The following is a 43,151-nucleotide window of genomic DNA, read 5'->3' on the forward strand; positions in this document are numbered from 1 at the left end:
GGCCGGAGGGCGGGCCCCCGCTGCCGGAGCCCTGGGGCGCGTCGCGCCGTTCGCCGCGCATCCGCCAGGTGACGCTCTCCGGGCCCGTGGACCTCGCCCGCGCGCTGCGGGCGGGGGCGCAGGCCGCGAGCGGGGACTTCGTGGGCGTGCTGGGCGCGGAGGACACGCTCGCGCCCCATGCGCTGGCGGAGGTGGCGCTGGCGCTGGGCGCGGATCCGTCCCTGGACGTCGTCTACGGAGACGAGGACCGGCTGGACGCGCGCGGGCGCCGCACGGCCCCGTTCTTCAAGCCGGACTGGTCGCCGGACCTGCTGCGCTCGGTGGACTACCTGGGCCGGCTGGTGATGGTGCGCCGCGCGCTGGTGGAGTCGGTGGGCGGCTTCCGCGAGGGCTTCCCGGGGGCGGAGGAGTACGACCTGCTCCTGCGCGTCAGTGAAGCCTCCGAGCGCATCGGCCACGTGCCGCACCTGCTCTACCACCGGCGCACGGGGATGGTGGCGCAGGTGTCCCAGGAGGGGCGCCGCGCGCTCGAGGAGCACCTGTCGCGCCGGGGCGAGGACGCGCAGGTGACGGTGCCGGGGCCGGGCCGCTACCGCGTGCGTTACGCCGTGAAGGGCACGCCGAAGGTGTCCATCATCGTCCCGTTCAAGGACCGGCCGGACCTGCTGGAGACGCTGGCGGACACGCTGCTGACGAAGACGACGTACCCGCACTTCGAATTGCTGCTGGTGTCCAACAACAGCACGCGCCCGGAGACGTTCGCGCTGCTGGACACGCTCACGGACCCGCGCGTGGTGAAGCGCACCTGGGACTTCCCGTTCAACTACCCGGCCATCAACAACTGGGCGGCGGGGCAGGCCACGGGCGAACTGCTGCTGTTCCTCAACAACGACATGGAAGTGGTGGACCCGGGCTGGCTCACGGAGCTGGTGTCCCAGGCGCAGCGCCCGGAGGTGGGCGCGGTGGGGGCGAAGCTCCTCTTCCCGGAAGGCACCGTGCAGCACGCGGGCGTCGTCGTGGGGATGACGGGCATGGCGGGGCACCCCTTCTGGCGCCTGCCGGACGGGCCCATCTCCACGCCCTTCGGGCACACGGAGTGGGTGCGCAACTGGCTGTCCGTCACCAGCGCGTGCGTGATGATCCGCCGGCCCCTCTTCGAAGCACTGGGCGGCTTCGACGAGCGCTTCCTGCTGTGCGGCAGCGACGTGGACCTGGGCCTGCGCCTGAATGCCCAGGGCCTGCGCGTGGTGTGCACGCCCTTCGCGCGCGTGGTGCACCACGAGTCCGCCAGCCGCCGCACGGACGCGATTCCGGAGCCGGACTACTGGCGCTCCTTCACGTCCTACCGGCCGTGGTTGAAGCGGGGCGACCCCTACTACAACCCCAACCTCACGCTGCTGTCGGGGGACTGCGACCTGCGCCGGCACGCCGAGGATGGCGAGGCGCTGGCGGTGCGCACGCTGGCCCACGAAGTGCCCAGCGCGCGCCGTCCGTCGACGAAGTAGCTCGCCGGCTCGTCGCCGGCTCGGAGTCTCGCGTCGCTAGCGGATGGCCCGCCAGGTGAACCAGGCGTCGTAGGCCAGGTTCGCCAGGGGCAGGCCGCTGCGCCTCACCACGCCGTCGCGCCAGGAGTTGGTCTCGAAGGCCTTCCACGCTTCCTTCAGGGCGCCCTTCACCGAGCCGGCCTGGGTCAGCTTCTTCAGCTCCAGCTTGAGGCCGAAGGTGGTGATTTCATGCACCCCGAAGCTCTCCACGTGGGAGTACTTGAGGAACTCGTGGGCCTCCTCGTCCGTGGGGTAGCGCGTGTAGCGCAGCAGCTCCTGGAGCGTGCCCGGCTTCAGCTCGTCCGCGGTGAAGCGCAGCAGCGGTGACAGGCGCGCGTAGTCCCGCGCGTAGTCGTAGATGCCTTCCTGCACCCGGCGGAAGAAGCGCGCGGCGTTGTCCTTCTCCTGCTCGTGGTGGACCAGCTCCGGCATGGGCAGTCGCGGCGCCCACGGGTTCTGCCCGTAGCGCAGGGTGCTGCCGTGGTTCGCCGTGGTGATCATCTCGAAGATGGCGGTGTTGCGCAGGAAGTCCGCCTCCTCCAGGTCGCGCCGCCGCAGGTCCGACAGGTAGCCGTACTTGAAGGACTTCTTCGCCAGCGGCTGACCGTCCGGGACGTAGGCCAGGTAGAAGCCGTGCAGCTCCGGGAAGCGCGGCGCGTGCTCGAAGGCGCGCATCAGGTTGTCCTGCATGCTGCCCTTCCACCCGATGTCCACGAGCGCCGTGCGCTTGAGGCCCATCAGCCCGCGGTACTCCAGGTAGCGCGTGAGCGCGGCGCGGGCCTCGTCGCGGCGGTGGTGGAAGGCCACGCGCACGCGGCGCGACGCGAGGAAGCGCTGGAAACCCTCGTCCTTCGTCGGCTCCACGATGGGGCGGTCCGGGTCGGTGAGGCCGCACTCGGCCGCCAGCCGGATGAACTCGTCCTGGGGCAGCGACAGGTTCTTGAGCAGGCCGCGCAGCGACTGCCGGCTGTACTGGCGCCAGAAGCGGTGCACCTCCTCCCAGCTCAGCTCCCGCATGGACGCGAGGATGGTGGAGGCGCGGCTGACGAACAGGTAGTGCGCCTTCGGCACCCGGCGGAACAGGCCGGAGTCCTTCAGGATGGCGAACACCTTGAGCAGCGTCAGGCCCTCGCGCGCGAGGAAGTAGACGTGGTCGATGCCCAGCTTCTCCGAGCGCTCGATGACGTCCACCACGAAGGCCACGAGCCCCGGCGCCAGCGTGCGGCCCAGCTGGTAGCTGGGGTCGTCCTCGTAGTCGCGCACGTGGCGGGCCTCGTTGCCCAGCACGACGTCCACGTAGTGCGCGGCCCAGTACGGGTTCTGCTCCACGGCCTTCTGGGCGATCTCCAGCCGGCGGCGGCGCTGCTTCTCGTCCGGGTCCTCCACCTTCAGCGTGGCGATGCCCAGCCGGCGCGGCTGCACGTTGTCCGCGTTCTCGTCGTCACCGACGAAGAAGAGCTGACCGGGCTGCAGGCCCTCGCGCTCCAGCACGCGCGGGAAGAGGCGGCCCGTCGCCTTGCGCAGCCCCTCGTCGATGGAGACGTAGCCCGCGTCGAAGTACTGCTCCAGCCCGCAGTGGCGCAGCAGCTCCCGCAGCAGCGGGGCGGACAGGTACATGTCGCTGACGAAGATGAGCCGCTTGCCCTGCGCCTTGAGCGCGGCGAGCAGCTCCGGGATGCCCGGCGCGGGCCGCAGCGCGCACTTCTCCAGCTCCATTTCCAGCGCGCGCAGCTCCGCCGCCATGCGCGAGCGGTGGGGCTCCACCGGCACCCAGCTTCCGGCCCAGCGCCGCAGCAGCTCCTCGAAGTCCACCTCGTTGTCGCGCCCCTGGGCCACCTGCTCCGCGGCGACCTCCATCTCCAGGACGAAGCGGCGCTGGCGCACCTCGGCCACGGTGGGCATGCGCTCCGGGTGCAGCAATTCCTGGAGCCGCGACACGAAGCCTCGCGCCACGGCCGTCTTCAGCCACTCGCCCTCCACGCTGCGCACCACCAGCGTGTTGAAGACGTCGAAGCCCACCACGTCGTAGCCCGCCGTCAACGTCAGCAGGCGCTCCTGCAACGTGGCGAAGGGCGCGGACTCCACGGTGATGGCGTCGCCCGTGCGCAGCAGGCGCGAGGCCTGGGACAGCCCCTCCACCAGCTCCGGGGGCAGGGCCTCCGACGTGAGCACCGACATGCGCTCGGCGGCGCTCGCGCGGGGCTGCTTCGTGGCGGCGGGCGCGCCCTTCTGCATCAGGTACAGGTCGCGCGCGGCCTCCACAGCCCAACGCTGGAGGGAGGGAAGCAGCGCGGCCGCTGCGGGTTCACGGCGGGCATTCATCTGCTTCCGGTGTCCTTGGCTCTAGTTGGGGACGGCCGCGAGGGAGCGGCTGGGACGCGTGACCTTCTCCGCGCCGAGGGATTCCGGGGCGGCCTCCGCGACGCGAGGAGGTTCCACGGTGACGGACGCCACCGGGGGGGACGGGCGCGAGGACGTCAATGACGCCAGGTGCGCCACGGGATCCGCGAACAGGTGCGCGTCGTGGAGCACGCGCTGGAAGCACGCGGAGGCATCGAACGCCTCGCGCATCTTCTGCCAGGCCCGGATGCGCACCGCGCGGAACGACACGGGCATGCGCAGGACTTCATCCATCGCGCGCGCCCAATGGCTGTCCGGCCGGTAGAGGAACTCGTCCTCCGGCTCCACGTACCAGTCGGAGGCGAAGACCGTGTCCGCGATGACGAGCAGCCCGTGCGCCATCGCCAGGAGGGGCAGCGGATCAAACCGGCCCATCAGGTCGCGCGACGTGTACACCAGCGTCCCCGCCTGCTCCAGCGTCCGGGTGACCTCGTCGGGCGTGGCGTGCGCGGACAGGATGTCCACGGGGGCGACCTTGCGCAGGGCCTCCAGGGCCTCCGGCGTCGGGCTGGCCCAGTCCGCCACCAGCACGCGCCGGCTGTCCAGCCGCGGGCCCGTGGCGCAGCGGGCGGTGTCCACCGGCAGGGGCAGCGTCTGCAAGAGCGGCAGCCGCGAAAGCTCCGGCGACGTGGGCTTCTCCAGGTAGGTGAGCCAGCGGAAGCCCTCCACGTCCGGGCCCGACGTGCGCGACAGCAACTCAATCTCCGCCGCGCTGAACAGCGGCGAGGGGATGATGCCGATGCGCATGGCGCCGGGCAGGCGCGCCGCGAACTCCGGCGTGACGTCCTGGGGACGGAAGACGAGCGTCGCGTCCGCGCCCCACGTGCGGGCCGCGTCGATGGCGGCCTCCCACTGGCCGGCCGTCACCGGGAAGAAGCGGACCTGCGCCCACGTCGCCTGGAGGGGCACGTGCGGCTCGAAGGCCGGCTCGCCCAGGAAGGCGACGCGCTGGAGGGTGGGGGAGGGCGGATGGACTCTCATGACAGGACTCGCGTGAGGCGCGCGCGGACGGACTTCTTGAAGTCGTCGGACACCAGCTTCTGCAGCGCGCGGACGGGGCGGGACTTCTTGAACTGGCGGTAGCGCTCCAGCAGCACCTGCTCGCCGGGCCCCACGTACGGGTGCAGCGACGAGTGGCCCCGCTCCCCGCGCCACACGTCATCCAGCCAGTGGCCGTGCATCGTGGACATCGCCGCCAGCGCGGGGCGCAGGTGCGCGTTCGTCCAGCCTTCCGCGTGCAGCGCCTCCAGGCCGGAGGCCACCTGGCGCGTGCTCGAGTCCCAGTCCGTGAACGCCTTCGCGGTGGCGAGCGCGTTCGTGCGCAGGTGCGCGAGGTACGCGGGCTGCGTGCTCAACAGCTGCAGGAACTGGACGATCTGCCGGCGGTTGTACGGCTCCACCAGGAGCGAGTTCTGCCCGTGCACCATGTACTCGTCGGTGCCGGTGACGGTGTACGTGATGGCGGTGCCGCCCTGGGAGAACATCTCCAGCGGCGGGCCGAACATGCCCTCCACGCGGGAGAGCTTCAGCAGCACGTCGTACTGGCCGTAGACCTGGTGCACCTGGTTGATGGGGATGCGCTCGTGCACCTGCACCGGCTGCCCGCCCACGGTGGGCTTCTCCCCGCCGGACGACGACGCCAGCCACCCCGTCTCGAACTGGACGCCTTGTTCGGCTGCCAGCTCCAGCACCTCGAACGTCTCCGGGACGCCCTTGAACCCCACGCCCCAGGGGCCCTCCACCAGCACGCGCAGCTTGCCGTCGCGCCGGGGCGGGGCCTGCACGCAGGGGAAGTGCTCGCGGGACAGGCCGTTCTGCACGTAGAGCGTCTTGCCCTCCGGCTGGAGCGTCTGGATGAACTCCACCAGCCACTTCGCCTCGGTGACGAAGAGCAGGGGCAGCGAGTACGTCTGCCGGTTGAGCAGCTTGTAGTGGCGCTCCGCGTGGAAGCGCGACTCCAGGCTCTGGTTCAGGTAGCCGTACACCCGGGCGTTGACGCGCCACAGGTCGTAGAAGGTGATCCACCAGGTGGCCAGCGCGAAGTCGAAGGACTCGCCCTCGGCCTCCGCCAGCGAACGCCGTGGGATGTCCGCAAGCCGCGGGTGCCACAGCGGATACGTCAGCGTGACGGGGCCCGGGGTGACGAGGACGACCTCATGGCCAAGGTCCTGCAGCCGTGAGGCGTATTCGAGGATGACGTTGGAACCACCGGAGATATTGGCGATGTCACCAACGAGGAACCCGATCTTCATGCCTTGGCAACTCGCGTCGTGGGCTGGATTGCAGCCCGGAGGAAACGATTCGCCGCCGCCGTTGATTCTCCCCGTGGCATCCCCCTCAGGTCTGACATGAACGAGGCAGGCGAAGCGAGCGGTCGATGTAGCCCGAAGAATGTCCCTGCGTCAACGCCCGGACACAGCCCGCGCATGGTTGCCGCCCGTCGAGCAAGCACCCATGCGCTCAGTGTGAGGACGCACCGGGATCGTCCTTCTCCAACTGCTTCAGTCGCGCGTCCAGCTCGCGGCGCCAGAGCGCCTGGGAACGGGCGTGTTCGCGCTGGTTCTCGATGACGACGGTGAGGGCGTCCAGGATGGCTTCGTTGAAGTGCACCTGGCGGCGCAGCACCTCGTTGATGAAGGGCTGGAACGCGCCCCGGAAGGTTCGCTTGGCGAACACCAGCACGGGCCCCACCACCGGCCGGTGCGACGTCGCGGGCTCCACGTAGCGCACGTCCGCCTTGGCCCGCGCCTCCAGCAGCAGCGCCGGCCACAGCCCCGCGACGGGGGCGCGCAGGGACGCCGTGAGGGTGCGGCGCAGCGTGTCCCGCATGGCGGTGGTGGGTTCGGGGAGGCGCTCCGTGGCGGCGGCCACGGCCTGGGCCGTGGGGTCGAGCGTGAGCAGGTCCTCAGCGTGCATGGCGGCTGCCTCGTTTCTTCGATGCCAGCGACCGGACCAGCATGTCCGCCGTCGCGTGGATGTCCGCGCGGTTCAGCTCCAACAGCCGGGTGCCCAGATGATGCCGGGCGGACTCGATCGCCGTCTCATCGGATGACGCGGCCGCGTCGCGCACGCCCCAGCCGCGGCGGCCCACGTCCTGCAACAGGGCCTGCGCCACCGCCGTGTCCGTGCCCAGCAGCACCACGGCCCCCGTCGAGGCCCGCACCGCCGTCTCCAGGGACGACGAACCGGGGAGCGGCTCCGGCGTGGGACCCACGGGCTGGTCCGGTGTGAAGTGCCAGACAGGCGCCCCCTCGGTCGTCTGGGGACCGAGCGAGAGGCTGGGCTCCTCCCCCCGGGCCCGCAGGGCCAACATGCGCGCCTCGGGCAGGCGCCGCTGCAGCTCGCGCGCGAGCCGGGACATGGGGGCATCCGGCCGCGTCACGAAGCCGGGGCACACGAGCTCGACGGGGGGCGCGGCGGGGACGGTGGCCTGTTCGGGCATGCGGCCTTCGAGGCCGCCCTGCAGGGCGGTGCGCACCTGGGCGGCCACGGCCTCCTGGGAGAGGCTGGCGACGCGGGCTCGCTGCGCGGCGAGGACCTGCTGGCGCAGGGCCGGCTCCCGCTCCAGCACGGCGAGCAGCTGCGCCACGTCCAGGGGGTCGCGCGACAGCGTGGTGAGGCCCGCGCCGCCCATCGTCTCCGGGACGGCGGCGGCGCCATACGCGACGACGGGGACGTCGCGGTACATGGCCTCCAGCAGGGGGACTCCGAAGCCCTCGTGGCGGCTCATGGACAGGTACGCGGTGGCGGAGGCGAAGCAGGCGGAGAGCTGGGCGGCGCTCACGCGGCCCATGAACCGGATGTGCTCCGGGCCGAGCAGGTCCTTGAGGCCGTGCAGGAAGCCGCCGTAGGGCGCGTCGCGGTGGATGTTGCCCGCGACGAGCAGGCGGCTTTTGGGCTGGTACAGGCGCTGGTACGCGGTGAAGACGCGCAGCACGTCGTCCACGTACTTGCTGGGCACCGCGCGGCCCACGAAGAGGATGTTGGAGAAGCCGTCGTCCAGCTCCCCGAGCAGCGCGGGGTCCGGCGGCGTGTCGAACGCGTCCCAGTCAATGGCGAAGGGCAGCACGTCCACGTGCCGGTAGCCCGCGGCGACGAGCTCCTCCGCGCTGAAGCGCGAGTAGGCGAACGCGCCGTCCACATGGGGGCGCAGGGCGAGCAGCTCCAGGCGGGCCGCGTCGCAGGAGAGCACCGCGCCGCGGTCGAAGCCCGCGAAGAGCCGGGCGGGCGTGATGTTGTGGTAGACGAGCAGCTTCCTGCCGCGCGAGCGCGCGATGAGCGGCACCTGCTTCGATTCGAAGCTGTGGTGGATGAGCAGCACCGTGTCGCGCGTGGACTCGCGCGGGTAGCTCTTGGCCGAGCGCACCTGGTCGCGGCACGCGTCGTCCCAGGACTCCGCGTAGATTTCGGACGTGTGGCCCCAGGAGCGCAGCAGGCTCTGGAGGTAGCGCACCTGGTTACCAATCGCATCGCCCCAGGCCAGCCGGGCGACCAGTTGATGGATGTGCAAGGGACCGCCTGAGCCGAGAGGATGTCGCTGCTGCACGCGCGCGTTCCCTTACAACCGTCCTGCCCGCCCTTACAAGCGGGGTTGACGCGCCTTGACGGAGGCTCCTCCGCACAGTAGCCAGGGCCCCCACGCGTACCCAAGGTCTGGTGCATGTCAATGAACGTCCTGGTGACGGGGGGATGCGGCTTCATCGGGTCCAACCTGGTGCGCTACCTGCTCCGGGAGCGACCGGACTGGAAGGTCGTCAACCTGGACCGGCTCACCTACGCGGGCAACCTGGAGAACCTCGCCGGCCTGGAGGACGATCCGCGCCACGTCTTCGTGCACGGGGACGTGTGCGACCGTGCGGGGTTGGACCGGGTGCTCGCTGGCCACGCCATCGACGCCGTGCTCCACCTGGCCGCGGAGAGCCACGTGGACCGCTCCATCCAGGGCCCGGAGGTGTTCGTCACCACCAACGTGCTGGGCACGCAGCACCTGCTGGAGGCCTGCCGCGAGCGCGGCGTGCGGCGCTTCGTGCAGGTGTCCACGGATGAGGTGTACGGCTCGCTGGGCCCGTCCGGTGCCTTCACGGAAGAATCGCCCCTGCAGCCCTCCAGCCCCTATTCGGCGTCCAAGACGGGCGCGGACCTGCTGGCCCTGGCGTACCACCACACCTTCGGGCTGGACGTGGTGGTGACGCGCTGCTCGAACAACTACGGGCGCTACCAGTTCCCGGAGAAGCTCATCCCCCGCATGGTCGTGAATGCGCTGAGGGGCGAGCCGCTGCCCGTCTACGGCGACGGCCAGCATGTGCGCGACTGGCTCCACGTGGAGGACCACTGCCAGGGGCTCGTGCTGGCGCTGGAGAAGGGCCGGGCGGGGCAGGTCTACAACCTGGGCGGCGGCGCGGAGCGCAGGAACCTGGACCTGGTGAAGGGAATCCTCGCGGAGCTGGGCAAGCCGGAGTCGCTCATCCAGTTCGTCACGGATCGGCTGGGGCACGACCGGCGCTACGCCATCGACCCGGCGAAGAGCCGCCGGGAGCTGGGATGGGCGCCCACGCACACGTTCGAGCAGGGCCTTGGGGACACGGTGCGCTGGTACGTGGAGCACCCGGAGTGGTGGGAGCGCGTGCTGAGCGGCGCGTACCGGAACACCGTCACGCTGACGCCCCGGGGGCGTGGAGCATGAGCCGCTTCGTCGTGACGGGAGCCAACGGGCTGGTGGGCCGCCGGGCGTGCGCGCTGCTCGCGCAGAAGGGCCACGCCGTGGTGGGCCTGGGGCGCGGCGTGCGTCGCGTGGCGGGCGCGCATGACTACGAGGAGGTGGACCTGACGCGTGAGGCGGACGTGGCGCAGGCCCTGTCCCGACTCGCCCCCGAGGTCATCCTCCACTGCGCGTCGATGACGGAGGTGGACGCGTGCGAGAAGGCGCCGGAAGCCGCCTATGCCGCGAACGTCACCGCCACGGCGGCCGTGGCCCGGGGGGCGCGGGAGGCCGGCGCGCACCTGGTGCATGTGTCCACCGACTACGTCTTCGACGGCGCGGCGGGCCCGTACGGCGAGGACGCGGTGCCGAACCCGGGGGGCGTGTACGCGGTGACGAAGCACATGGGGGAGCAGGCGGCGCGCGTGCTCGCGCCCGGGTGTGCGATTGCGCGCACGGCGGTGGTGTACGGCTGGCCTCCGGTGGAGGGGCGGCTCAACTTCGGCGCGTGGCTGGTGAAGACGCTGGGGGCGGGGCAGCCGGTGAAGCTCTTCGAGGACCAGGTGGTGTCCCCGAGCTTCGCGGAGAACGTGGCGGCGATGCTGGTGGAGCTGGGCGAGCGGCGGCTGGGTGGGGTGTGGAACACGTGCGGCGGCACGGTGTTGGACCGCGTGGCCTTCGGGCGGGCGCTGTGTGAGGTGTTCGGCTTCGACGCGGGATTGATTGTCCCCACGAAGATGGCGGACCTGAAGCTGTCGGCGCCCCGGCCCCTGCGCAGCGGGTTGAAGACAGACAAGGCGCGGGAGCTGCTGGCGGAGAAGCCGCTGGCGCTGGAGGAGTCGCTGAAGCGCTTCCATGCGACGTGGCGTCGGGCCGGGGAGGCGGGATGAAGGGCATCATCCTCGCGGGAGGGTCGGGCACGCGGCTATACCCGCTGACGCTCGTGGTGAGCAAGCAGCTGCTGCCCGTGTACGACAAGCCGATGATCTACTACCCGCTGAGCACGCTGATGCTGGCGGGCATCCGGGAGGTGTTGATCATCTCCACGCCGCAGGACCTGCCGCGCTTCCGCGACCTGCTGGGGGACGGCACGCAGTGGGGCATGTCGCTCCAGTACGCGGAGCAGCCGCGGCCGGAGGGACTGGCGCAGGCGTTCGTCATCGGCCGGGACTTCGTGGGGAGCGACACGGTGTCGCTCATCCTGGGGGACAACATCTTCCACGGCGACGGCCTGAGTGAACTCGTGCGGCGGGCGGCGCGGCGCACGTCGGGCGCGACGGTGTTCGGCTACTACGTGAAGGATCCGCAGCGCTACGGCGTGGTGGAGCTGGCGCCGGGCAACCGCGCGGTGAGCATCGAGGAGAAGCCCGCGAAGCCCCGGTCGAACTACGCCGTCACCGGGCTGTACTTCTACGACAACCAGGTGCTGGACATCGCTGCGGCGCTGAAGCCCAGCAAGCGGGGCGAGCTGGAGATCACCGACGTGAACGCGGAGTACATGCACCGGGGGCAGCTGACGGTGGAGCTGATGGGGCGCGGCTACGCGTGGCTGGACACGGGGACGCACGAGTCGCTGATGCAGGCCTCGTCGTTCATTGAGATCATCGAGCGGCGCCAGGGCCTGAAGATCGCGTGCCCGGAGGAGATCGCCTTCCGGATGGGCTACATCGACGAGGAGCAGCTCACGGCCCTCGCGGCGCCGATGTTGAAGAACGAGTACGGCCAGTACCTGATGGCCCTGCGCGGCAACCGGGGCGTGGCGCCATGAAGGTGCGACCCACGGAGCTTCCGGAGGTCCTCTTGCTGGAGCCCCGTGTCTTCGGGGACTCGCGGGGCTTCTTCGTGGAGACCTTCCACGCGCAGCGCTACGCGGAGGCCGGCATCCCCGGCACGTTCGTGCAGGACAACCTGTCGCGGTCCGTGAAGGGCACGCTGCGGGGGCTGCACTTCCAGGAGCCGAACGGGCAGGGGAAGCTGGTGCAGGTGCTGGCGGGCTCGGTCTGGGACGTGGTGGTGGACGTGCGCCGGGGTTCGCCCACGTTCGGCCGGTGGATGGGGGCGGAGCTGTCGTCGGGGAACAAGTGGCAGCTGTGGATTCCCCCGGGCTTCGCGCATGGCTTCTGTGTGCTGAGCGACTCCGCGGACTTCTTCTACAAGTGTACGGCGCAGTACTCGCCGGAGTCCGAGCGGAGCGTGCACTGGAATGATCCGGACCTGGCCATCCCGTGGCCGGTGCGCGAGCCGCTGCTGTCGGAGAAGGATCAGCGTGCGCCCCGGCTGAAGGACGCGCCCGTGCTGCCTGTTTTCTGACTTCCGGAGCAGCCTGGCAGGCGTGGCGTGGGGGCTTGTCATCCCGGGGTGCGTGCGCGGTCAGCAGGCAGGGAGGCGAGCACCGACTTCGGGGTGGAAGCCAGTCAGGGGATGGAATGGCCAATCTCTTCCGAGCAGTCACGGCAACCTCGGAGGAGGCAGCATGGTTTGGCCCGGCAAGGGAATGGGTTGGAAGGAGTTCTTCAAGTCCCTCAAGGCCGAGTGGGCGCGGGACAACGTGGGCAACGTGGCGGGGGCGCTGACGTTCCAGGGGATCCTGGCGCTGTTCCCGTTCCTGCTGTTCCTCGTGTCGCTGGCGGGCGTGCTCATTGATCCGCACCAGGCGCAGGAGCTGATCAAGCAGTTGTCGCAGGTGGCACCGGCGGAGGTGACGAAGATCCTCGGTGAGCGCCTGAAGGCGCTGGCGGACAGCAACCCGGTGGGGCTGCTGACCATCGGCGGCGTCGGCGCGATCTGGGCGGCGTCGGGCGGCATCGTGGGGCTGATGGAGGCGCTCAACACCGTGTACGGCGTGGAGGAGAAGCGCCCGTTCTGGAAGAAGCGGGGCATCGCGCTCCTGACGACGCTGGGCGCGGCGGTGGTGGCGGTGCTGGCGGCCATCGTCGCGGTCGTCACGCCGGCGGTGGCGGACAAGCTGGGCGAGCCGGTGGGGACCGTCGTCCTGTGGCTGCGACTGCCGGTGGCCGGCTTCCTGATGATGTGCCTGTGGGCGGTGCTGTACTACGTGCTGCCGGACGTGAAGCAGAAGTTCAAGTTCATCACGCCGGGCTCGGTGGTGGGCGTGCTCATCTGGGTGGTCGCGTCGTGGGGGTTCTCCAAGTACGTGGCGAACTTCGGCTCGTACGACGTGAACTACGGCGCCATCGGTGGCGTCATCGTGCTCCTGCTGTGGATGTGGATCTCCGCGCAGGTCATCCTGCTGGGCGCGGAGATCAACGGCATCCTCGAGCACAAGTCGCCGGAGGGTAAGTCGCCGGGTCAGCGCGATCCCGCGCAGGCGGGGCCGAACGTGACGAAGACGGAGGCGGAGGACCGGGGGGCGAACCTGCCGGGGGCCACGGACTTCCGTCCCGTGCCGCCCGTGCCTTCGTACGGGACGCAGCCGGTGCCCCTGAGCAAGACGCCGCTGGCGGCAGCGGCGAAGTGGGCCGCGGGCGTGGGCCTGGGCGTGTTCCTGATGCGTCGCAAGTCCGCGGTGCGGTAGGCGGGCCTGACTGTGTTTTGAAGGAGGGCGGTCCTCTTTGGAGGGCCGCCCGTCTTCGTTTCAGGGCAGGGGCGTGGTGACGTAGTCCTTCCCGTCCGAGTGGCAGCTGTGACAGGCGGAGTGGGCGCGGCCGTAGTAGTTGTTGGAGTAGTCCGGGCCGAAGCCCTCGTAGAAGATCCAGGTGTCCTTGCCGGCACCGTCGGTGACCTTCACGTCGAGCGCGTGGCCCCGGAGGGTCTTCCCGTCGTCCTCGAACAGCTCCTTGACGAGGATGCTGCCCACCGGGTGTGTGGCATTGCCATCGCGCAGGGAGCGCACGACCAGGTCATTGAAGAAGACCCGGACCTTGCTGCCGTGGGGCGCGCGGGTGTCGTGGACGGTGGGTTCGGCGAGCCAGGACTTGTAGTCGCCTGAGCGCACGAAGGCGGTGATGCCCTGTTCGGAGGTATCGAGCTCCTGGACGACGCCGAGTCCCTCGTCCACGGAGGAGGAGGGGCCGCAGGCGGCGGCGAGGAGCAGGGACAGGAGCAGGGGGCGCGGGGTCATCCCTGCGTTACGCAGGTGCCCGGGTGCGGGTTACATCTCTGAATAGGTGTGGGAGAGGTCGATGTAGAGGGAGATCACCGTCTCCGGGATGGTGAGTTCGACCCCACCCAGGTTCAGGTCTTCAGGGGTGACCTGGTAGTTGATGGTGCCGATGGTGTCGTCGAGGGTGAACGGGTCGACGTCGATGACGGCAATCTCAAGGGGGTTCTTGAGGAGGTTGGAGGTGATGACCTCACAGCCGCCGGTGGACCAGATGGGATTGAAGCTCGTGGACTCGGGCGTGCGGGAGAGTTCGGGCGCAGAGGGGCAGCGCATCTCGACGACGACGTCCGGAGGCGAGCCATCCGAGTCCCACTCCTCGTCATCCGGAGGCTGGAACGAAACGACGGAGGCCTCGAGCGGCTGCACCCGCGTCCGCATCACGCCCGGGATGCACACGGTCTTGCCCAGGTGGCACACGTTGCCGTCCGCGCAGACTTCACAGGCGCTCCCACCACCAGGGCCACAGGCGGTGTCACTCGGGTAGCGGATGCACTCGGCCTGCGCGGTGCAACACCCGTTCGCACAGTTCTCCGGGGTGCACTCCGAAGGTCCACAGGAGGGGAGGAACAGCGCGAACGACAGGGCGAAGAGGAGGGTGCCGAGGGTTTTCATGAGAGCGGCGGAGCACCCTAGCAGACCCCGGGGGGCTGGCCCTCAATTAGAGGCAAGGGCAACCTTCCCGGAGGTGACGACAATCCTCCTGAACTGGATCCATCTACTCGGTCAAATAGGTGGAGAGCTGGAAGACGAGGGACGTGATGGCCTTGGGGACTTGGAGTTCCACTGAGCCGCGTTCTAGGTCTGCCTGGGTCAGTTGAAACTGTGCGGTGGTAATCTCGTCGTTGAAGAAGGAATCGACGTCGATCACCTTGAACCTGATGGGTGCCGAGAGGAGGTCCAGAGAGAGGATGTCACAGCCTCCTTTGCTCCACTGCGGGGTCAGGCTCTCTACCTCCTCCGTGAGGGAGACTTCAGGCTCTCCCTTGGGGCAGGTCAGTTCGACCATGACATCCGGAGGGGAGCCATCGATATCCCAGTCGCTTTCGTCGTTGGGATCAAGCGCCACCAGCGAGGCGCGCAGTGCCCTGACCTGTGTGCGGATGATTGGCGTGAAACACTCCTGCCGTGAAGGGTGACACGCCATCCCGGAAGTGCACTTCGAGCAGATGCTGCCATTGAGTCCACATGCTGCTGGTCCCCGGGTGGTGACGCACTTGCCCGTCTCCTGGTCGCAGCACCCGAGCGAACAGTTCGCAGACGTGCAGGACTCGTTGAGGGGAGGCGGTTGCTCGGTGACAGGAGGGCCCTCAATGTCATCCCCGTGTTCTGGGCAGCCGGTCAAGAACATGAAGGACGTCACGCAGAGAAGAGGGAGGATTCGATTCATGAGTGTTATCGGGGGCCATTCAGCTGAAGAGATAGGACGCGGGCTCCGTTGTCTTGGCGCACAGTCGCGGTGGCCAATCGAGCAACAGGAATACTCGCGGGGTGAGGCAGTTTGTCACTTTGGACCGGAGCGAGGTTGATATTGGCGGGTCGCCCAGTTGCCAGCTCGGCATTGCTCCGAGGATCAACATAGCCGACGAGAAAGAGTTCGTTGGCGGGAGTGCGATGCACTTCGATGCCATCTCTGAAGCCGGTGAATATCGGAGTTGCGGCATTGAACGATGTGACCGATTCCATTCGAACAAAGCCGTACCGGCCTCTGGGGAGTTGGTCGATGCGCGAACCTCGTTCAAGCGGAGATGCAGGCGACACCCGATGTTGTTGGCGCAGGACACTGAGCGCTCCAAAAGGCGCCACCACAGGGCGGAAGACGGGTTTCTGCTCGACGCGAATTGCATTCACGGGAGGTGGCAGATCCGTTCCAGTTTCTCTGCGTTCGACTTCCCGCTGCGTCACGATCGCTAATCCCCCTGCGAACAATGGAATTGCCACGAGCGCAACGAGCTTGCCGGGGTTGGACCGACTCTCCTTGGGAGGAGGCTCCGTTGACGTCTGCGCCGTGGTTGACCCTGCCCGAGGAGAGGGGTGTGGGCGGGATGGTGCATCCTGGTGAGGTGGTGCCGAGTTGGCGATGGGCTTCGTTGTTGGCGAAGTGCCGATGCCACCTCCACTCAACGGCGGAGAGCTGTCTGCGCCACTTGATGCTGGGGCCTGCGCGGGAGCCGTAGCCGGGATGTCACGGGTTCCAAAATCGTCACGGAGCTTGGCGAAGAGCTCATGGCAGTTGATACCACCATAGAGACGAAGCTGGTTCCTTCCAGTCAGTTCCCTGACTTTGGTGAGGAAATGCCTATTGCGAGCTTGGACGACGTCGGTTTCGCTATCGAAAAACGCCCACAGGATGTCGATATTCCGGTGGCGATCGGTGTTGATGGACGACAAGGTCTGAGTGAAGACGTCATCCCATCCACCGTATCCGACGACAACAAGAGTGTGGGTGCTTAGAAGGTTTTCGATGTCGGCGGTGACGCGTTTGCGTTCGCGGGCGATCTCGATGGGGGTGTGAAGAGTTTCTGCGTTCAGCCAATAGCCGTGGAGATGAATGATGTGCGCGACGTTCGTAGCTGAGAGCTTGGCCTGACTGAATGGCTCATCACGATCAAGGACGGTCCGAAGGAACTCTCCTCGTGCCACCTTCACTGATGCGGAGATGAGGGGGTCGAAGTTGGTCGTCAGGATGGGGCCAAAGTGGTTCGGATGCTCCGCGAGCAGCTTGCCGAGATGAAGCGTCGCTGGAGGCAGCGCCCATCCGCCGAAATCGTCATCGAGCTGGGCATCTGTGAGCCCTGCATCCCGCTGCGGATTCGTTCGTGCTAGACGAACTGCCTCGCGAATGACCTCATTGGCCACGCCGCGATTGCTGCGGTCTTGAAGGAATTTCATCGCCCACTGATAGGCGTTATCCTTTCCAGCCTTGAGTTCCGCGTTGAATTGCTCAAGGTGCTGGGCTGGGATGCGCTTACGAATGAGCTGGAGCATCGCCGACACCCCCGGCACCTGGGGAGCATCGGCTTTCTCCTGCATTGATAGGGGCGAGCCGACAAGAAATGCGATTTTCTTGTTATGGGTGGACGCCTGCAAGGCGCTGCGAAGCGCATCCAATGGTGGAAGGTGACTCTCAGAGGCCATTGGTCATGAAGACTACCAGACGAATGCATTTTTCCGAGTTCACGCCGCCTTCTCTCGGAGTGAACCCCGCTCCTCTTCTTGGAGCGCCAAGGTCTTGCGGTACTCCTCGGCCTCCGCGAGCTGGGTCAGTTCAAACTCCCCGTGGTGCTTGCGCACCGCAGCTGCAATCTCCTCCAGGCTGACGCGGAAGAACTCCTTGCGCTCGTTGATGCGATTGACGCGCCGGTCCGTGAACGTGCGGTGCAGCGCGCTCTCCAGTGCCGGTGCATCCGAAGTCCGGATGATGGCGTGGACATCGAACTCAAAGGGGACGGAGGCGTCTCCCAGTTCGTCGATGCGATCCTGCGGCACCAGGCGCCGCGTCATCCCCAGCTTGTAGACGCCTTCCCCGAACGAGCCGATGTTGGAGATGACGTAGACGTGCCCTGTCCGGGTGAGCTGTGCCTGGGAGATGGCCCGCTGCTTCTCCAGGTCCTCGGCGACGCGTCGTTCCAGCTCCGCGATGCGCTCCAGCAGCTTCTGCTGTTCCGAGCCCTTGGCCTGCTCGTAGTCCGCCCTCGCCTTGGCCAGGGCATCCGCATCGCGCTTCGCTTCACGCTCCGCTTCCAGCTTCGCCTTCTCCAGCTCCCGCTGGGCCGCCTCTTCCTCGCGCATCTGTTCCCGGATGCGACGTTGCTCGTCCCGCTCCTTCTGGACCTTCTCCGCGTACTCATACGCGAGGCGAAGCTCATCCACCTTCAATTTCACATACCGCTTCGCGATGACGCACCGTTGAATCTCCGCGAGGCCATTGATGGCCTCCGCCGACTTCTCGATGCGGGTCTCCATGGCCTTCACGTTCTTGTACGTCACCTTCGCGACGCACGCGTCCGCCTCCCCGTTGAAGGCCCGCAGCAACAGCTTCAGCGTTCGGTCGGTCTGCTTCTTTCCCTCTGCCTTGCTTCCATTGACCTCCCACTGGAGGGAACACGTCGCCGCCTCCTTGTCCTTCAACATCTTCTTCTGGGCCTCGCGGATCGTCTCCAGCCGGTCCTCGTACTCCTTCACGGAAGAGAAGGCATACACGGGCTTGTAGAAGCCGAAGGAGAGTAGGACCGCCTCCTCCTCCAGTTCCTTCAGCTCCGCCCTCAATCGGGCGATTCCGGACTCCAGGCCAGTCCGCTCCGTATTCGCTTGCAGACGCCGGGCCTCTGCTTCCGCCATGGCGCGGGTGGCGCTCTGCGTCGTCCGAGAGGTCTCGTCGCGAATCCGTGTCAGCTCCTCCTTCGCCCGTGTCTGCTCGGCGGCGATGGCCTGTTCGACATCCACCTTCGCTCGCGCAAGCTGGGTTTCCACCCGCTTCTGCTCCGCCGCCAGCGCGCTGTCCGCCTCGCTCCGGGCTCGGGCCAACTCTTCGCGGACGCGCTTCTGCTCCGACGCCATGGTGGCTTCCGCGTCCGTGCGGGCGCGCGTCAGCTCCTCCGCGACCCGACGCCGCTCGGCTTCCAGGTCCAGGATTGGCTTGAACCGCTCCTGCAATGCCCGGAGCTGGCTCCGGCTCTTGAGCCACAATCCCACGAGTAACAGGGCCAGGACTCCCAGCCCGATGGCAATCATTGACATGGACGTCTCCTGGTGGATCAGGGCAGGGGTTCAGGCGCTCACGGAGCGCATCTGGCTGTCGGCCGGAGCTTCTTCAGGGAGCACTTCGGGTAGCGTTTCCGCATCCTCGTCCCGGAGCAGGGCGTTGATGCGAGCGACAATCCGCGCCGCTTCTTCCGTGGGGGACTTGAACCAGTCCGTGGACCAGATGCGGTGGAGCCGCCAACCCAGGTTTGTCAGCACCTGGTCCCGCAATCGGTCGCGGTCCCGCGCGGACCGTGAGCAGTGGTAGCGCTCGCCATCGCACTCCACGCCCAGGATGTAACGGCCCGGCTGACGGGGATGCCGGATGGCCATGTCGATGAAATAGCCCGCGACGCCCACCTGCGGCACGACCTCGTAGTGGTGGGCTGCGAGCACCTTCGCCACCGCCACCTCGAAGTCCGAGTCCGGCGGCCTTCCACTTCCCACGCCGTGGGCCACCGGCGTCCCCTGGGCCTCGAACAGGTAGCGCTGCAGCACGCGCATCCCCCGGGGACTGCTCTCCTGCACCTTGAGCTCCGCGGGGTCGAACGAGGCGAACACCGTCAGCGCGCACCGGGCCCGGGTGAAGAGCACGTTCAAGCGGCGGTAGCCGTCCGCCTGGTTGATGGGGCCAAAGTTCTGGCGGAAGCGCTTCTCCCGGTCCCAGCCAAATGTGACCGACACGAAGATGGCATCGCGTTCATCGCCCTGGACGTTCTCCAGATTCTTCACGTCGAAGGGGAAGGGGGACTTCGCCCATTTCGACAGGAAGGCCGCGAGTTGGGGATCCTTCTTCTCCTCGGCCAGCACGAGTGCATCGATGAGTTCACGCTGCTTCGAGTTCAGCGTGACCACCAGCAGGCTCTGCTCGGGACGGGTTCTCGCGTGCTCCCCCACGGCCTTCACGACGGCACGCGCTTCGGGCTCGTTGCGATTGGATTCATAGAGCCCATCCTTCACCCGTTCAAAACGCAGACCCAATCCCTCCAGGTGCTGCCCGGGCGCCGGGAAGACGATGAGGTCTCCGTTGTAGAACTCGCGGTTGCTGAAGGAGATGAGGGCAGGATGACGTGAGCGGTAGTGCCAGCGCAGCATGCGCATGGGGAAGCGCTGCGCGGCCGCCACCAGGATGCTCTCGGATTCGTCCAACAGGGAGGGACCTCGCACCTCCTCTGCGTCCGCGGCTTCGCCCGCCACCTCATCGTCGTCCCGTTCGAGCTGCGCGAAGAAGCTCGTGGGCGGAAGCTGCTCCGGGTCTCCGACCACCACCAGTTGGCTGCCCCGGGCGATGGCTCCCAGTGCATCCTCAGGCCGCAGTTGGCTGGCTTCGTCCATCACCACCAGGTCGAAGCGCAGGTGTCCGGGCGGCAGGTACTGGGATACGGACTGCGGACCCATCATGAAACAAGGCATCAGCGCCTGGAGTGCGCCTCCCGCGCGCTGCACCAGTTCGCGGATGGAGACGTGGCGCTGTTTCTTGCCCAGTTCGTGCTGGATGAGATGCACCTCCGTCAGCCCGGCCACCTTCTGCGAGTGCATGCCTTGCGGCACCGGACGGTTGCTGAGTTGATGCGCCAGATTCGGTCCCTGCTGGCCGATGAGCTGTTGGTCGAGTCGCGCGAAGTCTTCCCGACGTGCAGCGTGAGCGACCCCGGAGAATTGATCGAGTTCGGGTTGGTCTCGCAGCACGGACTCGGCGAGGGAACGGAAGAAGACGGCTTCGAACGCCACCAGCAGCCGGGGCGCCAGCGAAGGCCGGGTATCGATTCGTTCGAGAAACGTCGTGGCGATGCGCAGGCGCGCCACCGCGTGTCGATGCCTCAGGTAGGACGCCCAACCGTGGAGGGTGTTCGAGCGCTCGAGTGCGCTCCGCAACCGCAGCACCGTAGCCGCCAGCGGCGCCTCGCTGATGGCATCGTCCTCCCAGGTCCCGGCTGCCATCTGACCCAGCTCCTTGGCCCGGGTCGTGGCGTCACGGTACGCCCGAAGCCGCGTCTCCACCTCGCGGGCCCGCGTGACCAGGTCCGCGTGGCGTCGCGCCGTGTCCTCCCGGAGCAGCCAGGTCGCGAGGCCTTCGGGGAGGGGCGCCGCGAGTACGTCCTCGGCGTATTGGAGCGCCGCACGGGGACCGGCCGAGAGCGTCTTTCGTCCCAGGGGCCCTGACCCAAGCAGTGCTGACGCCGTGGCGTGGTCCGACAGTCGGTCCACCGTTTCGCAGGCCTTCCGAACGGCACGCACCTGGACCTGGAGCTGGGCCAGGGGCAGCAAGGGTGCCGCATCTCCCTTCCGTCCCCAGCCCAAGACCTCACCCAGATGGATCCGGAGCGCATCCAGGCTGGCGTGGACCTGGGACGCGAGTTCGGTGTTCCAGGTCGTCTGCCGCAAGTTGATGCGCGCGGCTGCTTCCTGCACCACCGTGCTGATGTTCCGGGCCTGGGCGTGTGCCTCCTCCCGGGACGCGGCCCTGGCGAGGGCCTCCCGCCACTGGCCCGCTGGCAGTTCCAGGGCTGCCCGTGCCAGTCCTTCGCCGCTGGCACCCATCGGGCGCAGCAAGGCTTCCACCTTCCTCCAGCCATCCATCCACGCCAGGAGCCGATCAAAGCGAGTCTCGGTCCCCTGGAAGCGCGCACCCAGGAGTTCCCGCACAGGCCCCTCTGTCTGGAAGCGCTCGCGGGCCGCGTGGTGCGCCAGCAGGTCGTTGTACGCCAGCCTCAAGACGGGTCGGGTGGGCCGGAGGCCGTGGGCCATGGCCTGGAAGTCGCGGCGCGCGGACCGCCAGCCTCGGGAAAGCCAGGGGATGAGGGGCGCCGTTGCGACGGCGATGGCGTGCGCCTTCAGGGTCTCCAGCGGTGGGACCAACTCGGACATGAAGCGGACGGCCAGTCCCCGTGCCTGCTCCTTCAGCTCCGCGCAGGTGCTCGCTGCTCCGCGGAGCGTCTCCTCTGCCTCCCGGGTGACCCAACGGGGATCGCGCCAATCCAGGGTGCCGTCGTCCAGCTCCGCCATCACATCCACGAGCCGCGCGAGTGTCTGGATCACCGCGGGCGTCATGGGCCCTTCAAGGCCCAGGGTGGGGGCGACGGCTTCCGCGAACTCGCGTCCCCGGTCGACCGCCACCGAGGCCTGCTCCACGACTTCCCGTGCTCGGGCCAGGGTGAGCAGGGTGGTCTCTGGAGTGAAGAGCCGCAGGCAGGTGTCGAGCACTGTTTCCGCGCTTCGCAGGGCGTCTGTTGTCAGGTCCTCCCTCGAACTCCATCCGGCTTCCAGGCTCATCCACTGCCGCTGCGCCGCTTCGAGGGCGTCGAGCAACGAGCGCAAGCCCGTTCGGTTCGAGGCTTCAAGGAGTGCAGGAAGCAGTCCTGGAGGCGTGAGGTCGGGCGGTCTGGGCAGCAGCCGCATCGCGGTCACCAGGGCATCCGCTGCGAGGGCGCTGTCACGGACCGTCACGCCCGTGAGAGGTGCCAGCGTCGCCAGGGCTTCCATCAGGCGCAGCGCGGCGTCCTTCCACGCGGAGCACCGCTCGACGAGGGACTGGCTGTCCTCGGCGGTCAGTCCAGGATTCGTGACGCCGGCCCAGGGATGCTCGGAGGGCAGGGGCGCGACGCGAAGGATGTCCTTGAGCTGTGCCGTCAATCCGCGGAGCGCTTCGCGCACATCTTCCAGCGCCGTGGACGACACGCTCGCGGGAGCCTCGACCCGTACGTTTCGCAGCGACGCGAGGTCATCGCCCAGCTCCGTTTCGGCCCTTCCGACCTTCCAGAAGATGTCATGCGGCGTCAGTCCCAGCGCGCCGTAGGGCGTGTGCAGTCGAACGGTATGCGCACGCAGGACCCCGACGGCATTCGCGACCTGCGGTTCCAGGGATCGTGTCGTGACGGCTGCGTGTCGCTGCTGCACCCGTCTTCGCAGGTCCTCCATGAACTGTTGCTTCTGGGTCTTGTGGCTGTGCAACTCCAGGCAGAAGTCGCCAAGCCCTGCCTGCTGGAGCCGTCGGGACACGACCTCCAGCGCCGCCATCTTCTGGGTGACGAACAGCACCGTCTTGCCCGCCGCGAGGGCCGCACCGATGAGGTTGGTGATGGTCTGCGACTTCCCCGTGCCCGGCGGGCCCTGTACCACCAAACTCTCTCCGCGCAGCACGTCCACCAGGACGCTGTGCTGGCTGCTGTCCGCGTCCGTGATGAGTGGGGGGACTTCAGGCGCGAGCGTCGGCGAATCCAGGTCGTAGACCTCGCTCCGGCGTTCCACGAAGGACTTCGTGCCACGGCTCGTGGACTCCTTCTCCTCCTTGGCGCCCAGCAGGGTGCGGACCTGGGGGCTGGCCAGCAGCGGGCTCGACTCCGGCCAGCGGCTCGGCTCCAGGTCCCGCCACATGAGCAACCGTCCAAAGGACAGCAACGTCAGCGTGACTTGGCGCTCCAGGCCCCAGCCCGGGCGCCCATTCGCGAGGAGCGCGTTCACCTTCGCGAAGTACGCTTCCAGTCCCGCGTCCGGGTCGAAGGAGGGCAGCGTGATGCCAAACTCCTGCCTCAGTTTCTCCTGGAGCGTGAGGTTCAGCTCGATGGTCTCTCCTTCGTTGTAGTCCACGTCGTAGCCGTGGACCTGCGTCTTCGGGTCTGGCGGCCCACGCCGGAGGCTGACCGGCATCAGCACCAGCGGTGCGCTGCGCGGTTTGGCTCTTTCGGTATCACCCGACTCGTACCAACGCAGGAAGCCGAAGACGAGGTGGAGCAGGTTCGCGCCCGTCTCCTGGATCGCCGTCTGTGCGAGCCCGTGCAGTTGGCGCAGCTGCGCCTCCAGTTCCTCGGGGAAATAGAGCGTCTGGAGATGGCGGTCCTGGTGTTTGCGCGAGGCGGATCCACTCGCCGGAAGCGCCGGGGGGAGGTCGAAGCGGGTGTCGATGCCCAGGCGTTCGGCTTCCTGGAGCGCCAGCCGCTGCCGGGACACGGGCGGCGCGACGGCCTGCATCGTGAGCATGCCAGGCTTGGGCTCCTTCGCGGGAGGCACCTGCGCGGGCTCGGGAACCGGGAGGAACGTGAGCGCACGGTGGTTGCTCAGTCGCTCGAAGATGACTCCGGGAAGTTCGTCCACGAGCCGCAGCGAGGTCCGCGCCGTGTGCCTGAAGTGGAGGAGGCGGTTGGACGCACTCAGGTCCAGGAGCCGGGTGCGCTGCCGTTCAAGCTCCTTCAGCAGGACCGGATCGTGCGGAGTCATCGGTGCGTGCCCCTCCCCGGGTCGTCATGGGAGGGCGACCTGGCACCCTGGTTCTGACCCATTCCTCGCGCCAGCGGCATCCCCCGGGAGGGGTATGGACACGCCCACGAAAAGTAACAGCTCGCCGCGCCCCGTCTGGACGGGGCGAGGATGAGCCCGCCGGGCATTGAAGCACGGCGCGGTGGCGTCAGTCGGAGCTGGCCGGGAGCGTGGCGGTACCGGGATTCTCGATGGCGGCAAGGGCGGCGCGCAGCAGGTAGCATCCCGGGTCTTCACCGCGCAGGCGAGCCATTTCCCCCAAGCAGGGGCGAGGCCGGAGCCGGAGGAAGAGAGCCCGTCCTTTGCCGCGACGAGGGAGGAGCCGAAGAAGGAGCGCACACCACGATTGGACTCTCGCCAGGCTGCTACGCAGGACGGAAAGCGCTGGACGTGTTCGCTTGCTCGAAGTGTGGAAACAGGAGATGCGCTCATCCAGCGCGCCTTCGCCGCCCTTTCAAAATGTCTCGAGGAAGGTCTTCATCTCGCGCAGCACCTCGTCATGGTTGGTGAGCCAGACGTAGTGCCGCGCGTGCTCGAGCTTGATGCCCTTCCAGTTCGGCATGCTCATCACGCTCAGCATTTCGGCGTCCCGCTGGAGCGCCCTGGCCCTCAGGTTCCTCAACTTCTCCTGCACGGGAAGGTCCATTTGGGAGAAGCCTGGGAGGTCCTCCGGCCGCCCGAACCGAGGCTGATCCACGTAGAGGAAGAGCACGGCCGCCGTCACGGCCGCGAAGTCCACCTTCGAGAAACCCTTCATCACCCGCTCCTCCGCGTGCGGCCACTTGCGGTCGCGCAGGTAGTGCCCGGTCTTCGGATCGAACTCGTTCGTCTCGTCGATCTCGTGCGCGGGGAACGCTCCTCCGACGTCACTCGCGACCGCGGCGGCGAGCGCGGCGCGTGAGGCCACGTCCTCGGGAGCGGGCTCGCTCGGAGGAGGCATGGGCAGGACCGTAAGGAGCTCCGCCAGCAGGTCACCGTTGGTCTTCACGTCCAGGTAGACCACCTTCTCCACGCGCTCCGGGTGATGGGTTGCCACCCAGGTGAGCTCTGGCCCGGCGGCGGAGTGGCCCACGAATGACGCCTTCGCGATTCCCAGCCCCTCCAGCACCCGGACGACGTCCTCGCCCAGGGTGGCGGTGTCGTAGCCCTGCTCGGGCCAGCTCGACGAGCCAAACCCCCGGCGGGTGACGGCGTAGACGTGATGGGCCGCGGTGAACTCCGGCGCGAAGGTGTCGAACACGTGGCCCGTGTTGCCCAGGCCCGACAGGAAGACGAGCGCGGGTCCCTGGCCTCCGAAGTCGAGCAGCTCGAGCTCGACCCCCTCGGCCACCTTCACCCGCTTCACCTGATGCAACGCGCTGGAGTCGGCAGAAGCCGGGACCGGGACGGACTTCGTCGTCACACAGGCGAACAGCGGCAAGCAGAGGAGGAGGAGTTTTCGCATGGACTGACTCAACTACAGGAATGCGGAGACCACCAGGGAAGCCCATGGGTAACAGCTCGCCGCGCCCCATCTGGACGGGGCGTGGATGAGCCCCCGCCCGGCTTCGATGGGCGCGGTGGTGTCAGTCGGAGCTGGACGGGAGCGTGACGGTGCCGGGAGTCTCGATGGCGGCGAGCGCAGCGTGCAGCAGGTAGCGCCCCGGGTCCTCACCGCGCAGGCGGGCCGTCTCAATCAGCGAGTAGAAGAGGGCCGCCACCTCGGTGCCGCGCAGCGACTTGGAGCCGTAGTGATTCTTGCGGCCCACCACCATGTCGCGCAGCTGCCGCTCCACCAGGTTGTTGTCCAGCGGCACCCATGGGTTGGAGAGGAAGACGGTCAGCCCACTCCACAGCTCCAGCATGTACTCGAGCGCCTTGCGCAGAGCACTGCCTGGCAGCGAGCGCTGGGTCAGCGCCCACTCGCGGATGGCAGCCACCAGCGGAGCGGACTTCTCCTGTCGCACCGCGAGCCGTTGCGCCAGTGCCGCGGCCTGTTGCTCCCCCTGCAGTACGTGCGGTTGTGGGCGGTCGGCCTCAATGGCATACAGCTGGCCAATGAGCGACAGCACCTCGGCGCACACGGGGGCCACTCTCTCGGCCTCCACGAATTTGCGTCGCACGTGGGCCCAGCAAGACACCAGGGAGCAGGAGGCTGGCCCATCCGCTCCAGGCTTCGTCACCGTCTGGTAGGCGGCGTAGCCATCCACCATGACGACGCCCGCGGAGTCACCGAGTACCAGCTTCGCGGTGGCCCCGGAGCGACTGGGCAGAATCCGGTAGCGGGGAGGAGAAGACAACCGCGGGCAGCGCCTCGTAGCTGGGCTGCAGGTGGTGGGCCAGCGCGTTGAGCTGGTCCCAGAGCGTCTGGCTGTCCACCACCAGGCCCTCTCGCTGAAACATGCGCTCCTGGCGCGCCAGTGGCAGGTGGAAGCCATACTTCTGCAGGGCGACGTGGACGGCGAAGTCCACCGAGTAGCGGCCCCCCCTCAATGAGGCGCGGCGGGGCCGGCGCGGTGACGGGCGCACACCCGCAGGGGCAGCGATACTTCTGCCGACGGTAGTGCTTGAGGACGAAGTGGCGCTCCACCACGCTCACCTCCTGGCTGTCCTCCGTCTGTCCCGCCCACTCCTTCAACGCACCGCCGCACAGGCCGCACACCTTGTCGGCCTCGTCCAGGGGCAGCACCACCTCCTGCACGGGCAGCTGCGGCTGGGCACGCGGCCCGTGCCCGCGCTGCTTGCGTGCGCTCGCCGGCGGTGTCGCTTCCACTGCTGGCTTTCGCTTCTCGCTGGAGGCGCCGAAGAGGCGCTGCTGCATGAGCGCCAGTTGCTCCGCAAGCTGGGTGAGCTCCAGTTGCAGTCGCGCCTGGGCATCCTCACCCTTGAGCCTGACATTCTCCTGCACCAGCAATTCCAGCCGCTGGTGCAGGCGCGCATTCTCCGCCTCGAGCAGCGCGGCCATCTGCTTCGCCGTTTCCAAGTCTGTCACATGCTCGATGCGCACCACACTTCCGCGGTAGTGCTACACGGCGGGCGCCACCGCAAGCTCTTTCTCCTCGAAGGCGGGAGGCGATAGCTTCCAGCGCCCGGCCAGCTCGCAGCCCTCCAGAAACAGCGACAACTCGGCCACCGTCAGCTCCACGCTCAGCGCACCCGCCTGTACCCAGGGCCTGGCGAAGCGTCCCTTGAAGAGGCGTTTGGTGAGCAGCAAAAGCCCCGTGCCGTCGAAGTACAGCACCTTGGCGCGGCGACGGCACCGCCCGACGAAGAGGAAGACGTCGCCCTTGAGAAGCTGTCCGCCCAACTGCTGCTCCACCAGGGCGCTCAGCCCGTCGAAGCCCTTGCGCATGTCCACGGGCGCCGCACAGGCGTACACGCGCACCGCCCGCGTGAGCGTCAGCACGCCAGCCTCCGCAGCAACTGCGCCGCTTCCTCCAGGCCCAGTCCCTCCACGCGCCAGCCCTGCGGTGACACTACTGCGAAGGTAGTCGCCACTGGCGAGGGCGCGTGCTGCTTCGGAGGGTGCACCACCACGGGCTTGAGCGGCGCGGCCCCCTGCTCACTGCTCTGCGTCTTCTTGCCGCCGGGCGTCTGCCCCCGCCTCCACGCCTGCAACGTCGGCTCCGACACCCCCAGCCTCTCCACCACCGCCTTCAGCGTGTCGCCCTTCTCCAGGGCATGCGCCAGGTAGCGCACCGCGAACGCGCGCAGCGGCTCCGGGAATGGGCCCGAGCCTGCTTTGCGCCCGGCCCTCAGCCTCTCCACCTCCTGCCGGAACTGCTCCAACTCCTTCTCCACGTGCACCTCCAGGTTTTTGACCCGGAGGTCTCACGTCGCGGCCCCTCTCGTCACGACGGGGCCCGGCGAGCAGTTACCACGAAAACGCCGCCTCGCTTCCGGAGGACCGGAAACGGGCGGCGTTGGCACTGCCTCGTGATGCCGTGCTGACTACCGGCGCTTCTGAGCCGCGTCCGCGTGCTTCTCCATGAACTCCGAATACGGCCCGTTGAAGTCGAGCACTTCCTTGCCCGCCTCCAGACTCCAGATGCGCGTGGCGACCTCGGAGATGAGCTCCTGGTCGTGCGTCACGCAGATGACCGTGCCGTCGAACTTCGACAGGCCGTCGGCCAGCGCCGCGATGGACTCCAGGTCCAGGTGGTTCGTCGGCTCGTCCAGGATGAGCACGTTGTCCTGCGTGATCATCAGCTTGGACAACAGCACGCGCACCGTCTCACCACCGGAGAGCGTGTCCGTCGGCTTCATCCGCTCCTCACCCGAGAAGAGCATCCGGCCCAACACGCCCGAAATCTCCTCGTTGGTCAGCTTCTCGCTGATCTCCCGCAGGTAGCCGAAGCACGTCGTCCCCTTGTGGATGACCCCGTGGTGGTCCTGCGGCAGGTAGCCCACCGTCGCCTGGTGGCCCCAGGTGATGGTCCCCGCGTCCGGCTCCGTCTGCCCGGCCAGCATCTTCACCAGCGTGGACTTGCCCACTGCATTGCGGCCGATGACGCAGATGCGCTCGCCCTTGCAGACCAGACCCGTGAACGGCTTGATCACCGGCACGCCGTCGTAGGACTTCTTCAGCCCCTCGAACATCAGCGTCTGCCGGCCGCTGACCACCTTCTGATCAAACCGGATGAAGGGCCGCGCGATGTTCGAGCGCTTCAGGTCCTCCGTCTTCAGCTTGTCGATCTGCTTGATGCGGCTCTGCACCTGCGAGGCGCGCGTGCCGGCGTGGAAGCGCGCCACGAAGTCCTGCAACTGGAGGATCTTCTTCTTCTTCTCTTCCGTCTCCGACTCCACCCGGGTCCGCAGCTGCGACTTCTGCCGGACCATGTCGTCGTAACCACCCGTGTACTGGATGATGGTCTCGTAATCGATGTCCGCGATGTGCGTGCAGATGGAGTTCAGGAAGTGCCGGTCGTGGCTGATGGTGATCAGCACGCCCTCGTACTGGTGGAGGAAGGTCTCCAGCCAGCGGATGGAATCGATGTCCAGGTTGTTCGTGGGCTCGTCGAGCAGCAGCCCGTCCGGCTTGCCGAACAGCGCCTGCGCGAGCAACACCCGCAGCTTCAGGCCGCCCGTCAGCTGGCGCATCGGCTCTTCGTGGAAGGCCTCGTCGATGCCAAGGCCCGCCAGCAGCGTCGCCGCGTCGCTCTCCGCGGAATAGCCGTCCTCTTCCGCGATGACGCCTTCCAGCTCACCCAGCCGGTTGCCGTCCTCCTCGGTGATGTCCGACTTGGCGAGCAGCTTGTTCTTCTCGTCCATCGCCGCCCACAGGTGGCGGTTGCCCATCAGCACCACGTCCAGGACGCGGTCGTTCTCGTAGCGGAAGTGGTCCTGGCGCAGGATGCCCAGCTTGCGCGGGCGGATGATGTCGCCCATGTCCTGCTCCTCGTCACCCGCGAGGATCTTCATGAACGTGGACTTGCCGGCCCCGTTCGGACCGGTCAGGCCGTAGCGACGGCCCGGCGAGAAGGTGACGTTGACCTCCTCGAAAAGCTTCTTGGGCCCATAGGCCTTGGAGACGTTGATGACGTTGAACATGGCGGCGGCTTGTAGCGGAAATGGCGCGGCGACCAAAGACGCGCGGTGAATCAAGGCCCGGCGGCGTACCGGAAGGCCCAATGTAACCGCCGGAAGGCCCTGGAAATGCCGGCTTCGGGGCTCCCCCAGGTAGGGAAAACGGCGCTTCTCCCCATGGAGGCCGGGCGGGCGTCCCCAGGAAGCGGGTGCCCCCCGACGCGCGCCACGGGTATAAGGCCCGACAATGGCCGTCCGCTTCGAACTCCTGAACACCGACCCCACCGGCGCCCGTACGGGCATCCTGCACACCCGCAAGGGGTCCTTCCCCACGCCGATGTTCATGCCCGTGGCGACCCACGCCGGCTTCCGCCACCTCGGGATGGAGGAGGTGAAGGAGGCGGGGGCGAAGGTCCTCCTCGCCAACACCTACCACCTCATGCTCCGCCCCGGCTCCGAGGTGTTCGAGCGCTTCGGGGGCATCCATCCGTTCATGGGGTGGGACGGCGCGGTGCTCACCGACTCGGGCGGCTTTCAAATCTTCTCCCTGCCGGAGGACCGGCTCATCACGGAGAAGGGCGCCCACTTCCGCAGCTTCTATGACAACAGCCGCCAGCTCCTGAGCCCCGAGTCCAGCATCGCCATGCAGCAGGCGATCAACTCGGAGATCATGATGGTGCTGGACGTGTGCATCGACTCGCGCACGGACGAGGCGGGCACGCGCGAGGCCATGGAGCGCACCCACCGCTGGGCCGTGCGCAGCCTCGCGGCGAAGGAGTCGCGCAACACCGGCCAGGCGCTGTTCGGCATCGTCCAGGGCGGCGTGCACCCGGCCCTGCGCGACGCGAGCGCGGAGTTCCTCACGAAGCTGCCCTTCGACGGGTTCGCCATCGGCGGGCTCGCGGTGGGGGAGACGAAGGTGGAGCGCGACACGATGACCGAGCGCGCCACCGCGTCCCTGCCGCAGGACAAGCCGCGCTACCTGATGGGCGTGGGCACGCCCACGGACCTGCTGGAAGCCGTGCTGCGCGGCGTGGACATGTTCGACTGCATCATCCCCACCAAGATGGCGCAGCAGGGCTACGCGTACACGTTCCAGGGGCTCGTGCGCATCACCCGCACGGCGTACCGGCTGGAAGACGGGCCGCTGGATCCGGAGTGCGACTGCTACGTGTGCAAGCGCTACACGCGCGGCTACCTGCAGCACCTGATGCGCGGCAAGCACCACCTGGGCTCGCGCTTCCTGTCGGTGCACAACGTGCGGCACTACCAGAAGCTGATGGAGCGCATCCGCGAGGGCATCCTGCGCAATGGCTATGCGCAGACCTACCGCGAGCTGAAGGCCGCCGTGGCCACGCCCAAGGACCTGAAGGACGAGGCCGCCGCCACCGCGGTGACCCTCAAGGACGTCGGCTGAAAGGCCGAGGGGGTCGCGGGCGCGCGTTTCGTCGCCCGCCCACCGGCCGGGTTGTAGGGGGCGGGGCAGGGGCTGCGGTACGGCGCGACCTGTCGGGTTAGCCTGCGGGGCCGGGTGCTGAAGGTGCCCGCTCCCATCGCCGCATGGACCCCCGCGTCGCCACCCTCCTGAGCCACGTTCGCGCGAACGCCGAGAACCGGCCCGGCGTGTACCGCATGCTCGGGCCCTCCGGCGAGCTGCTCTACGTGGGCAAGTCGGTGCGGGTGCGCACGCGGCTGCTGTCGTACTTCCGCGCGGACGAGGGCGAGAAGGCGGCGGAGATCATCTCCCAGGCGCACCTGGTGGAGTGGGAGTACACGCCCAGCGAGTTCGCGGCGCTCCTGCACGAGTTCCGGCTGATCAAAAGCCACCGACCCCTCTACAACGTGCAGCACAAGCGGGACCGCTCGCACTGCTTCCTGCAGATTACCCGGGAGGCGGTGCCCCGGTTGCGCGTGGTGGGGCAGCCCGGCGGCAGTGGCGGCGCGGAGTACTTCGGGCCCTTCCACGGACGCCACATCATGGCGGAGGTGGTGCGAGCGGTGAGCGACCTGCTGGAGCTGCGCGACTGTCCTTCCGATACACCGATGCGGCTGGCGGATCAGATCCAGCTCTTCCCGACGAAGGAGGATCCCCGTTGTCTGCGCGGGCAGACGGCGCGGTGCATCTCGCCATGCGCGGGCGGGTGCACGCAGGCGGAGTACCTGGAGCGGGTCGCGCTGGCGCGGGCGTTCCTGAATGGCGAGTCGGACCGGCCGCTGGTCATCCTGCGCGAGCGCATGGCGATGGCGGCGCGGCGGCTCCAGTTCGAATACGCGGCGGAGCTGCGCGACCGCGCCGAGCGGCTGGAGCACGTGCAGTCGTGGATCGTGGAGCTGGGGCGGACGCTGCGGCGGCTGTCATTGGTCTACACGGTGCAGGGGCAGGGCGGAGGCGAGGACCGCACCTACGTGCTGCGGCGGGGGCGGATCCGCGCGGAGGTGCCGGCACCCCAGACGCCGGAGGAACAGGCGGCGCTGGAGGCGCGGGTGCGGGACATCTTCTCGCTGCCGGAGCCCGAGGCGATTGGCCTCCGGGCCCAGGAGGCGCAGGAGCTGATGCTCATCGCCAAGTGGTTCCGCCTGCACCCCGAGGAGCTGGAGGGCACGGTGCCTGCTTCTGTTCGCACCGGGAGCGGCGAGGCGTCCGAGGAAGTCGAAGAGGCCCGGGCCGAGCTGGCCCGGACGCTGGAGCGCACCGTGGAAGGGCCGGATGGGGCGGAGGATGAGGGCCGCACGGCAGCACCCGATTAAGCAGGGGCTGGGCCACTCGCACGCTGCGGTCGTCTTGGACCGGCACGCGCTCATGCCTGCTGGGCAAGGGGAACGCGTTTCAGGTGCCGCTCAATGCGTTGGCGCTCTTCGTCCTTCAGCAGGAGGTGGTGGGCCTCCTGTTGCCAGACGGTGCGGACCCGCTCGACCGCCTGGGTGACCCAGGTGGTCACCTCGTCGAAGTCGTGTCCGCTCACCTGGGCAAAGGTCTTGAACGAATCAAGACGGACGTCCTCGAACTGACGTGAACCTCCGAGGCTCAGCGCCAGATCATCGCTGATGGACTGGGGCGCGAAGAGCACGGATGAAATCAGGTCGTAGGCGGGAGACAGCCTGGGATGGCGTCCATCCGGGTACAGCAACGACCAGTTCTTCAGGTGCGCATCCGTGTTGCCGCTCAGCACGCAGAAGACCAGCCGTTCGCAGTACTCGCGGAGGTCGTCTGGCGACACGTAGGAGAGCAGGGCCGCGATGTATTCATAACGCCCGCCGTACTGGGGATCGCCGGGAGGCTTGTCGAACACCTGGGCCATGTCTTCCATGTGGACGCGCTGTCCCGTGGACGTCCGGTCGAAGCGCTCGATGAGGAAGACGGTTCCGTCGCCGGTGGGGGTGTTCTGGGGCAGCTCCGCGAACTCCGCGGCCTGGGCCATCCGGAAGTCGGGCAGTGCGAGCTTCGCGAGCCGTGCCCAGGTCATGGTCGAGTACTCGATCCGGGGAAGGTCCTTGAAGACGGGGTCGTGGAACTTGGCGATCCACGAGCCCGTTTCCTCGCCCCGGACGGGGACGGTCAGCCCCCGTTCTCCAGGGCGGACCGAGAGCTTCCACTGTGCTCCGGCCAGGGAGAAGCGCAGCTTCGCCGCGCTGGGCGGCGCGATCCGTTCGCGTGCGGGTGGCTGAGACGACAACCGTGGCTGGCCGGGAACCAGGATGACCGCCCCAGGCAGCTCCGAGCCCAGGTACTCCAGAAGGTCAAACTCGTCATCCGTGTCCACACCCAGCTCCCGTGCGAGGACGCGGCGCAGCGGGCCCTGGGGTAGCAGGTGGGAGAACCAGATGGGAACGTGCCCCGTGGTGGGGATGTCGTAAGGCATGCGGTCCTCGAACAACTGCCCGAGGACCGGGCGCTCGGGGTCGCGGAGCCAGGCCGCGTCGAAGGAGAAGCGGTACTCCCATTCCTCCAGATGTTCGATCAGCCCGACGCGCGTATCCCCGAGCCATACTTCCAAAGCCCTCACGGGGACGTCACCTGCGCGTCAACCCGACGGAGCAGCTCGGTGATGGGGGGACGGTCACCGTCGTCTGATGCGATGCGCTCCGAGAAGAATCGCGTGAGCCATTCGTCCAGGAGTTCGAGCCGGCGTTCAAAGACGACTTGGGGGCTTTTCAAATCCAGTGACTTCACGGCCTGAGCATCCAGCGAATGGCTCCGCAGGACCTCGGTCGATGCGCTCTCGAAGGCCTGGAACTTCTCTTTGGCGGGAAGCAAGAAGCGCCCAGCGACATACTGCGCGTTCGGATGGATGGGGATGAAGACCTGTTCCAAAGCGCGCTCATCGAGCCATGCGCGGATCTCATCCAACCGGAAGCGCTCTCCGGTCTCCGGGTCGTGTGGCCCCAGATGCAGAAGGGCCAACGCGCACAGGCGCATCTCCACGCTTCCGACACTCCAAGGAGTCGATGCCGATGGAAAGCTCCCGGGCACGACCAGGGGAAGCCTCGCCAGCAGCCGCTCGACCGAATCAAACTCGGTGGTGCCAATGTCCGACTGGAGCCTTTGGATGTTCTCAAGGGCGGCGTCCGCATGGACCTTGGACAATGCGCCTCGCCAGACCCAGCGGACCAGAAGGGCCCGGGTGCGCGGGTGGGGGCGCGGGTGCAGATGGAAGAAGCGCGTCAGCACGATGAGGGACAAGGAGTATGGGAGCAGCCGGACATGAGGAATGCCCACGTCGTCCGCCAGGAACCCGATGGCATGTCTCAGCGCCGTCTCGGTTCGTTCCACGGCCTCCGGATGTACGCCGTCCACCGCCCCTTCGCGCTGGATGAAGTTCTGGCGCAGGTCGATCTCCTCCACCGCCTTCAAGCAGCGGATGAACCAGTCCTTGGCGATCCTTCCGAAGCCGGTCTCCGCCTGAAGGCGGTTGCAAGCGCTTTCGATGGGACGCGGCTTCTGGCCACCAAAAAGCGCCTCGAAGACCTCGCTTTCCTGCATGGGGACACCCGAGGTGTTCACCCGCGTGAAGATGAGTCGCATGACCTCCTGCGAGGTGCTTTCGACGATGTACGAGGGGACCTGGTACTCGCGCAGCGCCTTCCCCAGCGCGATGGCCCGCTGGACGAGGTCGGGACGCGTGCTCCGGAAGGGCCACGCGTTGAGCCAGTTGAGCAGCGTGAACGAATCCCCCACCACGTTGACCGGGATCCAATGGGGGGGAGGCTCGGCGAGCTGAAGGCGCACGAACTGCTCCTCCTCCAGGTCGAACCAGATGGCATGGATGTCTCCCCGTGGATGGAGATCCGGATGCAGCATCGCGGCCGCCAGGGCCGTGAGCCGCTGCTGTCCATCGACCACGAAGTACGCATCCGTCATTCGCGGCGCATCAATGCGCAGCGGCCCGAAATGCAGGGACGCCGGTTCCGCCGGACCCTTGAAGAGCAGCAGGTCCCCGATGGGAAAACCCCGGTAGACGCTGTCGAAGAGGTCCAGCACATGCTTGGCGCGCCACTTGAGCGGGCGCTGGAAGTCGGGGACCCGGATCCTGCCGTCCCGGACGTGCTGAAGCAGCGCATCCACCATGAAGGCGCGGGCCTCGGGGCGACGCTCAAGTCGGGGCTTTTCCATCGTGTGGATTGCTTACCCACGTCCGACCGACCGCGCAAGGAACGCCCCGCTCGCAGCGCCATGTCCGCGCGAGCTGAGCCGACGGGCGCGGACAGATGCGGCGGGAGTGTTGGCGTTGCGGCGGTGACCTGGTCGCCCGGTGCTCATGCGGACAGTGCTGAACACCCCCTGTGGCTGGAGCTTTCAGGCGGGTGACACCGGACAGGTGGGCCAGCGAGGATGACGGGCATGAGGATGGAGCGGGTCGAGGAGACGCTGGAGCGCATCCGTCGCGAGGTCGCGCAGACGCCGGACGGCGTGCTGGCCTTCGATGGCGACGGCACGCTGTGGAGCGGGGACGTGGGGGACGACCTGTTCCTGGCCCTGCTGGAGCACGGCGGCGTGCGGCCCGAGGCTCGCGTGGGCCTGGAGCGGCTGGGTGCCCGGCATGGCGTGGAGGCCCATCCGGACACCGTGATGCTCGCGCGTGCCCTGTTCGCGGCGTTCGAGGCCGGGCGGCTTCCGGAGAAGGACACCTACGAGATGATGGCGTGGGTGTTCGCGGGCTGGCACGTGGACGAGATGCGCGGCTTCGCCCAGGAGGTGGTGGCTCGCAAAGGCGTCGCCGGCCGCATCCATCCGGAGGCCCGCCGGGTGGTGGAGTGGGCCCGCGGCCAGGGCGTGGACTGTTACGTCGTCAGCGCGTCTCCGCGCGCGGTGGTGGAGGCCGCGGTGCGCGAGGTGGGGCTGACCGCCGAGTTCGTGCTGGCGTGCACACCGAGGGAGCAGGACGGACGGCTGCAGACGTCTGTCTTCGAGCCCGTGCCCTACGGCCCCGGCAAGGTGAACTGTCTCAGGCAGCGCACGAGCCGGCCGCTCTGCGCCGCCTTTGGTGACAATGTGTTCGATCTGGATCTGCTGGCTGCGTCCCGCGTCCCCGTGGCCATCCGGCCCAAGGCGCGGCTGCGCGAGCGTGCGGCGGAGCTGCCTTCGCTCGTGCAGTTGCAGCCCGAAGAGACCTGAGGCGGGAGCGCGCCGCTTCGCGAGACTGAAACCTCCAGTCCACGAAGCGGCGTCACCGCGCCGCAGCCGGGGTCAGCGCCCCATCTCTCCGCCCGTCACGACGAACTCCACGCGGCGGTTCGCCGTCAGGCCTTCAGGCGTGTCGTTGGACATCAACGGACGCGTCGGCCCGTAGCCCTTCGCCTCCAGGCGGTTGCCCGCGACGCCTCGCTGAATCAGATACGCGCGCACGCGGTCCGCGCGCTGCTGGCTCAGGGTGCGGTTCAGCTCCTCGGGGCCGGTGTTGTCCGTGTGGCCTTCAATCCGGATCTGCAGCTTCGGATTCGCCTTCAGGTAGTCCGCGATGGCGTCCAGCTGCCGCTGCTCCTCCTCGTGGAACTCGGCCTGACCCACCGGGAACTGCACGCGGTGATCCAGCGGCGACTTCGTGTCCTCCACCGGAGTCTTGGGCTCCTCGGGCTTCGGCTCGACGGGCTTGGGCTCCTCGGGCTTGGGCTCCTCGGGCTTCGGCTCGACAGGCTTGGGCTCCTCGCGCACGGGGCAGCCGCGATTCGACGCGGGGCCTGCTTCCTGCGGGCAGCCGTCCTCGTCATCCGCGACGCTGTCTCCATCCGAGTCGGGCGGCGGGCAACCCTTGTAGCGCGGAGAGCCCGCGACCGTGGCGCACTGGTCCTCGCGATCCACCACGCCGTCGCTGTCCGAGTCCTTGTCCGGGCAGCCCGCGTTGTCCACGGAGCCGGCCTCCAGCGGGCAGCGATCATCCCGGTTCTTCACCGAGTCGCCGTCGTCATCCTGATCCGGGCACTCCTCCGGCGTGTGGCTCCGGCCGCTCTGGCACTTGTCCTCACGCGGCGAAGGCTTGTTCGCCCACGCGATGCCCGCGGCCAGCCGGAACGACGGCGTGCCCGGGATGTCCGTGAAGCCATGGCCCGCGAGCGCGAACGCCTCGAAGCCCATGCCCACCGGCAGACGCAGGCCTCCGAGCAGCTCCAGCGCCAGGTCCGACTCCACGAGGGACTCGGCGGCCTCCAGCGCGATCTCGCCTCGCAGCCCTTCGCCGCGCGTGGCCACCACCAGGCCCTGCTCCAGCTCCGTGCCCACGTCGCGGCCGGGTTCGATCTCGCGGGAGCGGATCCGCACGCCCGCGCTCGCACCCAGGGCCAGCGGTCCCACCTCGCGGCTCACCGCCACGCGGGGCGCGATCTGGAACCCGGCCCAGCCCTGCTGCCGGCCGAACGCGTCCGCCGTGCCACCGGGCAGCCCCACGTCCAGGCCCAGGCCGAGGAACACCGGGTCTCCGTCCTCGCGACGCAGCAGCGCGTAGCGGGCGCCCAGCTCGGGCGTTCCCAGTCCGTAGGACTGCGGCGCCGTCACACCCGCCAGCGTCTCCGCGCCATGTCCGCCCTGGGAGATGATGACGGGCAGCTTCGCGGACAACTCCAGGCGATCCACCGGCGACCACGCGCCGGCGAGCCAGCCCGCGGTGCGGTAGTGCAGGATGGAGCGCTCCGCCCCATCGCTGCCCTTCAACAACAGGATGCCGCGCTCGTAGTTGACCATGAGGAGCAGGCGGTAGCCGCCCTCGGGGAGCACGTTGCCGGTGTCCACCAGCATCGAGTCCGTGGCCGCGGGCGTGAAGCGCAGGCGCTCCAGGTCCAACGGGCGCAGGGGACTCGAGAGGCTCTGGCCAAAGGCAGCGGGTGCAACGGCGGTGGCCAGCAGCGCGGCCAGCGCCCATCTCTGTGCCTGTGTACGCAAGGGGAGGTCCATTCGGGAAAGGAAGGAGCGTGCGAGACGTTCAGGTCCGGAGCGCATGGATCAGCGAACCCCGGTGCTGGTGCGGCGGCGGCGCAGACCGGCCCACGACGCCAGCCCCGCGAGGAGCGCCAGCGCGGAGGTCGCATCGCCCCCGGCGCTCTGGCAGCCGCCTCCGGCGATGGACACCACCGTGGCCTGGACCGCGACCCGGAACGTACACTGCGCGGAGTTGCCGGCCTCATCCGTGGCGGTGACGGTGACCTGCGTGGAGCCCGGCGCGAACGTGCTGCCCGACGCGGGCGAGGATGTGATGGTCGGCGTCGCCGTGACAGCGTCCGTGGCCGTGGGCTCGAACGTCACCTGCGCGCCCGAGGCGTCCGTGATCGCCGTCTGATCCGACGGGCACGTCACCGAGGGCGGGGTGGTGTCCTGCACCGTGACGAGGAACGAGCACGAGGCCGGGACGCCGCCCGCGGTGTTGGCGGTGACGGTCGTCGTGCCGCGCGGGAACCGGGAGCCCGAGGGCACCGAGTAGTTCACCGGCGTGCCCACCTGGCTCGGCACGGCGGGATCGTAGGTGACCACGGCGCCATCCGGGCCCGTCGCTTCGGCGGTGACGTCCGCGGGGCACGTGAGGGTCGGAGGCGGCCCGGCCGTGACGGTGATGTTCACCGTGCCCAGGTTGCTGTCCTGGATGCAGTCGCGGACGCGGAAGTCGAAGCTGTCCGCGCCCACGTACCCCGCCTCGGGCGTGTACGTGAGGTTGGGCGGCGTGCCGCTCAGCGTGCCGTGCAGCGGCTGGCGCACGATGGTCCAGGTCAGCACCTGGCCCGCGTCCGGATCCGTCGCGGTGAGGGTGATGGGCAGGGCCGTGTCCGAACCCGTGGCCACGTCCTGGTTCAGCGCCGCGGGCGTCTGGTTCGCCACCACCTGCACCATGCGTCCGCCGGGGATGCCGTTGGCGAAGACGGTGAGCGCATAGGGGCCCAGTGGGACGCTGACGGGCACGGTCACCGTCGCGCGCGTCTGCGACGTGTCGGAGCCAGGGAGCGTCAGGAGGCGCTCGCCCTCCGCGGACAGGAGGCGCACGAGGGGGAAGTCGGTGGGGGAGTCGCCAGTGGAGGCGCCGCCGCTCGCGCCGGAGATGCCCCGGAACAGCAGGCCTTCGAGCACCGTGGGGCAGGCGGGGACGAGGGTCTCCGGACGGGTGACGACCGGCCTCCAGGCGGGGAGGGCTCCGGTGTCGTCGAACAGCTCGGCGTTGGTGGTGTCCGCGCCTCCCGCGAGGAGGACCTCGCCCGAGGGCAGGGCGACGGAGACGAGGCCTCCGCGCGAGGCCGGGGCGTTGACGGTGCTCCAGACGCGGGTGATGGGATCGTAGACCTCCGCCACATCACTGAACGCGCTCAACACGGTCAGGCCGCCCGCGACCAGGACCTTGCCAGACGGCATCAGCGTGGCGGTGTGGAGCCAGCGCGGCTGCGCGAGCGCCCCGACGGAGGACCACGTGTTCGTGCCAGGGTCGTAGAGCTCCGAGGACGCAAGCTCCGTGAGGCCCGCGAGCCCGCCGGTCGCGAGGACCTGGCCCGAGGGCAGGAGCGTCAGCGTCAGCTCATCACGGCCCTGGGCGAGTGCCGCCGCGGGGGCCCAGGTGTTGGTCGTGGGGTCGTACAGGTCCGCCGAAGCGAGTGCCGTGCCGACGTTGTCATGACCTCCGGCGACGAGCACCCTGCCGCTGGGGAGCAGCACGGCGGCGTGGCCCGCGCGGATCCGGGGTGCGGACGCCAGCGGGGTCCACGTGTTGCTCCCGGGCGCGTACCGCTCCACGGCGCTGAGCACGGCCGCATTGCGCTGACCTCCGACCACCAGCACCGTCCCATCGGGGAGGAGCGTGGCGGTGTGGATGTGCCGTGGAGTGGTGAGCGATGCCGTCAGGGTCCAGGTGTTGGAGGCCGCGTTGTAGCGCTCGGTGGCGGTCACCGACGTGCCGCCAACCCGGCCGCCCACGACCAGCACCTCACCCGAAGGCAGGACGGTCGCGGTGGCGCGCTCGCGAGGCGTGGAGAGGGCCGGTGCGGAAGTCCAGGTGTTCGCCGTCCGGTCATAGAGCTCCACGGCCGTGGACGAGGCGCCGCTTCCGTCACGGCCGCCCGCGACGAGCACCCTGCCCGTGGGCAGCAGCGCCACCATGGGGTCGCTCCGGGGCGTGCCCATGACCCCGGCGGGGGACCACCGGCTGACGGCGGGGTCGTACAGCTCCGTCTCCGCGTAGAAGGTGAGGCTGCCCGGGCTGCTGTACCCGCCCGCCACCAGCACCTTGCCGGAGGGCAGCAGGGTCGCGGTGTGGTTCTCACGCCCGATGCTCAGCGACCCCGCGGCGGTCCACGTGCCCGTCGCGGGGTCGTAGACCTCCGAGACGACCTGCGGAGCCCGCGTGGAATCGGCGCCGCCTGAGACCAGGACCCTGCCATCGGGCAGCAGCGTGGCTGAATGACCTGACCGCGCGAACGCGAGACTGCCGGTGGCGGTCCAGGTGTTGGCCGCCGGGTCGTAGATTTCCGAGGCGGTGGTGATGCCCCCCGCGGCGAACCCGCCCGCGACGAGCACGCGGCCGTCGGGGAGCAGCGTGCTGGTGAAGTAGTGCCGGGGCGTCAGCGGGGGCGCGGCGGCGGTCCAGGTGCCCGTCGTGGGGTCATAGCGGTCGGCGCCAGGGACCTCACCCGCCTGGTTGAAGCCGCTCACCGCGAGCACCTGCCCGTTGCGCAGCAGCGTGGCGGAGTGCGCGTTCCGGCCCAGGGTCATGGCGCCGGTGGGGAGGAACGTGTTGCTCGCGGGGTCGTACAGCTCCGCGGAGGCGAGCCGGACGCCGCCGCTGCCGGTGCCACCCGCGACCAGCACCTGGCCCGAGTTCAGCAGCGTGACGGTGGGGAGCCCGCGGGTCTGCGCCATGTTGCCCGTGGGGGTCCACGTGCCCGTCGCGGGATCATAGAGCCGTCCCGAAGTGGAGCCGTCGGTCAGCGCGAGCACCTTGCCGTTGGGAAGCAGCAGGGCCGCGGTGACGTTGCCCTGGAGGCCGGAGTCGCCGGCATCGCGCCAGGTGCCGGTGGCGGGGTTGTAGAGCTCCGCCACGGTGACGAACCCGAGCCTGTTGACGCCGTTGACGACCAGCAGCTCGCCGGAGGGGAGCAGGACGGCGCCATGTTGCCCGCGTGTGCGGGCCATGGGCGCGGTAGCGGTCCAGCCCGGCGCGGAGGCCAGCGGGGTCTTCGCGGAGGAGGGCGCGCCCTCGCCCGAGGAGGGGTGGTCCTTCGCGCTACAGGCCAGCAGGCTCACGCCCGCGACCAACACCAGGATCCTGCTCCAGACAGCGTGCTGTGACCGCATCGAACGAACTCCGATCCGCGAGGCCGGCACGGACGCAAGCGCGTCCGCCCACCGTGAACAACCGGCAGCGGCTTACCAGCGGGTCGGGTGCGCGGGCAACGCGCGAGAAAAATCCTTTGCGGTTGATCAATCGAGGAAGCGGCGCCACCAGCGCCGGGCTTCCTCTTCCGTGAACCCGTCCCAGGTGTGGAAGGCAGAGAACTTCAACATCCAGGGCTCCAGGACCTTGGCGAGTTCACGATAGGCCGGCAGGGACTGGCCCGCTTTCAGGTCTCCGGGCAGCGGGGCGAAGCCCAGGGTGACCAGGGCGCGTCCTTCGGTGAGTTCCAGCACGGTGGTGTCGGGTGAGTTCAGGCGTGAGCGGAGCGTCCGAGGGCCACCCATGGCTTCGAGCACGGGTGGGCCCAGGAAGTTCAACCAATGCACGCCGTCGACCTGGGCGCCCTGGCCCATCGTTGAACCTGCTCTGGGCACGCCCCAGCCAGGATGCTGGAACAGTTCTTCCTTGATGCGGGGGAGAGCTCGCCACAGGCCCCTGGAGTATGCGAACGACAGTCCGGCATGCCCCGTCGAGAAGGGGAGGGGGGCCGCGAGTGCCAGGGCCAATTCCCGGAGCGTATCAGGACCTCGTTCCTCCAGGAATCGAACCGGGACCGTGACGCTCAAGGTGCTGAGCGCCATCACCTCAGGATGACGCCAGGGCAGTCGGGCGCGGTAGCTGAATGCGTAGCCATCCGCTTCCGAGGGGGCACCCGTGAGGAATGCATGGGTATCGAACTGTCTCTTGGTCAAAGTCCGGAACCACAGCGAGTCCTCGGCCAGATCCTCCATGAACTCATCCCCTGGAGATTCACCCAGCCTTGTGCGGATTTCGTCCCAGGTTTCTGGCGTGAGGGGAAATGGATCGCCTTCGGCGTCCCAGCTCGTGGTCAAGCCTCCAGGGTCTGAACCCACGGCTTGGAGGTAGGAGTCGAGCGTTCGGGGGATGTGCGCCGCCAATTCCCGATGATCATGGGGCATGTAGAACTCAATGCGCACGACTGGCTGGATGGATGGAATCCCCTTGCCGGGTGGCTCCAACGGAGGATGTCTATTCACGGCTGATCCCCAGCTGGGGTGTGATGATGGCCGGACTGCAATCTCCACCAAGACGTTTGTAGTCCTTGAGCTGTTGGAGCACTTCGGAAGCGCTGAACGGATTGTCTTTGCTTTTCGTGACGCAAGGGAATTTGAAATCGTAGACGCACTGGACCTGGTTCGGCTGGCCTGGGGCATGGAGGACGATGTCGGGCTTCATCGACCCCTCCCATTGGTTCGTCAGTCCGTAGCCTCCTGTGCTCGCCTTGGGCCCGTAGCGTGGCTCGATGGAGACATGGTCAGGAAAAAGCCGGAGGATTTCACGCCGCACGCACTCGAATGCCAGCACATGTTTCATGGTGCCGAGTTCCACTTTTCGTGTGATCGCCTCGCCACGTCTTCGTCCGATCACCCGATTGCACTCGTCATCGTCCGGAATCTTCCCCTCGCCGTACTCACGTTTGTTGACCTGGGAGTTCGCCTCCTTCGCGCACTCCACCAGCAGGTACTCGATGCGCGCGACCTCCGCGGCTTCCAGGACGCGCAACGTGGCGCTGGCGGTCGCCGCCGCCCTCGCGGCCTGGCCCACCCAGGGGAGCACGGCTTCATTGCCCTGCAGGGTGTAACAGGCAGGGTTCCGAAGGCATCCGCTCGTCGCGGAGTCGGTCTGCTCGTAGCGGCTCGGACCCGTCGAAGCACAGGACAGGCAGAGCAGGATGACCAGCCCCCCCGGCCACCAGCGGCTGCCCTCAATCATCCTCTTCGTCCATGTCATGCGCGGCGGCGTTGAACAGGCCAAACCCTCCGGCCTCGTCCTGCGTAATCCCCGCCCTCCGCAGCGCCGGCGAATCCACCGTCTGCCCCACCGCCATCCAGCGCGGCGCGGCCAGCAGCACCCCGTCCTTCGGCAGCTCCGGCAGCAGGTGCTCCAGGTCGTCGAGGATGAACTCCGCGTGCCCCACGTCCTCGGGCTCGCGCAGGCCCTCCGGGGGACGCCACGGGCCTCCGTCCAGGTGCCCGAACGGGAAGCTCCCCGTGCCACTCGCGCCCCCGTAC

The 43,151-nt window shown here is 68.3% G+C and carries 32 protein-coding genes and 1 pseudogene; 9 read left to right on the top strand and 24 right to left on the bottom strand.

Annotation, left to right across the window (positions count from 1 at the left end):
• Window positions 1-1,505 (top strand): glycosyltransferase family 2 protein (locus D7X12_RS10255; RefSeq protein ID WP_120625086.1); only part of this gene is annotated, 1,505 nt, incomplete at its 5' end.
• A gap of 36 nt (window positions 1,506-1,541) precedes the next feature.
• Here the strand turns inward: D7X12_RS10255 and D7X12_RS10260 are convergent.
• The 5 genes from D7X12_RS10260 to D7X12_RS10280 form a co-directional block, all read right to left on the bottom strand.
• On the bottom strand, window positions 1,542-3,866 hold the full coding sequence (locus D7X12_RS10260; protein WP_120625087.1) for an HAD family hydrolase: 2,325 nt from the start codon (window positions 3,864-3,866) through the stop codon (window positions 1,542-1,544).
• Between the two features lie 21 nt (window positions 3,867-3,887).
• A complete protein-coding gene (locus tag D7X12_RS10265; RefSeq protein ID WP_120625088.1) occupies window positions 3,888-4,925 on the bottom strand; it encodes a glycosyltransferase in 1,038 nt (345 codons plus the stop codon).
• On the bottom strand, window positions 4,922-6,196 hold the full coding sequence (locus D7X12_RS10270; RefSeq protein WP_120625089.1) for a glycosyltransferase family 4 protein: 1,275 nt from the start codon (window positions 6,194-6,196) through the stop codon (window positions 4,922-4,924). Before D7X12_RS10270 ends, D7X12_RS10265 begins: the two co-directional genes overlap by 4 nt.
• A gap of 208 nt (window positions 6,197-6,404) precedes the next feature.
• Window positions 6,405-6,860, bottom strand: coding sequence for a hypothetical protein (locus D7X12_RS10275; protein WP_120625090.1), 456 nt, complete (start codon window positions 6,858-6,860; stop codon window positions 6,405-6,407).
• Window positions 6,850-8,454 carry a glycosyltransferase gene (locus tag D7X12_RS10280; protein WP_244224468.1) on the bottom strand — a complete coding sequence of 535 codons (1,605 nt, stop codon included), beginning with the start codon at window positions 8,452-8,454 and terminating at the stop codon, window positions 6,850-6,852. The genes D7X12_RS10275 and D7X12_RS10280 overlap by 11 nt, the downstream gene beginning before the upstream one ends.
• A 156-nt stretch (window positions 8,455-8,610) precedes the next feature.
• On the opposite strand from D7X12_RS10280, the gene rfbB reads away from it, so the two are divergent.
• The 5 genes from rfbB (at window position 8,611) to D7X12_RS10305 (ending at window position 13,177) form a co-directional block, all read left to right on the top strand.
• Window positions 8,611-9,627 (top strand): dTDP-glucose 4,6-dehydratase, encoded by a 1,017-nt coding sequence (gene rfbB, locus D7X12_RS10285; RefSeq protein WP_120625091.1) that lies wholly within the window; start codon window positions 8,611-8,613, stop codon window positions 9,625-9,627.
• On the top strand, window positions 9,624-10,532 hold the full coding sequence (locus D7X12_RS10290) for an SDR family oxidoreductase (RefSeq protein WP_120625092.1): 909 nt from the start codon (window positions 9,624-9,626) through the stop codon (window positions 10,530-10,532). Before rfbB ends, D7X12_RS10290 begins: the two co-directional genes overlap by 4 nt.
• A complete protein-coding gene (rfbA, locus tag D7X12_RS10295) occupies window positions 10,529-11,410 on the top strand; it encodes a glucose-1-phosphate thymidylyltransferase RfbA (RefSeq protein WP_120625112.1) in 882 nt (293 codons plus the stop codon). Before D7X12_RS10290 ends, rfbA begins: the two co-directional genes overlap by 4 nt.
• Window positions 11,407-11,952 (top strand): dTDP-4-dehydrorhamnose 3,5-epimerase, encoded by a 546-nt coding sequence (gene rfbC, locus D7X12_RS10300; protein ID WP_120625093.1) that lies wholly within the window; start codon window positions 11,407-11,409, stop codon window positions 11,950-11,952. The genes rfbA and rfbC overlap by 4 nt, the downstream gene beginning before the upstream one ends.
• Window positions 11,953-12,115: 163 nt before the next feature.
• The gene (locus D7X12_RS10305) at window positions 12,116-13,177 is read left to right on the top strand and encodes a YihY/virulence factor BrkB family protein (RefSeq protein ID WP_120625094.1); all 1,062 of its coding nucleotides are present in this window, start codon (window positions 12,116-12,118) and stop codon (window positions 13,175-13,177) included.
• 60 nt (window positions 13,178-13,237) lie between these two features.
• Here the strand turns inward: D7X12_RS10305 and D7X12_RS10310 are convergent, their stop codons facing one another.
• The 12 genes and pseudogenes from D7X12_RS10310 to D7X12_RS10365 form a co-directional block, all read right to left on the bottom strand.
• A complete protein-coding gene (locus D7X12_RS10310) occupies window positions 13,238-13,723 on the bottom strand; it encodes a hypothetical protein (RefSeq protein WP_120625095.1) in 486 nt (161 codons plus the stop codon).
• A gap of 30 nt (window positions 13,724-13,753) precedes the next feature.
• Window positions 13,754-14,377: a C2 domain-containing protein gene (locus tag D7X12_RS10315; protein ID WP_120625096.1), complete on the bottom strand. Its 624-nt coding sequence runs from the start codon at window positions 14,375-14,377 to the stop codon at window positions 13,754-13,756.
• 103 nt (window positions 14,378-14,480) lie between these two features.
• Window positions 14,481-15,152, bottom strand: coding sequence for a hypothetical protein (locus tag D7X12_RS42325; protein ID WP_147443599.1), 672 nt, complete (start codon window positions 15,150-15,152; stop codon window positions 14,481-14,483).
• Between the two features lie 5 nt (window positions 15,153-15,157).
• Window positions 15,158-16,852: an SIR2 family protein gene (locus D7X12_RS10325; RefSeq protein ID WP_158620018.1), complete on the bottom strand. Its 1,695-nt coding sequence runs from the start codon at window positions 16,850-16,852 to the stop codon at window positions 15,158-15,160.
• An 87-nt stretch (window positions 16,853-16,939) separates the two neighbouring features.
• On the bottom strand, window positions 16,940-18,502 hold the full coding sequence (locus D7X12_RS10330; protein WP_120625099.1) for an SNIPE associated domain-containing protein: 1,563 nt from the start codon (window positions 18,500-18,502) through the stop codon (window positions 16,940-16,942).
• A gap of 30 nt (window positions 18,503-18,532) precedes the next feature.
• Window positions 18,533-23,719: a DUF4011 domain-containing protein gene (locus D7X12_RS10335; protein ID WP_120625100.1), complete on the bottom strand. Its 5,187-nt coding sequence runs from the start codon at window positions 23,717-23,719 to the stop codon at window positions 18,533-18,535.
• Between the two features lie 493 nt (window positions 23,720-24,212).
• Complete coding sequence (locus D7X12_RS10340) at window positions 24,213-25,202, bottom strand: alpha/beta fold hydrolase (RefSeq protein ID WP_244224469.1); 990 nt, start codon at window positions 25,200-25,202, stop codon at window positions 24,213-24,215.
• A gap of 121 nt (window positions 25,203-25,323) precedes the next feature.
• On the bottom strand, window positions 25,324-26,175 hold the full coding sequence (gene tnpC / locus D7X12_RS43435) for an IS66 family transposase (RefSeq protein ID WP_120625101.1): 852 nt from the start codon (window positions 26,173-26,175) through the stop codon (window positions 25,324-25,326).
• A 107-nt stretch (window positions 26,176-26,282) separates the two neighbouring features.
• Window positions 26,283-26,702: pseudogene (locus tag D7X12_RS45585) on the bottom strand (hypothetical protein); the annotation flags it as partial.
• A gap of 60 nt (window positions 26,703-26,762) precedes the next feature.
• Complete coding sequence (gene tnpB / locus D7X12_RS10355; protein WP_120625102.1) at window positions 26,763-27,143, bottom strand: IS66 family insertion sequence element accessory protein TnpB; 381 nt, start codon at window positions 27,141-27,143, stop codon at window positions 26,763-26,765.
• Window positions 27,137-27,538: a transposase gene (locus D7X12_RS10360; RefSeq protein ID WP_158620019.1), complete on the bottom strand. Its 402-nt coding sequence runs from the start codon at window positions 27,536-27,538 to the stop codon at window positions 27,137-27,139. The genes tnpB and D7X12_RS10360 overlap by 7 nt, the downstream gene beginning before the upstream one ends.
• Before the next feature lie 150 nt (window positions 27,539-27,688).
• Entirely contained in the window at window positions 27,689-29,287 is a 1,599-nt protein-coding gene (locus D7X12_RS10365) for an ABC-F family ATP-binding cassette domain-containing protein (protein WP_120625104.1), read from the bottom strand.
• A gap of 223 nt (window positions 29,288-29,510) precedes the next feature.
• Here D7X12_RS10365 and tgt point away from each other — a divergent pair, with 223 nt between their 5' ends.
• Window positions 29,511-30,680, top strand: coding sequence for a tRNA guanosine(34) transglycosylase Tgt (gene tgt, locus D7X12_RS10370; RefSeq protein ID WP_120625105.1), 1,170 nt, complete (start codon window positions 29,511-29,513; stop codon window positions 30,678-30,680).
• Window positions 30,681-30,823: 143 nt separating this feature from the next.
• Window positions 30,824-32,011 carry a GIY-YIG nuclease family protein gene (locus D7X12_RS10375; RefSeq protein WP_120625106.1) on the top strand — a complete coding sequence of 396 codons (1,188 nt, stop codon included), beginning with the start codon at window positions 30,824-30,826 and terminating at the stop codon, window positions 32,009-32,011.
• Window positions 32,012-32,061: 50 nt separating this feature from the next.
• On the opposite strand, the gene D7X12_RS10380 is transcribed toward D7X12_RS10375, so the two are convergent.
• Both D7X12_RS10380 and D7X12_RS10385 read right to left on the bottom strand, forming a co-directional pair.
• Window positions 32,062-33,267 (bottom strand): type II toxin-antitoxin system HipA family toxin, encoded by a 1,206-nt coding sequence (locus tag D7X12_RS10380; protein ID WP_120625107.1) that lies wholly within the window; start codon window positions 33,265-33,267, stop codon window positions 32,062-32,064.
• Entirely contained in the window at window positions 33,264-34,874 is a 1,611-nt protein-coding gene (locus D7X12_RS10385) for a DUF262 domain-containing protein (RefSeq protein WP_120625108.1), read from the bottom strand. The genes D7X12_RS10380 and D7X12_RS10385 overlap by 4 nt, the downstream gene beginning before the upstream one ends.
• A gap of 228 nt (window positions 34,875-35,102) precedes the next feature.
• Between D7X12_RS10385 and D7X12_RS10390 the strand changes: the two genes are divergently transcribed.
• Entirely contained in the window at window positions 35,103-35,876 is a 774-nt protein-coding gene (locus tag D7X12_RS10390; protein ID WP_120625109.1) for an HAD family hydrolase, read from the top strand.
• Window positions 35,877-35,948: 72 nt separating this feature from the next.
• Here the strand turns inward: D7X12_RS10390 and D7X12_RS44190 are convergent, their stop codons facing one another.
• The 5 genes from D7X12_RS44190 to D7X12_RS42880 form a co-directional block, all read right to left on the bottom strand.
• Entirely contained in the window at window positions 35,949-37,634 is a 1,686-nt protein-coding gene (locus D7X12_RS44190) for an OmpA family protein (protein WP_244224470.1), read from the bottom strand.
• 60 nt (window positions 37,635-37,694) lie between these two features.
• Window positions 37,695-41,018 carry a Kelch repeat-containing protein gene (locus D7X12_RS10395; protein WP_244224471.1) on the bottom strand — a complete coding sequence of 1,108 codons (3,324 nt, stop codon included), beginning with the start codon at window positions 41,016-41,018 and terminating at the stop codon, window positions 37,695-37,697.
• A gap of 126 nt (window positions 41,019-41,144) precedes the next feature.
• Complete coding sequence (locus D7X12_RS10400; protein ID WP_158620020.1) at window positions 41,145-41,951, bottom strand: type VI immunity family protein; 807 nt, start codon at window positions 41,949-41,951, stop codon at window positions 41,145-41,147.
• 157 nt (window positions 41,952-42,108) lie between these two features.
• A complete protein-coding gene (locus D7X12_RS42875; RefSeq protein ID WP_158620021.1) occupies window positions 42,109-42,852 on the bottom strand; it encodes a hypothetical protein in 744 nt (247 codons plus the stop codon).
• A partial coding sequence (locus D7X12_RS42880; RefSeq protein WP_158620022.1) for a hypothetical protein occupies window positions 42,845-43,151 on the bottom strand: 307 nt, incomplete at its 5' end. The genes D7X12_RS42875 and D7X12_RS42880, both read right to left, overlap by 8 nt.

This window comes from Corallococcus sicarius, assembly GCF_003611735.1.
Lineage (GTDB): Bacteria > Myxococcota > Myxococcia > Myxococcales > Myxococcaceae > Corallococcus > Corallococcus sicarius.

Coding starts and splice junctions, on each gene's coding strand:
- D7X12_RS10310 (WP_120625095.1), bottom strand. CDS start 13,723: ATGACCCCGCGCCCCCTGCTCCTGTCCCTGCTCCTCGCCGCCGCCTGC.
- D7X12_RS10290 (WP_120625092.1), top strand. CDS start 9,624: ATGAGCCGCTTCGTCGTGACGGGAGCCAACGGGCTGGTGGGCCGCCGG.
- D7X12_RS10395 (WP_244224471.1), bottom strand. CDS start 41,018: ATGCGGTCACAGCACGCTGTCTGGAGCAGGATCCTGGTGTTGGTCGCG.
- D7X12_RS10270 (WP_120625089.1), bottom strand. CDS start 6,196: ATGAAGATCGGGTTCCTCGTTGGTGACATCGCCAATATCTCCGGTGGT.
- D7X12_RS10330 (WP_120625099.1), bottom strand. CDS start 18,502: ATGTCAATGATTGCCATCGGGCTGGGAGTCCTGGCCCTGTTACTCGTG.
- tnpC (WP_120625101.1), bottom strand. CDS start 26,175: ATGGCTTCCACCTGCCACTGGCGCGCCAGGAGCGCATGTTTCAGCGAG.
- D7X12_RS42875 (WP_158620021.1), bottom strand. CDS start 42,852: ATGATTGAGGGCAGCCGCTGGTGGCCGGGGGGGCTGGTCATCCTGCTC.
- rfbA (WP_120625112.1), top strand. CDS start 10,529: ATGAAGGGCATCATCCTCGCGGGAGGGTCGGGCACGCGGCTATACCCG.
- tgt (WP_120625105.1), top strand. CDS start 29,511: ATGGCCGTCCGCTTCGAACTCCTGAACACCGACCCCACCGGCGCCCGT.
- rfbC (WP_120625093.1), top strand. CDS start 11,407: ATGAAGGTGCGACCCACGGAGCTTCCGGAGGTCCTCTTGCTGGAGCCC.
- D7X12_RS10265 (WP_120625088.1), bottom strand. CDS start 4,925: ATGAGAGTCCATCCGCCCTCCCCCACCCTCCAGCGCGTCGCCTTCCTG.
- D7X12_RS10335 (WP_120625100.1), bottom strand. CDS start 23,719: ATGACTCCGCACGATCCGGTCCTGCTGAAGGAGCTTGAACGGCAGCGC.
- rfbB (WP_120625091.1), top strand. CDS start 8,611: ATGAACGTCCTGGTGACGGGGGGATGCGGCTTCATCGGGTCCAACCTG.
- D7X12_RS10260 (WP_120625087.1), bottom strand. CDS start 3,866: ATGAATGCCCGCCGTGAACCCGCAGCGGCCGCGCTGCTTCCCTCCCTC.
- D7X12_RS10390 (WP_120625109.1), top strand. CDS start 35,103: ATGAGGATGGAGCGGGTCGAGGAGACGCTGGAGCGCATCCGTCGCGAG.
- D7X12_RS10385 (WP_120625108.1), bottom strand. CDS start 34,874: ATGGAAAAGCCCCGACTTGAGCGTCGCCCCGAGGCCCGCGCCTTCATG.
- D7X12_RS42325 (WP_147443599.1), bottom strand. CDS start 15,152: ATGAATCGAATCCTCCCTCTTCTCTGCGTGACGTCCTTCATGTTCTTG.
- D7X12_RS10305 (WP_120625094.1), top strand. CDS start 12,116: ATGGTTTGGCCCGGCAAGGGAATGGGTTGGAAGGAGTTCTTCAAGTCC.
- D7X12_RS10365 (WP_120625104.1), bottom strand. CDS start 29,287: ATGTTCAACGTCATCAACGTCTCCAAGGCCTATGGGCCCAAGAAGCTT.
- D7X12_RS10340 (WP_244224469.1), bottom strand. CDS start 25,202: ATGCGAAAACTCCTCCTCCTCTGCTTGCCGCTGTTCGCCTGTGTGACG.
- D7X12_RS10275 (WP_120625090.1), bottom strand. CDS start 6,860: ATGCACGCTGAGGACCTGCTCACGCTCGACCCCACGGCCCAGGCCGTG.
- D7X12_RS10375 (WP_120625106.1), top strand. CDS start 30,824: ATGGACCCCCGCGTCGCCACCCTCCTGAGCCACGTTCGCGCGAACGCC.
- D7X12_RS10315 (WP_120625096.1), bottom strand. CDS start 14,377: ATGAAAACCCTCGGCACCCTCCTCTTCGCCCTGTCGTTCGCGCTGTTC.